Annotated in this window: 45 protein-coding genes (2 of these 45 cut by a window edge); 12 read left to right on the top strand and 33 right to left on the bottom strand. The window is 48.4% G+C overall.

Features of this window, described 5'->3' with window-relative positions:
• Both BMX14_RS07025 and fabA read left to right on the top strand, forming a co-directional pair.
• Positions 1-277 carry the final stretch of an AAA family ATPase gene (locus tag BMX14_RS07025; RefSeq protein WP_177173102.1) on the top strand. 1,463 nt of this gene lie to the left of the window's left edge, so the window shows 277 of its 1,740 coding nt (coding positions 1,464-1,740); its start codon lies off the left edge, out of view; it ends in the stop codon at positions 275-277.
• Positions 278-345: 68 nt separating this feature from the next.
• Positions 346-864 carry a bifunctional 3-hydroxydecanoyl-ACP dehydratase/trans-2-decenoyl-ACP isomerase gene (gene fabA / locus BMX14_RS07020; protein ID WP_092674722.1) on the top strand — a complete coding sequence of 173 codons (519 nt, stop codon included), beginning with the start codon at positions 346-348 and terminating at the stop codon, positions 862-864.
• A 58-nt stretch (positions 865-922) separates the two neighbouring features.
• Here fabA and rmf read toward each other — a convergent pair whose 3' ends face one another.
• The 6 genes from rmf to rlmKL form a co-directional block, all read right to left on the bottom strand.
• Positions 923-1,090 (bottom strand): ribosome modulation factor, encoded by a 168-nt coding sequence (gene rmf, locus BMX14_RS07015; RefSeq protein WP_092674719.1) that lies wholly within the window; start codon positions 1,088-1,090, stop codon positions 923-925.
• A gap of 157 nt (positions 1,091-1,247) precedes the next feature.
• Positions 1,248-1,817: a membrane integrity-associated transporter subunit PqiC gene (gene pqiC / locus BMX14_RS07010; protein ID WP_177173101.1), complete on the bottom strand. Its 570-nt coding sequence runs from the start codon at positions 1,815-1,817 to the stop codon at positions 1,248-1,250.
• Positions 1,817-3,457: an intermembrane transport protein PqiB gene (gene pqiB, locus BMX14_RS07005; protein ID WP_092674713.1), complete on the bottom strand. Its 1,641-nt coding sequence runs from the start codon at positions 3,455-3,457 to the stop codon at positions 1,817-1,819. Before pqiB ends, pqiC begins: the two co-directional genes overlap by 1 nt.
• Positions 3,450-4,721 (bottom strand): membrane integrity-associated transporter subunit PqiA, encoded by a 1,272-nt coding sequence (gene pqiA, locus BMX14_RS07000; protein WP_092674710.1) that lies wholly within the window; start codon positions 4,719-4,721, stop codon positions 3,450-3,452. The genes pqiB and pqiA overlap by 8 nt, the downstream gene beginning before the upstream one ends.
• Before the next feature lie 14 nt (positions 4,722-4,735).
• Positions 4,736-6,655, bottom strand: coding sequence for an ABC transporter ATP-binding protein (locus BMX14_RS06995; RefSeq protein WP_092674707.1), 1,920 nt, complete (start codon positions 6,653-6,655; stop codon positions 4,736-4,738).
• A gap of 4 nt (positions 6,656-6,659) precedes the next feature.
• Positions 6,660-8,777, bottom strand: coding sequence for a bifunctional 23S rRNA (guanine(2069)-N(7))-methyltransferase RlmK/23S rRNA (guanine(2445)-N(2))-methyltransferase RlmL (gene rlmKL, locus BMX14_RS06990; RefSeq protein ID WP_092674704.1), 2,118 nt, complete (start codon positions 8,775-8,777; stop codon positions 6,660-6,662).
• A 102-nt stretch (positions 8,778-8,879) separates the two neighbouring features.
• On the opposite strand from rlmKL, the gene BMX14_RS06985 reads away from it, so the two are divergent.
• On the top strand, positions 8,880-10,004 hold the full coding sequence (locus BMX14_RS06985; protein ID WP_092674701.1) for a YcbX family protein: 1,125 nt from the start codon (positions 8,880-8,882) through the stop codon (positions 10,002-10,004).
• Here the strand turns inward: BMX14_RS06985 and BMX14_RS06980 are convergent.
• From BMX14_RS06980 to pepN, 3 genes are all read right to left on the bottom strand, one after another.
• Positions 10,001-10,546 (bottom strand): cell division protein ZapC, encoded by a 546-nt coding sequence (locus BMX14_RS06980; RefSeq protein WP_092674698.1) that lies wholly within the window; start codon positions 10,544-10,546, stop codon positions 10,001-10,003. The genes BMX14_RS06985 and BMX14_RS06980 overlap by 4 nt on opposite strands.
• A gap of 133 nt (positions 10,547-10,679) precedes the next feature.
• A complete protein-coding gene (gene pyrD / locus BMX14_RS06975) occupies positions 10,680-11,690 on the bottom strand; it encodes a quinone-dependent dihydroorotate dehydrogenase (RefSeq protein ID WP_092674695.1) in 1,011 nt (336 codons plus the stop codon).
• A 145-nt stretch (positions 11,691-11,835) separates the two neighbouring features.
• Positions 11,836-14,451, bottom strand: coding sequence for an aminopeptidase N (pepN, locus tag BMX14_RS06970; RefSeq protein ID WP_092674692.1), 2,616 nt, complete (start codon positions 14,449-14,451; stop codon positions 11,836-11,838).
• Positions 14,452-14,708: 257 nt separating this feature from the next.
• Between pepN and pncB the strand changes: the two genes are divergently transcribed.
• The 4 genes from pncB to BMX14_RS06950 all read left to right on the top strand — a co-directional run bounded on the left by pncB (position 14,709) and on the right by BMX14_RS06950 (position 20,091).
• Positions 14,709-15,914 carry a nicotinate phosphoribosyltransferase gene (gene pncB, locus BMX14_RS06965; protein WP_092674689.1) on the top strand — a complete coding sequence of 402 codons (1,206 nt, stop codon included), beginning with the start codon at positions 14,709-14,711 and terminating at the stop codon, positions 15,912-15,914.
• Between the two features lie 124 nt (positions 15,915-16,038).
• Positions 16,039-17,439 (top strand): asparagine--tRNA ligase, encoded by a 1,401-nt coding sequence (gene asnS, locus BMX14_RS06960; RefSeq protein WP_092674686.1) that lies wholly within the window; start codon positions 16,039-16,041, stop codon positions 17,437-17,439.
• Between the two features lie 244 nt (positions 17,440-17,683).
• On the top strand, positions 17,684-18,763 hold the full coding sequence (locus BMX14_RS06955; RefSeq protein ID WP_092674683.1) for a porin: 1,080 nt from the start codon (positions 17,684-17,686) through the stop codon (positions 18,761-18,763).
• 134 nt (positions 18,764-18,897) lie between these two features.
• Positions 18,898-20,091: an amino acid aminotransferase gene (locus tag BMX14_RS06950; protein WP_092674680.1), complete on the top strand. Its 1,194-nt coding sequence runs from the start codon at positions 18,898-18,900 to the stop codon at positions 20,089-20,091.
• Between the two features lie 31 nt (positions 20,092-20,122).
• Here BMX14_RS06950 and BMX14_RS06945 read toward each other — a convergent pair whose 3' ends face one another.
• The 7 genes from BMX14_RS06945 to cmoM all read right to left on the bottom strand — a co-directional run bounded on the left by BMX14_RS06945 (position 20,123) and on the right by cmoM (position 30,674).
• A complete protein-coding gene (locus tag BMX14_RS06945; protein WP_092674803.1) occupies positions 20,123-20,752 on the bottom strand; it encodes an MBL fold metallo-hydrolase in 630 nt (209 codons plus the stop codon).
• Positions 20,753-20,774: 22 nt separating this feature from the next.
• Complete coding sequence (locus BMX14_RS06940) at positions 20,775-21,332, bottom strand: YcbK family protein (protein ID WP_092674677.1); 558 nt, start codon at positions 21,330-21,332, stop codon at positions 20,775-20,777.
• Positions 21,333-21,485: 153 nt separating this feature from the next.
• Entirely contained in the window at positions 21,486-23,267 is a 1,782-nt protein-coding gene (gene ldtD / locus BMX14_RS06935; protein WP_177173100.1) for a L,D-transpeptidase, read from the bottom strand.
• Positions 23,268-23,409: 142 nt separating this feature from the next.
• Positions 23,410-27,867, bottom strand: coding sequence for a chromosome partition protein MukB (gene mukB, locus BMX14_RS06930; RefSeq protein WP_092674674.1), 4,458 nt, complete (start codon positions 27,865-27,867; stop codon positions 23,410-23,412).
• Positions 27,864-28,589, bottom strand: coding sequence for a chromosome partition protein MukE (mukE, locus tag BMX14_RS06925; RefSeq protein ID WP_092674671.1), 726 nt, complete (start codon positions 28,587-28,589; stop codon positions 27,864-27,866). Before mukE ends, mukB begins: the two co-directional genes overlap by 4 nt.
• A complete protein-coding gene (gene mukF, locus BMX14_RS06920; protein WP_092674668.1) occupies positions 28,570-29,892 on the bottom strand; it encodes a chromosome partition protein MukF in 1,323 nt (440 codons plus the stop codon). Before mukF ends, mukE begins: the two co-directional genes overlap by 20 nt.
• The gene (gene cmoM / locus BMX14_RS06915) at positions 29,889-30,674 is read right to left on the bottom strand and encodes a tRNA uridine 5-oxyacetic acid(34) methyltransferase CmoM (protein WP_092674666.1); all 786 of its coding nucleotides are present in this window, start codon (positions 30,672-30,674) and stop codon (positions 29,889-29,891) included. Before cmoM ends, mukF begins: the two co-directional genes overlap by 4 nt.
• 124 nt (positions 30,675-30,798) lie before the next feature.
• On the opposite strand from cmoM, the gene elyC reads away from it, so the two are divergent.
• The gene (gene elyC / locus BMX14_RS06910) at positions 30,799-31,557 is read left to right on the top strand and encodes an envelope biogenesis factor ElyC (RefSeq protein ID WP_092674799.1); all 759 of its coding nucleotides are present in this window, start codon (positions 30,799-30,801) and stop codon (positions 31,555-31,557) included.
• A gap of 20 nt (positions 31,558-31,577) precedes the next feature.
• On the opposite strand, the gene kdsB is transcribed toward elyC, so the two are convergent.
• From kdsB to cmk, 8 genes are all read right to left on the bottom strand, one after another.
• Positions 31,578-32,324, bottom strand: a complete 747-nt coding sequence (gene kdsB, locus BMX14_RS06905; protein WP_092674663.1) for a 3-deoxy-manno-octulosonate cytidylyltransferase — start codon at positions 32,322-32,324, stop codon at positions 31,578-31,580.
• A gap of 2 nt (positions 32,325-32,326) precedes the next feature.
• Positions 32,327-32,503 (bottom strand): Trm112 family protein, encoded by a 177-nt coding sequence (locus BMX14_RS06900; RefSeq protein WP_092674660.1) that lies wholly within the window; start codon positions 32,501-32,503, stop codon positions 32,327-32,329.
• 32 nt (positions 32,504-32,535) lie between these two features.
• A complete protein-coding gene (gene lpxK, locus BMX14_RS06895; RefSeq protein WP_092674657.1) occupies positions 32,536-33,546 on the bottom strand; it encodes a tetraacyldisaccharide 4'-kinase in 1,011 nt (336 codons plus the stop codon).
• Entirely contained in the window at positions 33,543-35,291 is a 1,749-nt protein-coding gene (gene msbA, locus BMX14_RS06890; RefSeq protein ID WP_092674654.1) for a lipid A ABC transporter ATP-binding protein/permease MsbA, read from the bottom strand. The genes lpxK and msbA overlap by 4 nt, the downstream gene beginning before the upstream one ends.
• Positions 35,292-35,325: 34 nt before the next feature.
• The gene (locus BMX14_RS06885) at positions 35,326-37,575 is read right to left on the bottom strand and encodes a DNA internalization-related competence protein ComEC/Rec2 (protein WP_092674651.1); all 2,250 of its coding nucleotides are present in this window, start codon (positions 37,573-37,575) and stop codon (positions 35,326-35,328) included.
• 178 nt (positions 37,576-37,753) lie between these two features.
• Positions 37,754-38,038 carry an integration host factor subunit beta gene (gene ihfB / locus BMX14_RS06880; protein WP_048911891.1) on the bottom strand — a complete coding sequence of 95 codons (285 nt, stop codon included), beginning with the start codon at positions 38,036-38,038 and terminating at the stop codon, positions 37,754-37,756.
• A 104-nt stretch (positions 38,039-38,142) separates the two neighbouring features.
• A complete protein-coding gene (rpsA, locus tag BMX14_RS06875; protein WP_048911897.1) occupies positions 38,143-39,819 on the bottom strand; it encodes a 30S ribosomal protein S1 in 1,677 nt (558 codons plus the stop codon).
• 121 nt (positions 39,820-39,940) lie between these two features.
• A complete protein-coding gene (cmk, locus tag BMX14_RS06870) occupies positions 39,941-40,627 on the bottom strand; it encodes a (d)CMP kinase (RefSeq protein WP_092674648.1) in 687 nt (228 codons plus the stop codon).
• A 168-nt stretch (positions 40,628-40,795) separates the two neighbouring features.
• Between cmk and BMX14_RS06865 the strand changes: the two genes are divergently transcribed.
• Positions 40,796-40,987, top strand: a complete 192-nt coding sequence (locus BMX14_RS06865) for a YaiA family protein (RefSeq protein ID WP_092674645.1) — start codon at positions 40,796-40,798, stop codon at positions 40,985-40,987.
• A gap of 39 nt (positions 40,988-41,026) precedes the next feature.
• Here BMX14_RS06865 and BMX14_RS06860 read toward each other — a convergent pair whose 3' ends face one another.
• Genes BMX14_RS06860 through serC form a run of 3 tightly spaced genes read right to left on the bottom strand, consistent with a single transcriptional unit; the run spans position 41,027 to position 45,130 of the window.
• Positions 41,027-42,649: a peptide ABC transporter substrate-binding protein gene (locus tag BMX14_RS06860; protein ID WP_092674643.1), complete on the bottom strand. Its 1,623-nt coding sequence runs from the start codon at positions 42,647-42,649 to the stop codon at positions 41,027-41,029.
• A gap of 54 nt (positions 42,650-42,703) precedes the next feature.
• Positions 42,704-43,987, bottom strand: a complete 1,284-nt coding sequence (aroA, locus tag BMX14_RS06855; RefSeq protein WP_092674797.1) for a 3-phosphoshikimate 1-carboxyvinyltransferase — start codon at positions 43,985-43,987, stop codon at positions 42,704-42,706.
• 57 nt (positions 43,988-44,044) lie between these two features.
• On the bottom strand, positions 44,045-45,130 hold the full coding sequence (gene serC, locus BMX14_RS06850) for a 3-phosphoserine/phosphohydroxythreonine transaminase (RefSeq protein ID WP_092674640.1): 1,086 nt from the start codon (positions 45,128-45,130) through the stop codon (positions 44,045-44,047).
• Positions 45,131-45,324: 194 nt separating this feature from the next.
• Here serC and ycaO point away from each other — a divergent pair, with 194 nt between their 5' ends.
• On the top strand, positions 45,325-47,085 hold the full coding sequence (gene ycaO / locus BMX14_RS06845) for a 30S ribosomal protein S12 methylthiotransferase accessory factor YcaO (protein ID WP_092674637.1): 1,761 nt from the start codon (positions 45,325-45,327) through the stop codon (positions 47,083-47,085).
• A 38-nt stretch (positions 47,086-47,123) separates the two neighbouring features.
• On the opposite strand, the gene BMX14_RS06840 is transcribed toward ycaO, so the two are convergent.
• From BMX14_RS06840 to lrp, 6 genes are all read right to left on the bottom strand, one after another.
• Positions 47,124-48,284, bottom strand: coding sequence for an MFS transporter (locus BMX14_RS06840; protein WP_092674634.1), 1,161 nt, complete (start codon positions 48,282-48,284; stop codon positions 47,124-47,126).
• A 153-nt stretch (positions 48,285-48,437) separates the two neighbouring features.
• Positions 48,438-49,730, bottom strand: a complete 1,293-nt coding sequence (gene serS, locus BMX14_RS06835) for a serine--tRNA ligase (RefSeq protein WP_092674631.1) — start codon at positions 49,728-49,730, stop codon at positions 48,438-48,440.
• 73 nt (positions 49,731-49,803) lie between these two features.
• Positions 49,804-51,153, bottom strand: coding sequence for a replication-associated recombination protein A (locus BMX14_RS06830; protein ID WP_092674628.1), 1,350 nt, complete (start codon positions 51,151-51,153; stop codon positions 49,804-49,806).
• A 16-nt stretch (positions 51,154-51,169) separates the two neighbouring features.
• Positions 51,170-51,781 carry an outer membrane lipoprotein chaperone LolA gene (lolA, locus tag BMX14_RS06825; RefSeq protein ID WP_092674625.1) on the bottom strand — a complete coding sequence of 204 codons (612 nt, stop codon included), beginning with the start codon at positions 51,779-51,781 and terminating at the stop codon, positions 51,170-51,172.
• A gap of 161 nt (positions 51,782-51,942) precedes the next feature.
• Positions 51,943-55,455, bottom strand: coding sequence for a DNA translocase FtsK 4TM domain-containing protein (locus tag BMX14_RS06820; RefSeq protein WP_092674622.1), 3,513 nt, complete (start codon positions 55,453-55,455; stop codon positions 51,943-51,945).
• Positions 55,456-55,566: 111 nt separating this feature from the next.
• Positions 55,567-56,061, bottom strand: coding sequence for a leucine-responsive transcriptional regulator Lrp (gene lrp / locus BMX14_RS06815; protein ID WP_048911880.1), 495 nt, complete (start codon positions 56,059-56,061; stop codon positions 55,567-55,569).
• Between the two features lie 388 nt (positions 56,062-56,449).
• Here lrp and trxB point away from each other — a divergent pair, with 388 nt between their 5' ends.
• On the top strand, positions 56,450-57,415 hold the full coding sequence (trxB, locus tag BMX14_RS06810) for a thioredoxin-disulfide reductase (protein ID WP_092674619.1): 966 nt from the start codon (positions 56,450-56,452) through the stop codon (positions 57,413-57,415).
• Positions 57,416-57,545: 130 nt separating this feature from the next.
• Positions 57,546-57,671, top strand: partial view of a heme ABC transporter permease/ATP-binding protein CydD gene (gene cydD / locus BMX14_RS06805; RefSeq protein WP_092674616.1) — the beginning only. It continues 1,650 nt past the right edge of the window; 126 of the gene's 1,776 nt are visible here — the first part of the coding sequence; it begins with the start codon at positions 57,546-57,548; its stop codon lies beyond the right edge, outside the window.

The following is a 57,671-nucleotide window of genomic DNA, read 5'->3' as shown; positions in this document are numbered from 1 at the left end:
ACAAGGTGTTATTTTACCCGAACGGAATTGTTGTCACCTATCGTTGTCTGATGAGGTCATTGAGGCAGTCAAAAACCAGCAATTTCACCTATGGCCCGTCAGTTCAGTTGATCAAGCGCTTCAGCTGTTATTGTCGCTACCCTGGGTGACTGAGAATGATGACGAGTCTCTTCTGGGAATCATCCAACAACGTATTGATGAAGCCCAACAGCCAGTCAAAGCGCCGGGGGGATTTTTTTCTCCTTCGCGGTGGTTAAACTGGCTGAAGCGTGATTAACAACTCTTGCTCAGCGTACAAGTGTACGCTATTCTTCGGGCTTCAATTGAAAAAGGCTAAATGTAACTATGGTAGATAAACGCGAATCCTACAGCAAAGATGACCTTATCGCGTCAGGACAAGGAAAATTGTTTGGTGAAAATGGACCACCACTTCCTGCAGACAATATGTTAATGATGGACAGAGTTGTTCTCATGTCTGAAAGCGGTGGTCACTTTGATAAAGGCTTCGTCGAAGCTGAACTCGACATCAACCCAGAACTTTGGTTTTTCAAGTGTCACTTCGTCAACGATCCTGTTATGCCAGGATGCTTAGGCTTAGACGCTATGTGGCAGTTAGTAGGGTTTTATTTGGGCTGGTTAGGCGCAGAAGGTAAAGGCCGTGCGTTAGGCGTGGGTGAAGTAAAATTCACTGGGCAAGTGCTGCCAACCGCTAAAAAAGTCACTTATAAAATTCACTTCAAACGCGTCATCAATCGTAAATTAGTGATGGGCGTTGCCGATGGTGAAGTCTTTGTAGACGGTAAATTAATATACACCGCTACCGATCTGAAAGTGGGCCTGTTTAAAGATACTGAATCTTTCTAAATTAGGTCGCACAAAAAAAAAGCAGATTTCGTTAAATCTGCTTTTTTTATTTCTCGTCTTATGCGAAGGCTGAGCGCTCTTCAATTGCCTTACGCCAACCTCCTAACCAATGTGACCTTGAGTCTAACGTTTGATAGGGACAGAGTTCTTTCGATCGTCCGCTTTTTCCCGTTTTATACCCTAGTGAGTAAGCTCGTTCCAAACGATCGCGTTTTTGTCTCTTCATATCCGTTTACCCTCATAAAGATAGTTGGTTTAAAGAAGCGGTGATAAATTCATCACCTTCTCCTTTTTACCCTTCTCTCCTAACGAGATCAATGGCTATTTTTCGAACAACTTTGCAAGTTTTGAGCTAAGTCACCTTATCAGGTTATTGGCTACCATTAAGGACTAATCTGTGACGCCAACTGCTGCGCTTCCTGATACCATGCTTGCGAGAGCGCTTGTACCAACGCTGGATAGCCATCATCATTAAGTGGAACAATACGTTCAAAAGGACGACGCACCGCTTCATCTTGGTGCTGATAAAGCCAATAACCTTTCACCAACGCATGTCCATCCCAACGTCCTTGAAATGCGGTGACGGTGATAGCCAATGAGTCGGTATCTCCCTTCAACGACGTATTCGTCACTAACCAATTCGGCATCAAATTACTCAAGTTGGTGATCAACGTCTGTTGTAATTGTTGGTCGAGCGGACTCGCCCAAAGGTTTTTCTCCGCCAGTCGATATTCCACCTCAGACGTTTGAAAAGCAATTCCCGTATTCGCTAATGCGTCAGGCAAGTTGATAGAGTGTACCCATAGATGTTTCGGCTGCTGCCCGAAAGCAGTTGTCGAGGTCGCCACTGATGCAGCGCCTTGTGGCGTAGTCAGTTGATAATACTTTGTCGATTCGCTATTACTACAGGCTGTCAAGCAGACAGCCAGCAGTGCTATTAAGAGTTTTTTCACTATTTAGCCTTTTTAGGTTGTGGATCGTTACCTGGTGATGCCTCAAACACTAGGGCATTACTCTTGTTATTCAAGGTACGTAGCACAGGCTGTAACTCTGCGAGAACTTGATCCAAACGTTGAAGATTCCCGACTAGCTTATTATAAGCAGGTGAGCCTGGTTGTAAGCCCTTCATACTTTGATTCAATTCGCGCAAGGTCTGCTGCATATCTTGCGGCAGGGTTTTCATTGCTGGACTGTTGGTTATTTGATTAACATGATCCAACGTGATTTGCAGTTGTTGCATCGTTTTTTGGCTTTCTTTCAGAGAACCCGTCGCCTCAGTCAATAATGGGTTCAGCGGAAGCTTCTCAAACTTGTCGAGAATCGACATTACTTTTTGCTGCATCTGCGTTAGCCCGCCGTTCATCGTCGGGATGATATTATAGTGACCTATCTGCGTTGGACCTTTGTAAGCGCCGGCATCATTATTAAAATCTAAGTCAACGTACAGCGCACCGGTAATTAAGTTCGCGGTTTTTAGACTTGCTCTTAGCCCGTGTTGTAGACCATCGGCAAGACGTTGCTGCAGATTAAAGTCCGCCCCTAATTTTTTCGAGAAACGTTCCGGTTCAATCTTAATCAGTACCGGTATACGGTAGTCGCCGTTCAATTTCTTCAACATACTTGGAATGATAAAGGGCACCTGCGCAACCGTACCTAGGCGAATACCCCGGAATTCAACGGGAGCACCCTCTTGTAGGCCGCGAATTGACTCGTTAAAGAATAATAAGTAGTCCGTATGTTGCGTATAAAGCGAATCGGTAATACTACGCTGGTCATTAAAGAGATGGTAATGGGCTTTATTTTCCGCTGCTACGCCGCGATCCCAACCCTCTGGCACATCAAAGCTGACGCCACCGCTGAATAATGTCGCTAATGAGCCCATCTCAACGCGCATGCCAGAGGCTGACATATCGACCGCGATACCGCTGTCTTTCCAAAAACGAACATTACTGGTGACCAGACTGTCGTAAGGCGCTTGAATAAAGAGTTGATATTCCATTTGGCGCTGTTCTGCATCAAAACGGCTTTTTTCAACCGATCCAACACGGAACCCCCTAAATAGAACGGGATCACCGGCATTAAGTTGTCCAGCTTGCTCGCTATTTAGGCTAATGTGGATACCTTTTGCATCGGGTGAAGCAAGTGGAGGCGAATCCAGCAGGTTATACAGTGCCAATTCATCCCCTTTACTCCCCGCTTGCAGTTCGATATAGGAGCCTGACAGCAAGGTTCCGAGGCCTGTCACCCCTTCACGGCCGATTTGTGGCTTAACGGTCCAGAAAACACTATCTTTATGTAGCATCTTTTCCATACCGGTATTTAGCCGTGCTCGGATCTCGACGTGTTGTAAGTCATCGCTGAGCTTGGCGCTCTCGACCATACCAATATCGACACTGCGACTCTTTATCGCCGTTTTACCTGGGACAATGCCCTCAGCGTTACTGGTTACAAGGACCACTTCCGGCCCTTGATGGGAGAAATGATAATAAATTATCCATGAACCTATCAGGATGGTGATGATGGGTACGATCCACACCGGTGACCAGCGTTTGATTTGTTTAATCTTGGCTTCACCAAAATGATTATTACTCAATGGACTCTTCCTCACTCGTTTTGATAGCTTCTCGATCCCATAGCAAACGGGGATCGAAGGCTTGTGCTGAGAACATCGTTAAAATAACGACTAAGCAAAATAGCAATGCCCCCTCAGCCGGATACACATTCATTAATCCGCCCATGCGAACTAACGCTGAGAGTACAGCTATAACAAAGACGTCGACCATTGACCAACGCCCTACAACCTCAACGATTTCATAGATAATCTGCATACGGTGGTTATCGCGCGTGCCATAACCTCCCGCGTTCCAACTCAGCCAGCCAATCGCGAGGATCTTCATACTGGGTACGAGGATACTGGCTACAAAAATAATCATCGCGATCGGCCAAGACCCTTCATTCCACAGAAATATTACACCCGCCATGATATTGGATCCGGAAGCACTGCCTAAGGCATCAGTGACCATGATCGGCATGATGTTGGCGGGAATATATAAAATGATTGAGGTCACTAATAATGAAAGCGTCCACTGCAAGCTTTGCGGTTTACGCGCATGGCCGCGTTGATGACAACGAGGACAATAGCGATCATCCGCTGCCACTATCGCTGCACAACAGGGGCAACTGCGTAAATTTTGGTTCATTCCGCTAATGCCAGCGGTCGGCTCGATGGGTAAAGGGGGTACTGGACTAATTCGCTGCCAAATAACGTGACGCTCTAGACACTGAAATGCCCGTAATTGACAGAGGCAAAATAGGCACCATGGCCAGAAACCCAGTTCTAGCCCGATTTTACCGTAGGCCATTAATTTCACAAAACTGACTAAAACACCCGCCATAAAGATCTCAGCCATCCCCCAGTTCTTCATGTAGAACAGGCCTTTGGCAAGGGGTATTGTGAGTTGACGGGGTAAACGTCGGTTTAAAGTGAGAATTAATATACTGGCGAGGCAGGTCGCAGGGATAATCTGCACAAACAACAGGAATATCGTCGCTAAAAAACGATATTTATCGTCGACCATCGCTTGCGGAATTTGTAACAGACTGATTTGGTTAGTCATTCCCATTACGCTAATGCTAATAAAAGGGAAAAGATTCGCTAAAACTAACATGACTAAGGCTGAAAATGCATAGACCATTGGCCGACGTAGGGGTTCATGCCACGCGGTTGCCAAGGTACTTTCACAGCGCATACAGGTTGCCCGCGTACCCGGCACAAGGCCGGGCAGCTTAGTGGTCATATCACAGTGAGGGCATAGCACCCAGCGGTGAGTCTGATCCTGATGGCAATGGTTACTCATACTGCACCAATGCGTTATTCACCATTCTTAAGATTTTCCAAATATTCCCAACGTTCGAAGGCAGTATTAAATTCCTCTTCAACCGCCGCCAATTTGTCAATGATTGGCTGGGTCTCGTCGTGGGGGCGACTGAAAAAGGTTGCGTCCGCCATGGTGCTTTGTAGCTGAGCGATTTCAGCCTCTAAACTTTCCATCTTCTGCGGCAGCTGTTCGAGCTCACGAGTCAAATTATAGCTTAGTTTAGCGGGTGCTTTCTTAACGACCGGTGATTTATTCAGTTCCGCTACGGGTGCTTCAACCACGGGGGCTGGACGAGACTTACGCTGCGCACCCCGCGACGTACTGCGTTGATGTTGTGCATCATGATAGCCACCGACATAACGACCAATTTCCCCCTCGCCTTCGAAGATCCAACATTCCGTTACGGTATTATCAACGAATTGACGATCGTGACTGACCAGTAGTACTGACCCTTGATAACCATCGATTAATTCTTCGAGGAGCTCTAGGGTTTCTACATCCAAATCGTTGGTGGGTTCATCGAGAATTAACAGGTTACTCGGTTTCAGGAATAATTTAGCCAGCAATAAACGGTTTCTTTCTCCTCCTGATAGTGCCCTGACTGGGGTCATGGCACGTTTCGGATGGAAGAGGAAGTCCTGCAGATAACCGAGTACATGCCGAGGCTTACCGTTTACCAGTACCTCTTGCTTCCCTTCTGCCAAGTTATCCATTACTGTGCGATCTGGGTCTAATTCAGCGCGGTGTTGGTCAAAGTAAGCGACTTCTAATTTGGTTCCGATGTGAACACGACCTTGTTCGGCCTTGAGTTGACCCAGCATTAAACGCAGTAAAGTTGTCTTACCACAGCCGTTGGAACCAATCAGGGCAATTTTATCGCCACGCTGAACCTGCACGGAGAATTGATCCACCAGCGTTTTCCCGCCAGCGTGATAGACCACATCTTCCAGTTCGAAGACAATTTTACCCGAACGGCTTGCTTCACCGACCTGCATGTTGGCTTTGCCCATCACTTCACGACGCTCAGAACGCTCATTACGCAATGCTTTAAGCGCCCTCACCCGACCTTCGTTACGGGTTCTCCGCGCTTTGATGCCTTGACGGATCCACACTTCTTCTTGCGCTAACTTACGGTCAAACTCTGCATTCTGGAGTTCTTCCACTCGTAGCGCTTCCTCTTTGCCTAGCAGGTATTGGTCGTAATCGCCTGGCCAAGAGACTAATTTACCGCGATCGAGATCGACGATACGGGTTGCCATATTGCGAATAAAGGAACGGTCATGCGAGATAAAAATAATGCTGCCATTAAACGTCTTAAGAAAGCTTTCTAACCAGTGAATGGTCTCGATATCCAAGTGGTTAGTGGGTTCATCAAGCATCAATACCTTAGGATTTGCTACCAGCGCACGACCTAACGCAGCTTTACGTAACCACCCTCCTGACAGTGAAGAGAGTTCAGTATCGGCATCGAGTCCAATTTTTAACAATACATCATTAATACGGCTTTCAAGTTGCCAGAGATTCTGATGATCAAGCACGGCTTGCAAGCGAGCCATCTCATTAAGGTTTTTCTCACTAGGGTCCAGCATCACGGTATGAGAAATCGCATGGTAAGCTTTTAAATGCTGCGCTTGCTCCGCTACCCCTTCAGCAACGAAATCATAGACCGAACCGGCAATATTCCGCGGAGGATCTTGCTGTAAGCGGGCGATGACTAAATCTTGTTCATAGACGATACGGCCATCATCAAGAGGGACTTCCTGATTGATAATTTTCATCAGGGTCGATTTTCCCGCGCCATTCCGGCCAACGAGACAGACTCGCTCATTTTCTTCGATATGTAATTCAGCGTTATCCAGTAACGGTGCGTCGCTATAGGAGAGCCAAGCCCCATGAATGCTAATTAATGACATAATTTTATTCCTGACCTATACGCGTAACTAACCAGCAATTGTGGATATGTTTATTGCGAGAGAAATCTTGAGATTGTGTTTTAGCGGTAATATCCCGCGCTTGTAAACCGATAGCGGCAAGACCATCGTGATCCATCTTGAATCCACGTTTATTATTCGAAAACATTATTGTGCCACCGGTCCGTAATAGATACTGCAGATCGGTCAGCAGCGACAGGTGATCACGCTGTACGTCAAAGCTCTCTTCCATCCGTTTAGAGTTGGAGAAGGTGGGCGGATCGATAAAAATTACGTCGAAAGATTCCCGCGACTCTCTAATCCAGCTCAAACAATCTGCTTGGATCAAGCGGTGCGATTGCCCAGAAATATCGTTTAATTGGAAATTACGCTCCGCCCACTCTAAATAGGTCCGAGACATATCCACCGTGGTGGTCGATTTTGCGCCACCCAATGCCGCGTGAATGCTTGCTGTACCGGTATAAGCAAACAGGTTAAGGAAATCTTTATTTTTGCTCATTTCCCCCAGCATCTTACGCGCTAGCCGGTGGTCAATAAACAGGCCAGTATCCAGATAATCGGTTAAATTCACCCGGAAATGCGCACCAAACTCGCTAACCTCGAAGAAATCGTTCTTGGTCGCCAATTTTTGATATTGCTGCGTCCCTTTTTGGCGTTCGCGAGTTTTTAGGACTAATTTGTTAGCCGGTAATTCGAGTACCTGCAGGGTCACGCTAATCACATCGAACAAACGTTGCCTTGCTTTATGCGGCTCGACGGTTTTCGGTGGTGCGTACTCTTGAACCACGACACAGTCGGCATAACGGTCAATCGCGATATTGTAGTCAGGCAGATCAGCATCGTAGATACGATAACACTCGATCCCTTCCTGCTTCGCCCATTTATCCAACTTCTTGATATTTTTACGAAGACGGTTCGCAAAGTCCGGCGCTAACTCCCCGACAACCTGTCCTTCTACTGGTGCACGCAGTTTATAGTTTTTCTGAACGCAATCTAACGGACCGTTCTTAGCTTTAAATTGACGGTCTGCACGTAATTGTAAGCAGTCGAGCAGCTCCGGAGAACCGCTAAATAGCGATAGGTTCCACCCACCAAACTGAGCTTTAAGAATGCGCCCTAATTGGCTATGTAATGCAATCAAGGCAGGCTCGTTCTCAAGACGCTCACCATAAGGCGGGTTGCTAATCACAGTTCCTACTTCAGCTTCAGGCTGGGGGTTTTTAAGCTGGATCGCATCTTGGCGTTTGAAACTGATAAAGGGCGCGACCCCTGCACGGCGGGCGTTGGTTTGCGCACGCTCGATAACTTGGCCGTCTTTGTCGTAACCAAAGAAACGGATTTGCTTACTCTGCATACCCAAATTTGCGCGCTGCTGAGCATCAGCCACAACTTTATCCCATTCAGTTTGGTTGAACTTTTTCCAGGCATAGAAGCCCCAATGGTCACGCAATAGTCCAGGTGCACGATCTGCCGCCATCATTGCGGCTTCGATTAATAACGTGCCCGAACCACACATCGGATCGACCATCGGTGCCCCCGGTTTCCAGCCAGAACGCATTATAATCGCGGCAGCTAACGTCTCTTTAAGTGGCGCTTGACCGGTAGCATGACGATAATTACGTTGATGCAAGGCATCGCCACTTAAATCTAAGGAGATACTGACTTTATCGCGGTGTAGCCAAGCATTGATGCGGATATGCGGATAATCTCGGTCGACATTAGGACGAGGGAGATTTTTACGGGTAAAACTGTCGACAATGGCATCCTTGATCCGCAGCGCGCCAAATTGACTATTACGAATTTCGTCGTTAGTCCCTTGGAAATTAATCACAAAGGAGGATTCTGGCTCGAAGATCTCATCCCAAGCAATAGATTGTGCACCAACGTAGAGATCAAGGTCACTGAAAACGTTGAATTCTCCCAAGGGTAACAGGATCCGCGATGCGATCCGGCTCCAGAGTAAACTCCGGTACATCACTTCATCATTACCACTGTAGTGAACACCTCCCGGCACCAGTCGTATGTCTTGAGCACCAAAGCCCTCAAGTTCTGTTTTTAATAGTTCTTCCAGTCCACGACCGGTGCTGGCAAAAAGAGAATTCATAATAAAGTTCTTTAAATCGGAAAATTTGCGCTTAGTATAGCGAATCACAACGCTATGTCATAAAGTTACTGCAATTGTTACGTACGAAAGAGACACCTTTTAATGATTAGCCTCGCCAAACTGTTCACTTACCCCATAAAGTCGATGCAAGGTACTCAGCTTTCCCATGCACTGGTTCAGGACACGGGATTAACCTGGGACCGACATTTCATGGTGACCCTTGAAGATGGGACCTTCGTTACGGCGCGTAAGTATCCTGAAATGCTACTCTTCACCCCCACTTTGACGCAGCAGGGTCTCTACCTTCAAGCTCCCGATCATCAGCATGCGTTGATTACACTCGATGATTTTTCAGTGGTCAATTTTCCGACAGAAGTGTGGGGTAACCACTTTACGGCAAAGGTTGCACCCGATGCGGTCAATCAGTGGCTAAGTCAATATTTTCCACATCCTGTTCAATTACGTTGGATTGGCGAGATACCTCAACGGAAAATCAAGAAACGGCCTGAACATCCCCTCTCTTTTGCTGACGGTTACCCTTTTTTATTAGTCAACGAGGGTTCCTTACACGATCTACAAAATCGTTGTCCCGCTGGCGTCGCAATTGAACAATTCCGAGCGAACCTTGTCGTGTCGGGGGCCGAGCCTTGGCAAGAAGATCATTGGGCGGTGGTGCGTATAGGAGAGGTTATTTTCGATGTGGCCAAACCCTGCAGTCGGTGTATTCTCACCACGATTAATAGTCGCAATGCCCGTAAGCACCCGAATGGTGAACCGATGCGCACCTTAATTCAGTTTCGTGAGGCCGCTGATGGTAGCGGAGATATCGATTTCGGGCTTAATTTAATCGCCCGTCATAGCGGGATAATCCGAGTCGGTGACGACCTGTCAGTGCTACAAACCAAACCGCCGCGATTATATAATAAGAAATCTGTACAGGAAACACCCCACGTAACGAACCGTTTAGAGCCAGTAGAAAAAGCGATAGAGATTGAATTTGCAGGAAAGCGGTTTACGGGTAATAACCAGCAAATCTTGCTGGAACAATTAGAACAACAAGGACACTCTATTCCCTACTCGTGCCGCATGGGCAGTTGTGGCAGCTGTCGACTCACTAAACTATCAGGCTCGGTTAAAGCGTTAAATAGCCGCGCACTCTGCGAATCAACCCTATTAAGCTGTTGTTGTGTCCCTGAAGAAGGTCTTTTAAAGCTCGAGCTGAATTAACCGACTTTTTCCAATACTAAAACGTGTTCTGGCTGCCAAGCGGCTAAGCGATCATTCATAATCTTGATCGCATCACCAAGATAAAGCGATTTACCGCTGTTTAATAACAGCTCAGGTTGAGCGACCACACATAAGGAAGCCTGCTGATTAGTCTCAACAACCATCAGTAGCGCTTGTTCATTGTTGCTGGTGAGTTCAGTCAGAACCATTTCACCGACTTCAGGCTGAATCGCTTGACGGCGAGTGATAAAATGCCAACTTTTTGGCATTTGCGGTTTCAGGAACCGATACGCTATTAAGCCATTAATAATCAGTTGTCGAGATTGAGTTTCGTCCAGCGGCGCCTGATGGCAGCTTTCAGCAAATTGTTCGAAAAGCGTAGCATCTTCTACACAGAAGGGATGAGAAGAAAAAGCGTCAGGAATGAGCATCTTAGATGGGAATTGAGAAGTGAAGCTTGACCCATCGTTAAAATCTAACATGACGGAATCGTGTTCCGAGTCGTAGTGCCACTGCCAGCAATCGTCGGGTTTTAAATTCATAATTACCCCTAAATAGTCTTAAGCTTTAATAAAAATTTATTAAAAAAAGTGTTACTCATTACCAAATCTGAATGAAATATAAACGACATCGCACAAAAAATAAACCACTTTATCTGTGCGAGCCGATTATCGATTAAATACCCATCACAATATTTTTAATTAATTTTGGTCCGTGATAAATAAAACCTGAATAAACTTGTAATAATGTCGCCCCCGCAGCGCGTTTTTCCTTCGCCGCCATCAGTGAATCGATGCCGCCGACGCCAATAATAGGTAAGGCGCCTCGTAGTTCACTGTGTAGTTGTCTAATAATTTCGGTCGACTTCAATTGGACTGGACGCCCACTTAATCCCCCAGCTTCATTTGCGTAAGGAAGGCCTGTCACTAATGCGCGGTCTAAGGTGGTATTGGTAGCAATCACACCATCTATATTATGTCGGACCAAACTGTCTGCAACTTGAATCAATTCTTCAATTGAAAGATCCGGCGCGATCTTTACGACCACTGGCACATACTTTAAATGTCGTTGTTGTAGATCATGTTGTTTAGTTTTGATCGCTGCCAATAATTCATCCAGTGCTTCACCATATTGTAAAGATCGTAATCCTGGAGTGTTGGGGGAAGAAATATTAACGGTGATATAACTGGCGTGGGCATAGACTTTTTCCATGCAGAATAAATAATCATCGCTACCCTGTTCAACCGGCGTATCTTTATTTTTACCAATATTAATACCTAAAACGCCGCGGTAGCGAGAGGCCTTTACGTTTTCAACCAGTTGATCGACACCGTGATTATTGAAACCCATCCGGTTAATAATCCCTTCCGCCTGTTCTAGGCGAAATAACCTTGGCTTGTCGTTTCCAGCTTGTGCACGAGGCGTCACCGTACCGATCTCAATGAACCCAAAGCCCATTGCGGCGAAAGCATCAATACATTCGCCATTTTTATCAAGTCCCGCGGCTAAACCAACCGGGTTTGGGAAAGTAATGCCCATCGATTCGACCGGCTTATTGGCCAAGCGTTGAGTGATCAGCGCTTCAAAGGGCGTTCCGCTAACTTTTTTTAACGCATGAATCGTCTGTTCATGGATTTTTTCGGCATCAAACTGGAATAGCGCAGAACGAATTAATGGATACAACATTTCCCCTCCAAAGGCTGACAATAGTGATAGCGACGGACTTCAGTCAGGGGGGGATGGTAGCATTTTTGGGATGAAAGTAAATTTAACTCGCGTGGGTACGAGAAATAAGCTCTAGGCCTTGCGCCTAGAGCTTTATAGAGGGTGACTACGCAGCTAAAGCTTTGGTGATCTTCTCATAAAGATCCCGAGACAGATTATCCAACGTCAAGAGTTGCTCTAAGGCTGCACGCATCAGCTGTTGACGGCCTTCATCGTAACGCTTCAAGCGGATTAACGGTTCAATCATCCTTGCCGCAATTTGCGGGTTACGATGATTGAGATCCGTTAGCATCTCCACTAAGAATTGATACCCTGAACCGTCCTCAGCATGGAAAGCAGCTGGGTTTGCGGAACAGAAAGCGCCGATTAACGAGCGCACCCGGTTAGGGTTTTTCATGGTAAATGAACGATGCGTCAGTAGCTGACGGACGTTCTCGACCACATGCTCTCCAGGGCGCGTGGCTTGTAAGATAAACCACTTATCCATCACTAAACCGTCTTGATACCAACGCTCGTCCCATTGTGTAAGCAATTGTTCCGCTGCAGGAAGTTGCGCCGACACGGCACTGCTGATTGCGGCTAACGCATCGGTCATATTATTGGCCGATTGGTACTGGTTAACCGCTAATTGCTCACCTAGCTCAGCTTCTGCAAAGACTAAGTAAGACAGCGCAATATTCTTAAGCGCGCGTTTACCGATATCTTCTTCTTGAACGCGGTAATCTGCGCATTGATTACTGTCGTAGGCAACCTTCAATTCTTTTACTAGCGCCGTTGCTAACAGTTGTAATAGCGAGGCTCTTACCGCAGCAATGGCGGTAGGGTTAATGACCTCAAACCATTCAGCGATCTCGTTCTCAGAAGGCAGCGTAAAGATCTGCGCTTTAAGGGCCGGATCAATAGACTCATCCACCAGTACTGCACGGAACGCATCGACCACGTGACGAGGGACAGATAGCGGCTGTTGTTGTGCAAAACGCGCAACATTCAATTTCAAGTAGATGGCTAATAAGCTCTGTGCCGCGTCCCAGCGAGTGAAGGCATTACGCGCATGTTGCATTAAGAATGTAAGTTGTGCGTCACTCCATTGGTAATGCAATTTAACGGGCGCAGAAAACTCGCATAGTAGCGCTGGCGTGGGTTGAAACCAGACCTTATCGAAGACAAAAATTTGGGTCGATTCAGTGACGTTTAGGACCGGTTCGATCGCTTCACCCTTGTACTGCAGCGGGATAACCTGTCCTTCGTTATCGTATAACTCTATCGCCAAAGGGATGTGCAGTGGTTTTTTTTCAGCTTGGTCGGCCGTAGCAGGTGTTTCTTGGGTCACGGTCAGCGTATAGGTTTCGCTATTCGGATCATAATCGTCCTCAACCGTCAGTACCGGAGTACCTGATTGGCGGTACCATTGGCGGAATTGTGTGAGATCGATTCCCGAAGCATCTTCCATCGCTTTTACAAAGTCTTCGCAGGTCGCAGCGCTGCCATCATGACGTTGGAAATAGAGGGCGATACCGGCTTGGAACTTTTCTTCCCCCAGCAAGGTGTGGATCATACGGATGACTTCCGACCCTTTCTCGTATACGGTCAAGGTGTAGAAGTTGTTCATCTCCATCACTTGCTCAGGACGGATTGGGTGGGCCATAGGGCTCGCATCCTCGGCAAACTGTGCGCCACGCATCACGCGGACATTATCGATGCGATTAACCGCACGAGAGCCTAAATCGGAGCTGAATTCTTGATCGCGGAAAACGGTCAGCCCTTCTTTTAAGCTCAACTGGAACCAATCACGACAGGTGACACGGTTACCACTCCAGTTATGGAAATATTCATGACCGATCACCGCTTCAATGCCGAGATAGTCTTTATCGGTAGCAGTTTCTGGTTTAGCGAGAACATATTTCGAGTTGAAAATATTAAGACCTTTATTCTCCATTGCGCCCATATTGAAGAAGTCGACGGCAACGATCATGAAAATATCTAAGTCATATTCTAAATTAAAGCGTTCTTCATCCCACTTCATACTCTGTTTCAGCGAGGTCATCGCCCAGCCCGCACGGTCAAGGTTACCGTGGTCGACAAAGATTTCTAATGCGACATCGCGTCCGGATTGTGTGGTAAACGTATCGCGTAATACCTCAAAATCACCGGCCACTAGCGCGAAGAGATAACAAGGTTTTGGGAAGGGATCTTGCCATTTAATCCAATGCTGGCCATCGTCCAGTTCGCCGCCGTCAATGCGGTTGCCATTGGATAATAAATAAGGATAACGCTGTTTATCGGCATAGATCGTGGTGCTGAAACGCGCCAAGACGTCGGGGCGATCCAAATACCAGGTAATGTGATGGAAACCTTCAGCTTCACATTGAGTACAGAGTGCTTCACCCGATTTATAAAGACCTTCTAAGGCACTGTTTTGGTCTGGGTGGATCTCATTTTCAATTTCTAGCGTGAAGTGCTCAGGGACATTGCGTAACAGTAAGTTCCCGGATTCGATGGAATAGTCCTGCCATGGATTACCGTTTATGTTTACCTGGACGAGGACTAGCCCTTCTCCCTGTAACAGCAGATCTTTTGCAGACGCATCGCAACGCTTAACTTGGCTTACCGCGAGAACCTTAGTGGTCTTTTCATCTAGGTGAAACGTTAAATCGATATCGGTGATGGTAAATGCAGGCGCGGTGTAATCTTTGCGATATTTAACTTGTGGTTGCTGTGTCATGCCATGTCCATATCAATGATAGAGTGTTAACTCAAAGTCTAGGTGCTCTCTATACCAGATTCCAGTCCTTAACGGCAAGTCGACCTCCTCTAAGAACATAATTTTAACATTTAGCACAATTTATTCTCGATTTCGCTAATAATCTATGGTGTGATCCAATTCACTTTTTGGGACGACAAGTTATACTATTCCCTGATATAACGACTTTTTCTGCCGGGCTGCAGAGTGATAATGTCCAAAGGATGCCGATAAGCACTATGAAACCACTTGCTTCTCCGATACTGACCACGCTGCTTGATACAGATGCCTATAAATTGCATATGCAGCAAGCGGTGTTTCATCGCTATCGACATTTATCCGTCACCGCCGAGTTTCGGTGCCGAGGCGATGAGTTACTCGGATGTTATGCCGAGGAAATCCTCACGCAAATCAACCTAATGCAGCAACTGGCCTTAACGGACGAAGAGTACCGTTATTTAGCCTCCCTGCCCTTCTTCACCATCGATTACCTAAATTGGCTTAAGACTTTCCGCTTTACGCCGCAACAAGTTGAAGTCAGTAATCAGCAAGGCCAATTAGTGCTGACCATTACGGGTCCTTGGATCGAAGTGATTCTTTGGGAAGTGCCGCTATTAGCCTTGATCTCTGAAATTGTGCACCGTGATCGCTCCCCTGGCGTTACCGCTGCCGACGCGTTAACGCTGCTCAACACCAAATTAGCGAAATTTAAAGCCGACTCAGCTGACCTCGATATGTCACGTTTCAAATTAATGGATTTTGGGACTCGTCGACGCTTCTCTCAATCCGTGCAAGAATCTGTGGTGGCGGAGTTAGTCAGGGAAGTACCTTGGCTGGTCGGAACCAGTAATTACGATATTGCGCGGCGCCATCAGTTAGCCCCTGTTGGCACCCAAGCGCACGAATGGTTTCAAGCGCACCAACAGATCAGCTCCGAGTTAGCGCACAGTCAACGTGCCGCGCTGCAGGCGTGGTTAGAAGAGTATAATGATATGCTCGGTATCGCCTTAACTGACTGTATCGCCACCGATGCATTTTTACGCGACTTCGGATTTAACTTTGCCAACCGCTACCAAGGGGTTCGTCACGATTCGGGCGATCCCGTTGCATGGGGCGAGAAAATCATCAAGCATTACCTTTCCCTTGGGATTGACCCCCGAGAGAAAACCTTGGTTTTTTCCGACAGTCTAACCTTAGATAAGGCGCTAGAACTTTACCGCCACTTCGATCCACGCATCAATATTATTTTCGGTGTTGGCACACGCCTCACCTGCGATCTGCCTGGTGTAAGCCCACTGAACATTGTGATTAAGCTGACCCGCTGTGATGGCAAACCGGTGGCAAAATTGTCGGATAGTCCTGGCAAAACCATCTGCCAAGACGTTTCTTTTGTTAAAGCACTGGAAAAAGCGTTCGACTTACCGAAGATAAATTGTACAGGCTAACCCTAGGCCAGAGATAATCTGGCCTAATCCTTTTTTTTCTATCTATTTTGCTTGTTTACTTACCCTGCCTGAGTAACATATCCTACCTTATTCAATAGTGATCCCATCTAACAGAGAGAGTATTATGAGCATAGTGCCTGTCGTGGACGTGCTAGACGGTCGTGTAGCGGTAGAGTCAGAAGTTACCGTGCGTGGCTGGGTGCGTACCCGTAGAGATTCCAAAGCTGGTATTTCCTTTATCGCCATTTATGATGGCTCCTGCTTTAATCCTGTTCAGGCGGTTGTAAATAATTCGCTTAATAATTATCAAGATGAAGTGTTGCACCTGACGACTGGCTGCTCCGTCGAAGTTACCGGGACGGTGGTCGCTTCTCCAGGCCAAGGTCAATCTTTCGAAATTCAAGCGACGGCAGTCAAGGTCGTGGGTTGGGTCGAAGATCCTGATAGCTATCCAATGGCGGCTAAACGTCACAGCATCGAATATCTACGTGAAGTTGCCCACTTACGTCCGCGCACCAACTTAATTGGTGCCGTCGCACGCGTTCGTAATACTTTAGCTCAAGCGATTCACCGCTTCTTTAACGAGCAAGGCTATTTTTGGGTCTCGACGCCGTTGATCACGGCTTCGGATACCGAAGGTGCTGGCGAACTCTTCCGTGTCTCAACACTGGATATGGAAAATCTGCCTCGCAACGATCAAGGAAAAGTCGACTATAGCCAAGACTTCTTCGGTAAAGAAGCGTTCCTTACCGTATCGGGACAGCTAAACGGTGAGACTTATGCTAGCGCATTGTCCAAGATCTATACCTTTGGCCCGACGTTCCGTGCAGAAAACTCCAACACTAGCCGTCACCTAGCCGAATTTTGGATGGTCGAACCGGAAGTCGCGTTTGCTCACTTAGATGATGCCGCAGCCTTAGCAGAAGCGATGTTGAAATATTGCTTTAATGCAGTCTTAACCGAGCGTGCTGACGACCTCGCCTTCTTTGCAGAGCGCGTAGATAAGGAAGCGATTAGCCGTTTAGTAAAGTTCGTTAGCAGCGATTTTGCCCAAATCGATTACACCGATGCGATCGAGATTCTGCTTAACTCTGGTCAAACCTTCGAAAACCCCGTCGAATGGGGAATCGACCTCTCTTCGGAACACGAACGCTACTTAGCTGAAAAACATTTTGCTGCACCGGTGGTCGTGAAGAACTACCCGAAAGACATCAAAGCCTTCTATATGCGCTTGAATGATGATGGTAAGACCGTTGCGGCGATGGATGTGTTAGCCCCGGGGATTGGTGAAATTATTGGTGGCTCTGAGCGTGAGGAACGTTTAGACGTGCTGGACCAACGTTTAGCTGAAATGGGCCTAAATAAAGAAGACTACTGGTGGTATCGTGATTTGCGTCGCTACGGTACTGTGCCACACTCAGGTTTTGGCTTAGGCTTCGAACGCCTCGTCTCCTATGTTACCGGCGTACAAAATGTACGGGATGTCATCGCGTTCCCTCGAACCCCACGCAGTGCAAACTTCTAACATAAGACTCACTAATAAGAATCCGCTGCGGCGGATTTTTTTTGCCTGTTGATAGAGATCATTGCAAAAAAGAAAAAGTCACATTATGTTACCTTTTGATACCGCTATAAATGTGGTGTTTATCTTCCTTTTGTTTCAACACAGTTGTAAATATTACTAAAAATGCTATTCAATACGAGCCCGCACCGGGCTTTTGATCTCAAAAACATAAAAATAATTAACAATAATGCCAATGAGGGTATTAATGATGAAGCGTAAAATTCTTTCTCTCCTCGTTCCTAGTCTTTTAGTCCTCTCTTCAGCGCAGGCTGCAGAAATCTACAATAAAGACGGTAACAAGCTAGATTTGTATGGTAAGGCTGTCGGGTTACACTATTTTTCGAGTGATAACGGCAGTGATGGTGATTTCTCCTATGTGCGTTTTGGTTTCAAAGGTGAAACGCAAATCAATGAGAATATGACCGGTTACGGTCAATGGGAATACAACATCCAAACTAACAACAGTGAAGGGAGTGATGCGCAAAACGGTAATAAAACCCGCTTGGGATTCGCCGGTCTTCGTTTCGACCAATATGGCGCCATCGATTACGGCCGCAGCTATGCCATCGCTTATGATGCGTTGAGCTACACCGATATGCTGCCAGAATTTGGGGGTGACTTTGGTTACTCTGACTCTATGACTGGCCGTACCACGGGTGTTGCCACCTATCGTAATGCTAATTTCTTCGGATTAATTGAAGGATTAAATGTTGCCCTGCAGTATCAAGGTAAAAACGACCGCGATGATGCACTACGGTCGAATGGCGATGGCTGGGGCCTTTCTACCAGTTACGCACTGCCGTATAGCTTCGCTATTACAGGTGCTTATCAACAACAAAACCGGACCACGAAACAACATAATATGGATTACGGCAGTGGCGACACCGCCAGTGTGTGGGGTGTGGGTCTGAAATACGACAACGCCCCTGTCTATGTTGCCGTTACCTATGCAGAAGGACAAAACGCGACCCGTATCAGCAGTGATATCAACGGGGTGTCCAAATCTGGTTTTGCGAATAAAACGCAAAACTTTGAAGCCGTCGCGCAGTATCAGTTCCGCTTCGGTTTACGCCCATCTTTAGCATTCATCCAGCAAAAAGCGAAGGATGTTGAAGGGATTGGTGATGTTGATCTCGTGAAATATATCGATGTTGGGGCAAGCTACTACTTCAACAAAAATATGTCGACCTATGTTGATTACCGTATTAATCAGCTGAGTAATAACAATAAACTCGGTATTAACAACGACAACATCGTTGCGACGGGTCTTGTCTACCAATTCTAAGTTCTGTTAGTGACTACCTTGAGGGGTAGCCACTTCACACTTCACAATCCTCAGAATTTTCTTTCACTAAGCGTTGTACAGTACTCGACATACCGCTACCCTAACATTTACAACACGTCAATTCGGATATTATTATGTTTGAATCAATTCCTGCTGCGCCTGCTGATCCCATCTTAGGGTTAGCGGATTTATATAAGAATGATCTTCGTACTAATAAGATTAATTTAGGCATAGGGGTCTATAAAGATGAAACCGGCCATACCCCTGTGATGGTCAGTGTCAAAAAAGCTGAGCAGCAGTTAGTCGAAACCGAAACAAGTAAAAATTATCTCAGTATTGAAGGCTATAGCGACTATGCTCAGGCCAGCCAACGCTTACTTTTTGGCGCAGGCAACCCTATTCTCGACACTCAATGCCTCTATACCGCACAGACCCCTGGCGGAACGGGCGCCTTGCGTGTCGCCGCAGATTTTCTTGCGCAACATACCACAGCGAGACGTATTTGGGTCAGTAACCCCAGCTGGCCGAATCATCATAATATTTTTACCGCGAGTGGCTTAGAAGTCGCGACCTATAATTATTATCAGCCAGAGAGCCATACTCTAGACTTCTCGGCAATGCTCAATTCACTGGAGTCCGCGGAAGCTGGCGATGTCGTTTTACTTCATGGATGTTGCCATAATCCAACCGGCATCGACCCAACGCTGGAACAGTGGCAGCAACTTTCTGAACTATTACTCAGTAAATCGTTACTTCCGCTGTTCGACTTTGCCTATCAAGGACTCGGGCAAGGTTTAGATGAGGATGCGCAAGGCCTGCGTCTGTTCGCGCAATCTCATCAAGAGTTTATTGTTTGTAGCTCCTTCTCTAAAAACTTTGGTTTATACAACGAACGTACCGGGGCTTTCACGCTGAAAACCACCACGCCTCAATCAGGCAACGATGCGTTTAGCCAAGTCAAAGCCGTGATCCGCGCAAATTACTCCAATCCGCCTTCACATGGCGCAGCCGTCGTCACCACTATTCTGAATGACGACAGCCTAAGAGCGATTTGGGAGCAAGAGCTTTTAGAGGTACGCCAGCGTATTCAGCGTATGCGTCAGCTGTTCGTACAGACTTTACAAGATAAAGGTGCGACCCTAGACTTCTCGTTTATCAATAAACAGAATGGGATGTTTTCTTACAGCGGACTCACCAAAGAACAGGTGATGCGATTACGTGACGAGTTTGCCATCTACGCCGTTGCCTCAGGCCGGATCAATATTGCTGGGATGACACCGGAAAATATGTCACGTCTCTGCGAATCAATTATTAGTGTGACGCGATAAGGATAAATGCCCGGCAATGACCGGGCATTTATTAGCGCAGAAAAGGATTGGTCAAGCGTTCATGCCCAAGAGTCGAACGGGGGCCATGGCCTGGAATAAACGTGACGTCATCACCGAGCGGCAGTAACTTTTGTTCAATCGATGCAATCAATTGTTGCCCATTGCCACGGGGAAAATCACTGCGCCCCACTCCGCCTTTGAAAATCACATCGCCAGAGAATAATAATTGCTGCGCCGCTTGATAAAAGACGATATGCCCAGGTGTGTGACCTGGACAATGCAGGATGCTAAATTGCAATGCACCAACGTTGATGGACTCGCCTTCCTCTAACCATTGATTGGGATAAAACACCTCACAATGGGGAAAACCAAATATCGCGCTTTGCTGAGGCAAACTCTCAAAGAGAAAAAGATCATCGCGATGTGGGCCGATGAGTGGGACGTTAAACTGTTTCGCCAAAACCTTTGCCGCCCCCACATGATCTAAATGACCATGTGTCAGTAAAATTTTATCAATCTGGATAGCGTGTTGATGTAATAGTGCAGTGATCTTTTCAGCATCACCGCCGGGGTCAATTAACGCCGCGCCCCCCGTCTCAGTACAGATCACCAGGCTACAATTTTGTGCAAAAGCGGTGACGGGGATCAGTGTAAACTCTATAGCATTCATCGAGTTATTCATATCAGGACCAATGACGAACTGGACCGGTGTCGATATGGACAAAATTACTCTTAGGGTAATACCCCACCCCACCGGCGTTCATTTTCAGTGCGGCTTTACGGACATTACTCAGCGCAATGCCTTCGATATGGAAATCCATGGCCTGACCTAAGGTATGATAGCTGTGCTTGGCAACACCGCTGTGAGCACTTCTCCCACGTAGATGATTATTGGTGGCAATACTGCGGAAGCCTGAAACCAACTGAATAGGCTTGCGCGTTTCCAACATCAATTGGAGACGGTAGATATGTTCAAAGAGGTGTGGGTCTATGGCGTGAATTTTATCTGCGCGGTAATCACGGAAAAAATGATTAAGCCTTGCAAGCTCACTCGGGTTATAGGTTTTACCGTTAAAGAACTCTGCTTGTAAACTCTCACCGGTATTAATGTTATTCAACGTCAAAATTTTGGGTCGCGAGGTCGATAAAGAGGCTTGTGCATAGTGTGGTAGGCAAGAAAGACCGGCTGCAGCTGAGCCAAGTAAAAGCAGTTTACGGCGATGTGAATCAATTTTTTCCATGGGCATGACATCCGCGAGACAAGAGGACAAAAAAACAACAGATGAACCATACCCAGAGTGTTGCCCTTCGTCAAGACGCAGACATGAGAACGATCAATTTACTTACACTTAGCAATACATTCAGCTGGCTTATTCGCCAGCTGAACGGTGAGTCTATAATAAAAACTTCTCGGCGCTACTGATTGCGCTCCAACCTGAACGCGCCAATTGATCATAATTATAGATGTCGGTACGGAATTGTGCCTGTCCGTCCTCACTGACCCACGCCGTTAAGTAATAAAGATTGACGGGGATGCGATGGCGAATCGAAATTGGTCGTGTAGTGCGACTCTCCAGTGTCGCGTTAATGCGACTCTGATCCCAACCGACATCTTTTAGGAGCAAGCCGGCCAATTGCGACGCTTTATTCACCCGCACACAGCCTGAGCTAATGGCTCGGATGTCTTGCTGAAATAACCCATGGTTTGGCGTGTCGTGCAAATAGATTGCATCAGAACTCGGCATATTAAACTTATAGCGTCCCAAGGAGTTTTGCGGTCCCGGCGATTGCATTACGCGATAAGGGAAAGCCGAAGCTGAAACGGTCTGCCAGTTGACGCTCGATGGGTTTACCGCCGTAGCGTCAGCCCCCCATCCAGAATAGAGGGTAAAGTTATGCTTGGCCAGATAGCTAGGGTCCTTGCGGAGTTTTGGTACCAAATCTTCACGAATCAGGGTATTCGGCACCGTCCACGTTGGGTTGAGAACGACACTGTTCAAAGCACTGCGCATCAGGGGGGTTTTCCTTTCCGGACGACCCACGATAACGCGTGAAGAAAGAATAGTCTTACCATCAACATAATAGTTAAGGGAATAGTTCGCGATATTCACCATAATGCCATTATGCATATCATCAGGTAATAGGCGTAAACGTTGCATGTTCAACGCAAGCAACGTCGCACGTTGATGCGGAGTAATAGTTAACCATTCACGGGTTTTATAACCAATAATCCCGTCATCGGTTAATCCCTGCCAATGCTGGAATCGTTTTACTGCTGAAACCATGGCGTCGGAATAGATATCTTCAGCTGGCCCCGTGCTCGCTGGCGCGTTGCTGGTTGAAGCCGGAGCAGGAGATAACATTCTTTGCTGACTTGGCGCTGCGACAGTTTGCGGTGGCGCCGAGACCGCTTGATCGGGTTGAGTCGATGCGGGAATAGAGGCCTGAGCTTGCGCTTCTCTAAGCCAACCGGCGCGCACGAGTAACTGTCTCAATTGCGGAACGGCAGGATCACTGTCGCCAGGGCGGATAGTGTGGGTTAAATCGGTCTTTGGCCAGGGTTTGTTATCCGCTAATAATACCACCAGTGCTTTTTGCATCGGACGATATTGCGGGTGCTGAGGCATTAAGCCATCGATAAAGTGTTGGGTCGTACCGTGGTTGACGGCTTGTATCCAGCGTGCAACCAGTGCTGAACTGGGTGCTGTCAAGCGAAAACCAGTCGGGCCATAGAACCAGGTTTCTCCTTGCGCAGGTGCTGCGTTCACAAATTGTAAATACCCCAATAACGCATCGGAGAGTACGACATCGCGTGCCTCACCCGATAAATCATTACGGCTTAACACCGAGAGCCAGCGAGCAAACTGGGGTTGGACGCCAGATAACGCCACCTCAGAAAGCTGTTGCTCGAAGCTGTGAATCGCCGCTTCGTCCGTCCATAACGGTTGCTGATGCTGCTGACGATAGATCGAGGTTAACAAACTACCGTAATAGGGGGAAACACCGGAAGGTAACGCTTGATAGATAGAAGCAATACGCTGGCTAGGAGTATTAGTGTGAGTAATAGGTGAGCTCGCCTGTTCAGAGGCGGCTTGCGCGGCCATTGAACTGCCGATCGCTAACGACATACCGCCGATTAGCAATACCGGTTTGAGTTGAAAACACTTTAGAAACATCCCTGACTCCTTACCTTGTTTAGACACGCACCAAAAAGTTCAATGTTTTTTATTATTTTCTTCCTTTGAGTGTAATCGAAAAAACGACATTTGTTATAAACAAATGTCGTTTAATCAGGAATAATTGATAATTTGGGTTAATCTAATTCTGGTCAGCGAGAGATTCAGAGCTTGCCTGAGCGGGGGTGACTTCAGGGGAAAACCCTTTCAATCCAACCACATGCACATGTTCAATCTCATTAACAACTTTACGCATTAATTTATAGGTTGTGCCTTTTTCAGGACTAATATTTTCGGGTGCCGCAATGACTAATTGCATCTCAAGCCGCTCGCACAGCTCAAATAACGTGGCGATTGATCGCGCATCCAATCGTGCGGCTTCATCCAGAAACAGTAAGCGGCAGGGAGAAATATCTTTCCCTCTGAGACGACGCGATTCATCTTCCCAGCTTTGTACCACCATGACCAAAATGGACATCCCGGTACCGATCGCTTCACCTGTCGACAGCGCCCCGCTCTCGGCTCGTAACCAGCCATCAGAGCCACGATTGACTTCGACTTCCATCTCCAAGTAGTTACGATAATCCAATAACTCTTCACCGATAACCTGTGGAGTACGACTGCCTATGTCGATATGCGGATTAAGACGTTGGTACAGTTTGGCTAAGGCTTCAGAGAAGGTAAGCCGTTGACTGTTAAACAGGTCTTGATGTTGCTCGTGATCTTGAGCCAAGGTCTCCAGTAGTGTCGAGTGGGCCTCTCGCACATTGACATTCAAGCGCACGCTATTGACCTGACCGAATTTAACCGCTTGTAACCCTTGGTTTAATTGACGAATACGGGTTTGCTCGCGTTGAATCGTTTTACGGATAATATTCGCAGCACTGCGTGAACTGATCGCCAGCGTTTGTTCGCGGGAAGTCAGTTCTTCCGTTAAGCGGTTAAGCTCGATTTCCATCTGTTCGATAGCTTCGATCGGATCATCGGTACGGATAATGTCTTGACGGATCCGTTCACGGAGATGCTGATAAACGGCAATAAAGAAGCGAATTTTACGCTCTGGATAACGTGGATCTTCCGATAAGCGTAAAACGTCGCGTAGATGCTCATTGTCGGCCACCGCTAAACGTAATGCGCCTAGCGCTTTATCCGACATAGAACGGAGTTCATCGCCGCCTAAATAGGCCAGTTCACGACGATGTAAGCGTCTTTCCAAGCCATTCTCTTTGACTAACCGCAAGACCGTACACCAGCCCGCTTTCGCGGTCACCACTTGGTTACGGCTTTGGCTGTAATCCCGCTCGACTTTACGTAAACGTTTTTGTAAAGACTCCATCTCCGCTTCACAGAAGGTCAATTGTTTTTCCAATTGATGACGGCGGGCGCGGTTATGGCTTAACTGGTGATAAAGCGAGTCGCGTAATTCTTTTGCTTGTAACTCGGCATGGGGATCGGCTTTTGCCCCCAAGACTTGCATCTCTTGTTGCAACTCCGACAGCATATCGCGCTTCGCGTCATAGGAACTTTTTAGCGAGGCAAGCAGCTGGCTGCTTTGCGTTAATTGCTGCTGGTGCTGGCGTAAACGGTCACGTAACTCGGCACGTTCACCCTCAGCATGTTCTAACTGCTGACGTAATTTTTGGGTTAAATCGCTATTCCCATCGACCATTCCTTCCGCTTCAGAATAGTTGAAGTGCGCACGACGCTGAACCACTTCGGTAAGCGAGAAAGCTTGTTGGCGGTAATCACGCTGCTGTTGCTGAGCGGTACGGTAATCGTCCTGTAATTGTTGATGCTGTTCGGGATCACTTTGTAAAACACTAATCATCGGCTCTAGCTTGGCGAGCTTTTGCCCAAACTGATGTAAGAAGCGTGCCGCTTCTTGCGACTCCTCAACCTGCTCACGTAGCTCTTCGCTACGATCCGATAGGGTTTCGTCTAACAGCAAATTCACGCGTGGCAGGAGACGGTTGAGTAATGCCACCCCTTCTCGGGCCATTTCGAATTGCTGACGCTGCTGTTGAGTGTTCGCTTCATGTTGTGCCATCGCCCGTTCGATATCGGTACGGCGCGAGGTCAGTTGGCGGATTTGCACTTCGGGATCCTGTTCGAAGGCAATGGCCAGATGACTCCCGATGAAACGGCTAAAGGATTGGTGAAGACGCTGTGACTTCTGCACATCAAAGGAGAGAGTGGCATATTTTTCACTCAGTACATCACGCTCTTGCGAGAGCAGTTCCAGTTGATTTTCGCGGGCAGCCCGGCCAAAAAGAGGGATTTTCGGGAAACGGGAATAACGCCACTGACGATCAGCAATTTTCACCACTACAGCTTTGTTCAGTTCCTCGACACTGAATACGCTATCGTCGAAAGATTGAGGATCCCCTTCAATTAAATAGAGGTCTTCGGGGCAATCTTCAAGATCGGCTAACAGTGCTTGGACGGGGGCCAACTCCGGCACGACGATCGCATGTCGAGAAGGACCGTATAACGCCGAGAAGTATGGAGCGTCTTCTAGGGTAACGTCATCATAAATCTCAGATAACAGTACACCACCGAACTTTTCAGCTAAGTGATTTAAGCGACTGTCTTCCGCGCCACCCGGTTGGCTTAGGCGTTCGATTTGCTGTTCGACTTGGCGGCGACGGCTGGCCACCTCATCACGTTCAACGGTGGTCTCTCGCTCACGTTCCAGCAGATACTGCATATATTCTGTAACCTGACTGCTCTGCGTAAAGACTTGGCCGGTCTGCTCGCTCAACTGTGTCAGGATTTCTTGTGCCGCTAACCAATGAGGCGCACGGTTGGTCAGAGCGCTGATCTTTTCACGAATCTGATCCAACGACTGGCGATGGAGTAAACGCTGCTCACTGGCTTCGTCGACGCCTGCACTCAGCTGTTCGATGCGTGCTTCGTATTCGCGATGTAAGTCTTCGAGAACATCGGCTTCATACTGTTGGCCCTGCCGTTTACAAAACTCCGCTAACAGACGCTCTGCATCGTGCTGCTCGCGAAGCCGCTGTTCTAGCTCAGACAGACGCGAGCGCAATGAAGGGAGTTGATCCGCTAGGTGGCGTTGTTGTTGCGCTTCACGCAGTGCTTCACGTCCAACTTGCCAGGCTTCGGCACGATTCACCGGGCCACTGATTTGTTGAACCAGTTCTAATGCTTGATTAAATTGGCTGTGTGCTGCCTGCGCGACGCTGAGCTTCTGTTCCAAGTTAAGCAGTAAATTGGTTGCTTCCTCTTCACGCGCTTGGAAACGGGCCTGCCATTCTGCGGCGTTTTCAGAGGATAAATCCTCGATATGACACAGATCTTTGGCGCGCTGCAGCGCGTTAACCGCCTGCTGATATTGAATAGCACGCGTTTGCTGAACGTCTAGCGCCTGTTGGAAGTTGGCGAGCTGACTTTTCAGTTCATCCACTTCGATTTCGGAGGCTTCAACGTTCGCTTGATGCGCTTCATTGATCTCTTGAGCTTCAGCGACCACTTCTTGCTGCTCTTCTAGACGATAAGAGAGCTCTTCGATCTCGTTTTCATAACGCTCAATTTTTTCTTGCTGGCGCACCGCATTCTGTACCACGGTAAGGTGATCACTGGCAGCTTGATATTCGCTCTCCAAGTCCCCTTCTGCCCCAACGTGCTCCGACAGCTCGCGAGCCATCTCCACATGTCGGAACTGTTCAGTCTTCAACTGATGACGACCCGTGAGCAACTCTTGACGTAGCGCAATTGCGCCATCTAAATTAATACGGCGATCATTCGCATGACGCATATAGTCCGAGGCAACATATTGGGTTGCTTCGGTAATCAGGTGTTTGAATAGACTGCGATCGGCTTGGGTGACACGAATCGCTTCGAGCGTCATCCTGTTTTCTCGTAAGGCCCCTTCCATATCTTGGAAAGCCTTACGCACACCACCGTTTTCAGGTAATAAATAATCGCGTAGTGAACGAGTGATGGTACTCGAGATCCCGCCATAAAGTGAGGCTTCAATCAGGCGATAGAATTTGCTGCGGTCACTCTGGCTACGTAAACGACGGGGAACGATGCCATGATCAAACATCATGCTGTGATAATCGGTCACCGAACTGTACGATTTAAAGCTCATGACCTGTTGCGCATCCATTCGCTCTTTGACTTCACTCAGCGGGCGCACCTTGGCCTGACGACTGTTTAAGACTTCGGTTAAGAGATCCGTCGGTAAGGTATCTTCTGGGATATCGTGAATACTAAAGGACTTGATATCGACTTTTTTATCACGACCGGCCACTTGCTGAAGACGTACACCGACTAACGAGCGCTGGCCGCGGGAGTTGACGACATCTAAGGCCGCATAACACACACCTGGGCGCAGTTTACCGTGTAGGCCTTTATCCCGTGATCCGGTGGTCGCACCGGCTTCGGTGGTATTACGAAAGTGTAATAGGGTCAAATCAGGGATCAACGCGGTGATAAAGGCCGCCATTGTCGTCGATTTACCCGCGCCGTTCCCCCCTGATAGGGTCGTGACCAATTCATCCAGATCAAACGTCCGGGCAAAAAAACCATTCCAGTTTATCAGGGTAAGCGAACGAAATTTTCCACGTTCAATCATGCGTCATCACCTTCTTGTTGCCCTTCGGCCGCGTCATCGTCGGCACGCTCTTTTTCTTCATCTGTCAGGCCTGAACCGGTTTCGATTTCGACCGCTTCTCCGTCACGTATTAAGCGTAGTTGCGCCTCGCGGGGATCATCGCCGCTGCGGACTTCTGCACCGAAACGAAAGACTGACTCTTTAATTCTGAATTTACTGCTGTCGTTTGCCATAAACCACACCATACCTAAACGGCGTAAGCGGTTTAAGGAAGAACGTACTTTATCGAGCAGTTTCGCCCTGTCAACGTCTGACCCCGTGGAGCGTTGGTTAACAAAACGCAGTAATTTGCTCTCATCGGCCAAGCCCAACAATTCGTCATACAGCTCTTGAAAGGTGAAGATCCCCTCATTGGCTAAGCGTTCTGGACTGAGATAGAGGTAACATAGAATTTTACCGACCATCATATCCAACTCCGACAGCACCGAACGCGCGATCAGTGTCGTCGAACGTGGACGCAGGTAGAAGAAACCTTCTGGTGCGCGGACTAACTCTACATGATAACGGCCGTAAAATTCGGCGAGTTCGTGCTCGAAATCCATCAATAAAGCATGTTGGTCGAGATCTTCCAGACTGATATGGCGACCTGCACGTAATTGGCTGTCTAAGGCTGGAAATAATGGATTAGCAAGAGCTTGTGCCAATTTAACTGGCATCACTTGTTCAATATTTGTCGATGACATGTGCCTGCACCTTAGCGCCATATTCATTAATAGTGTGCCATTCTGCAGGTAATCCTGCTAAATCAGCTTCTGAAACCCCCAGTTGCACCGCTTGGTCAACCACAATGCGTGCGAGGTCGAAATGGCGTGCCCGAGGGTATTGTGCGAGGTAAAGTTTCATCACCTCGGCAAGATTGAGCGGCTTACCTTCACGACGGTAAGCCTGAAGAGCGTGTTCAATCATGGCGGCTAACTGCTCGCGAATTTCATTGAACTCTTCGAATTCGAGTTCTGGTGGAAGCTCACCCATCACATCGTCGTTGCGTAAGGTCATTTCGTCATCACGCGTGTCGTATAACCGCTCAGCACTGCTGTAGGTGAGCGCCCAAGGGGCTTCGAAATAGTGTTGAACCGATTGCCGTAAGCGCTGTGCGAAGACACGGTTTTTATCCAAGTCGATCGCAGTACGGATAAACTTATGCACATGGCGGTCATACCCTATCCATAAGTCGATAGCTTGTTGGCCCCAACTGATAATTCTGTCTAATTTATTTTGCAGTTCGAAGATCAATTTATCAATATAGGCAAGGTCTGGGATACCATAGATAGATTCTTGAATAACGAGTAGATGGGTTTGCAGTTTATCGCCTGCCGCTTCCAGCGTATCTTGCAGTTCACGCAAGGTTCCTGAAGTTTCTGACAGCAGGATCTCACAACTTGAGATAGCGGCTCGCCAATCTTTATTTAACAAGTCTGCAATCTCTTGTTTAATTTGCTGCTGCTGCTCGTCCATTTGGCGCTGTGTTAAATCGATGCTGTCGAAAATTTCAGCGACCGAATACTTTAGCGGTGCAAACACGTTACGGTGCCAATGGAATTGGTCGCCATCTTGGTGTGCATCGTCTGCCGCGCGCTTGAGTTCATTGCCCACAATCGATAACTGCATCGATAAACGTAGGGTGGAAAACTCTTTTTGCCGCACATAATAATCAGTAATGCCGATGGCTAACGGTGTTAAACGATAGATGGCATAGCCTTCAGCTTGCTCAGAGGTAAATCGGTTAAGAATGCGCTGTTTAACCATATCGTTAATCGCATTATTTCCCCTCAGCTCGACCGTTTCTGGGCTCTGTTCGAATACATTACTGACATGCTTAAAAGCATCGAATAACTCAGACTCCGTCAGCTCGCCTTCAATACGCTCGCCATTCAGCGTCGCGATGGCGAGCAGAAAAGCTAATCGCTCGACGGGAAGAGAGATTGCAAAATCACTTTTGCGGGCCCACGACACTAGCTCAGGTATGGTCTGGGTAAAATCACTCATAGCTCATCCTTTATTGCGGGCTTACGTGCCGTGACGTGAATATAACGCCCTAAACTCATAAAAGGTTCCTGACGACTGTAACGCCGTTCCATTTCAATAATCCCCTCTTCACCGTTTGCTGAAGGAGGCAGATCGCGGATGAAGTCACTAAACACTCGGATCCCCGCTTTACTTTCAATGTCAAAACCAACGTTCGTTAACCATTGGTCGACCTCTGCGGGAGCGCGCGGGTAATCGGGCGAAAGAGTCTTTTTCTTTCGCTTCTTCATGTGAGCCTTCAGATAACCGAAATTTCCCAAAGTTAAATTCTGCAGCGTCAAGCCATGAAGATTGTAAAACATCAATGATAACACGCCACCCGGCGATAGGGTGTCGAATAACGCCGCGAGCGTTTTTTCAGGCTCAGCCACCCATTCCAGTACCGCATGGAATAGAACGATATCGACAGGTTTTTCCAGTTGAGTGCCCACTTGTTGCGCACTCGTTTGGATAAACTTCATCTGCGACGCAACACCTTGCTCTTGTGCATGCTGCTTGGCACGGATCAACATCTGTTCAGAGACATCGCAAAACGTAATGTGATGACCACGCTGCGCTAAGCCAGAAGAGATCTGCCCAATACCTCCCCCCGCATCGAGAATGGATAAGCTCGCGTTGGGAAAGGTCGCCAATATCTGATCTAACTCTTCCCAAAGAATAATCTGTCGTATACGCCCCTTAAGGGTGCCATAGATGTTTTGAGCAAAACGTTCTGCCAAATCATCGAAATTTCGATCCATCATACTGATACTCCGCATAAACGACAGAGGAAATATGCTATTTTGTCACAGCTCTGATGGGAATGGAGCTATTGCCTGCAGAATCCTGTGTTGGCTGCTGTTTTTTCGTTCGATTCGGGGTTTAACGATGCTATTTACATTAAAAAAAATACTCGGTGGCTTATTGCTGCCACTGCCTTTTTTATTAGTCCTGATAGGCATTGGACTGTTTTTGTTATGGTTTAGCCAACGTCAACGCTTAGCAAAAGTCTGCCTGACCAGTGGTTGGTTACTCCTACTACTATTAAGTCTACAGCCGGTTGCCGATCGCTTATTAATGCCGCTAGAGAACCATTACCCGACGCTAAACCATCCCACACAGGTGGACGCGATTGTGGTGCTCGGCGGCGGTTACACTTATAACCCACAGTGGGCGCCCAGTTCCAACTTATTAGGGAACAGTTTGCCAAGGGTCACAGAAGGGGTCAGGCAATGGCGAATGAATCCGTCGGCAAAACTCATTTTTACCGGTGCCGCCGCAGCGCATAACCCGCGCAGTAGCGCGAGTGTGGCCGAAGAAGTTGCTGAGACGCTCGGCGTGCCCAGAGATAAAATGATAGCGTTGGAGTCACCTCGCGATACACATCAAGAAGCTATCGCCGTAAAACAATTGCTGGGCGATAAGCCCTTTATTTTGGTGACCTCGGCTAATCATCTGCCGAGAGCCTTACAATTTTTTGCAGAGCAGCAATTATCGCCCTTTCCGGCTCCTGCCAATCAGTTAGCTATCCACTCGCCGCTTAACGGTTGGGAGCGTGCCATCCCCTCACCCTATTGGTTAAGCCACAGTGAGCGCGCTTGGTATGAGGGGTTAGGTCGAGTATGGCAATGGATAACGCAAGGTTAGCCCAAGGGCTAACCAAGGTTTTACGCGAGAACTTCTCTTACTCTTGCGAGATCTTCTGCAGTATCCACCCCGACAGCCGGAATCGCTTCGGCCGTCGCGACGTGAATTTTTTCACCGTTCCATAATACGCGTAACTGCTCCAGCAATTCGCACTGCTCAAGCGGGCAAGGTGCCCAAGTGATATATTGGCGAATAAATCCTGCACGGTAGGCATAAATGCCGAGGTGGCGCTGGAACTGATCACCAATCGTTGCCTGAGACTGCGCAAAACGTTCACGATCCCAAGGAATAGTGGCCCTAGAAAAATACAAGGCATAGCCCTGTTTATCGGTGACGACTTTGACCGCATTGGGATTAAATGCTTCATGAGCGTCGGTAATGGGCGCGGATAACGTTGCCATACCACAGTCAGCGTGAGCTAAATTGGTCGCGACCTGTTTGATAATCACCGGAGGAATTAACGGCTCATCGCCTTGTACATTAACGATGATGGTCGAATCATCGAATCTGTATTTTTCGATGACTTCCGCTAAACGTTCAGTACCCGATTGATGATCGGCACGGGTCATACACACTTCGCCCCCCGCAGCATCGACCGCTGCCGCCACCTCAGCATGATCTGTGGCGACAATAACTCGGTCTGCGCCTGCAGCCCGAGCTTGGTTCAGGACATGAACAATCATCGGTTGCCCATGAATATCCGCTAACGGCTTACCGGGTAGCCGCGAGGAGGCATAACGTGCCGGGATAATCACCACAAAGCTCATTATTAGCGCTCGTCCGCAGTTAAGCTACGGGATTCATTTTCTAGCAAGACAGGAATCCCGTCTTGGATAGGAAAAGCTAAGCCATCAGGTTTACAAATTAACTCTTGTTCTTGAGGATGGTAGTCAAGCTTACCGTGACACACAGGGCAAGCGACGATGCCAGCTAAACGATGATCCATATGACCTCCAGATTGAAAAATCAGATAAACTGCTAAGGGGTTATCCCGTGATCAGCAGTCGGCAGCAATGCCAGTATTTTGTTTAGTAATATGTCTGCGTCAGGTTGCGGTAATTGCGCTTCCACAGGTAAATACCACCAGCTCTCTACAGCAAAAGGTCGACATTTTACCGCATCCTTTTCCGTCATCAGTAGCGCCTGATCACGGCTCGCTAAACCAGAAATATCCTCAACGCGATAAGCCTGGTGGTCGTCAAAAGCGACCTCGTGTTGCGGATGGATCCCCTGCGCGTGCAATGTCGCGAAGAAACGCGGCGGATAACCAATCCCGGCAAAGGCCACTGACGGCTTATCGACAAATGCGGTTAAGGGAAGTGTATGACCGGTAGCCAGATTAATCCACTGACGCGGCACCAAACGCATGGGAATTTCACCCGTATGCGCTTCGCCACCGTTAGTAATGACAGCGTCGACACTGGCTAAGCGTGAAGCACGTTCGCGCATTGGGCCTGCAGGAAGCCACCAACCATTGCCAAAACGTCTTTCGCCGTCTATGACGACAATCTCAATATCGCGCTGCAAAGCGTAATGCTGTAACCCGTCATCCGTAATAATCACCGAAATCTCTTTATTCGCCTGCAGTAAGGCTTTAATCGCCTCACTACGTTTAGGCGCGACCGCCACAGGCGCCCCAGTACGTTGATGAATCAGTACCGGCTCATCACCCGCTTGATCGGCGGGGGTCTGCGCATTGAGCAATAAAGGATAATGCGGCGCTTTACCACCATAACCGCGAGAGACTACCGCAGGAGTGAGGCCGCGTTGTTGAAGCTGCTCGACTAACCAGATCACGACAGGGGTTTTACCGTTGCCCCCTGCGGTAAGGTTACCGACCACGACAACCGGGATGGGCGCTTTCCAGCTTTTCTTAAGTCCACACCGATACGCTAAACGAATGCCAGCAGTGATGGCGCCATAAAGCCAAGAAAGAGGCAGGAGGAGTCGCCATCCTGCCGATTCACCGCTCCAAAAGCGCTCGATCATTGTCCGAACTGAATACGGTGAAGTTGCGCATAGGCGCCCGCTTGAGCGAGGAGTTCTTGGTGGGTACCCCGCTCAATGATTTGACCGTCTTCGACTACAACAATCATATCGGCCTTCTCAATCGTCGATAAGCGGTGCGCAATCACTAGCGAGGTACGATTACGCTGTAATTCGTCCAACGCTGATTGGATAGCGCGCTCAGATTCAGTGTCTAAGGCAGAGGTCGCTTCGTCTAAGATTAAAATTGGACAATCACGCAGCAGTGCGCGGGCAATGGCGATACGCTGACGTTGCCCCCCGGACAGCAGCACCCCATTCTCCCCAATCACGGTATCCAAGCCATTAGCCATACGCGAGATAAAGTCCATGGCATGCGCCATCTTTGCTACCTCTTCGATATCTTCGCGGCTGTATTGATCAGACCGAGCATAGGCGATATTGTTGGCGATAGTATCGTTAAACAGATGGACGTTCTGTGAGACTAACGCCACCTGATTACGCAGAGACTGCAGCGTATAGTCAGTGATTTCATGACCGTCCAATAGAATCTGACCCGACTGAATATCATAAAAGCGCGTGAGTAAACTGGCTAACGTCGATTTACCCGAGCCTGAGCGGCCAACTAAGGCGACCGTTTTCCCTGCGGGCAGTGTCAGATTAATATTTTTCAGCGCGGGGGTTTCACGTCCTGGATAAGTAAAAGTGACGTTACGGAATTCAATATCACCTTGGGCGCGTACGGTCGTACGTTGCCCGTTATCGACTTCCTGTTCAGCATCGAGAATACTAAACAGCGTCTGACAGGCTGCCATGCCGCGCTGGAACTGCGCATTAACGTTAGTTAATGACTTCAGGGGACGCATTAAGGCAATCATCGAAGAGAAGACCACGGTGATTGTGCCTGCCGTTAAGGTATCCATCACGGCCGGGAAGCTCGCGGCGTAAAGAATGAAGGCGAGCGCTAAAGACGCAATCAATTGAATGATAGGATCGGAAATGGATGACGCACTGACTAATTTCATGCCCTGTTGACGCATCCGATTACTCACCACCGCGAAGCGTTGTGACTCGATTTCTTGACCACCAAAAATAAGCACTTCTTTATGACCCTTGAGCATCTGCTCGGCACTGGTCGTCACTTCACCCATAGTGTTTTGCATGGATTTACTGATATTACGAAAACGCTTGGAGACCAGTCGAATCGTGAAAGAGACGATCGGCGCAAGTAAAATCAAAATCAGCGAAAGTTGCCAGCTATAATAAAACATCATAATAAATAAACCGATGATCGAGGCACCTTCTCTCACCACCGTCACCAGGGCGCTAGAGGATGAAGAGGCAACTTGCTCGGAGTCATAGGTTATTCTAGAAAGGAGCGTTCCCGTCGATTGCTGGTCAAAGAAGGAAACTGGCATACTCATCATATGGGAGAATAAACTGCGACGCATCCCCATCACTACATTACCCGATACCCAAGAGATACAGTAGCTGGAGGCATAACTGGTCACACCGCGGATTAACATTAAGCCAATTACCGCTAAGGGCATCCACAGCAAGACTGACTTATCCGCTTTCCCAAACCCATCATCTAGTAATGGTTTAAGAAGCGATAACATTAATGTATCCCCTGCCGCATTGATAATGAGGGCAACAGCAGCAATAAACAGTCCTGCTTTATGGGGGGCTATCATTGGCCAGAGACGACGAAACGTCTGCCACGTTGAGAGATCTTTGTCTAAGTGCATTATATCTTCACGTTTTTTAACATCGACGGGTAGTTTACCTGTAATCAGGTTTTACACCAAACCATTGATGGTACCATCGAGGGGAAATTTGGTCACGATATTGTAAAACCTCTGTTCCCCCCCTTCTTACGCGTATTGAAATCTGCCCCGCCTGAGCGGTATCAACCCAATCAATGCCTTGTGAACGGTAACGCTTTACCACGGGTTTCGCAGGTAACCGCCAAGCGTTATATCTGGCCACTGAGGCGAATGCGATGTCAGGATTCAGTTTCCTAAGAAATAATGATGAGGATGAGGTGCGACTACCGTGATGAGGTACCTGTAACCAAGTTATCGGAATCCCCCCCTTTTCGAGTTCAATTAAACGTTGTTCAGCCTCTTTTTCGATATCACCCGTGAGTAATAAATGGTGCTGCCCATCGCTGATATAGAGGACACAGGAGTCATTATTTTGTCCAGCCGTCTTAGCATTTTCAGGCCAAAGTACGCGGATGGATAACCGTCCCCATAGCCAACGCTCTCCTCGTTGACAAGGTAAGCTTCTGGGATAGCGGTAGGAGGTTCTTACTGGAAGTGTTGGCCACCTTTTTTTGATACTTTGCAATCCACCCGAATGGTCACTGTGGCGATGGCTAATAATTGCCGCCACCGGAGTAATTCGCTGGGCACCTAGCCAGGGGATAATAATTCGTTCTCCCGCATCGCCCACTTGCCAGCGATTACCGGTATCATAAATAATTCCCTCACCCTGCTGACTGATCACCACTGCTAAGCCATGCCCCACGTCTAACATATCAATTCGCCACAATAAGTCCGCGGGCTGAACACGCCAACTTAGTAAACTGACGACCATTGCGCCAAGGCTGAGAGGAAATTGACGCCACCAATAAAAACGCCCGGCAATAAGTCCTCCCCACACGACACCAGCGATCCACGGAGCGTTGGTGAGAACAACCCATCCCCCCCCCTGTCGGGTTAATAGTGTGAACAGTAGTGTGTACAGCCCATCATGAACAAAGAGTAATGCGCGGTAAGCAAGATCTGGCCAAGGCACCACTAATAATAACGCTATCGGTAAAATTCCAACGCTGACAAGCGGTATAGCGACCAAATTAGCGCCCAACGCGGTCAGGCTTATCCCTTGAAAGAAAAAAATCTGAATGGGGAGTAAGAGAATCATTAACCCCATCTGTAAATGCAGTAATCGAAAGATAAAATATCTTTTACCTTGACGATAGACCGGCGGCAGCGGAAACCACCGGTACCACAGTAGTAGCGCAAGGACGGCTAACGCCGATAACCACAAGCTATCTGAAAGCACCCTTAACGGATTGATCGCTAATAGACTGGCGACACAAAGTATCAGAATATGAATACTCGAGAGGTTTACCGCATAGCGCTTGGCAATCAGCCAGAATGTCAGCGCAAACATGGCACGCATTGCTGAAGGTTGCATCCCAGAGAGATAACAATAACTGCCACTGAATAACCACCCCCCTAATTCTCGCCAACCTGATTCGATTGGCAAAAGGCGGCAGAGCCTCGCAGCGATACCCCAACCGCGATGAGTGAGCCAGAAAACCAGACCAATATGCATACCTGAAATGGCCATTAAGTGGCCAATCCCTGTTTCACGGAACAGTCGATTCGTGGTGTCCGAAATCCGATCACGTAACCCAAATACCAATGCGCGAGAGATCCCTTGCCAAGGTGAACTTAAGGTATTCTGCATGAAAAGCTGTTCGAGTTGAAAACGTATTGAGCAAGAAGCCTTAAGCAGATTTTCTGAAATAATTTTACCGGTGAACAGCGCATCTTTCGCTAGCGCATTACGCTGGCTATCGTAGCCGCCTTCATTAAGCAAGCTATGTACTGGACGTAATCGCAATGTCATTAACCAACGTTGACCGGGACAATAGTCATCGCTTTCTACTTGATGGATCCACACCCTATAAGCAGGGAATTGCCAATGGCCGTTTACTTTGTTCACACTGACTTGCATTTTCTGCCGCTGTCTATGCAGTTCACTGATCGTCACTTCTGCGCTAAGGGTCTGCTCACTCAATGAGGAAAGGGTATGACTGATAGAATGTGCGGTTAATAGGCCAAACCCACCAAACAGTATCAAGATCCCGAGATAATGCTGCGCGCGCGATGGGCGTTGGATCAGGTATAGGGCCGCCACCATCCCGCACAACACCCACAACCTATCAGGTAACACCGAAATAAAGCAGAGCGGTAAGCATGCGAGGATGATAAGTAGAGCATAAGGAATACAGTGCATAATATCGGTCCCCAAAGCGAGTCACTTTACGCCGATGAAGCGCAATCAATATTAGCAATGGTAGGAGGTGCGAGATTAGAAACAGAATATTGCGAGGAATAAGAGAGACAACAAAAAATTTGAGAGGGATGATAAACAAAAACGATATCTTGCGATACCGTCTTTTTAAAACTGCTTTTTAGCTTGGAAGATTAGCTCTATCGCGAAGCTCTTTACCCGGTTTAAAGTGTGGCACATACTTGCCTTCCAACTCTACTTTTTCGCCCGTTTTAGGATTTCGACCGACACGTGGCGCACGATAGTGTAAGGAGAAGCTCCCGAAACCACGAATTTCGATACGATCTCCCTGCGCTAGGGTAGAAGCCATATATTCCAGCATCTCTTTAACAGCATCTTCAACAGCTTTTGCAGGGATTTGAGTCTGCTGGGCTGCGAGGCGTTCAATCAGTTCAGATTTAGTCATTAATCCTCCGGAAATATCCTGTAAAGAAAGACAGTTTTAAAAAAAGCCAAGAGTGCGAACACCCTTGGCTAGTTAGGGGGATGTCACCACCCCCCTGTCGGCAATTACTCGCCTTTAGCTGCTTTGAATGCTTCAGCCATTGCGTTAGAGAAGTTGCCTTCATCTTGTTGCTTGTTGTTCACAGCAGCAACAGCATCTTTCTCATCAGCTTCGTCTTTAGCACGTACAGACAGCGTTACAACACGGTTTTTACGGTCAACGCCGGTGAATTTCGCTTCAACGTCATCACCAACATTCAGAACCAGAGTTGCATCTTCAACGCGATCACGTGAAGCTTCTGAAGCGCGTAAGTAACCTTCAACACCGTCAGCCAGCTCAACAGTTGCGCCTTTAGCGTCGACTGCAGTCACTTTACCGTTAACGATAACGCCTTTCTTGTTCAGCGCAACGTAGTTGTTGAATGGATCTTCAGCCAGTTGTTTCACGCCTAAAGAGATACGCTCACGCTCAGCATCAACTTGCAGAACTACTGCAGCAATTTCGTCGCCTTTCTTGTATTCACGAACGGCTTCTTCGCCAGTTGCGTTCCAAGAAATGTCAGACAGGTGAACCAGACCATCGATTCCGCCGTCAAGACCGATGAAGATACCAAAGTCAGTGATTGACTTGATTTTACCTTCAACGCGATCGCCTTTGTTGTGAGTTTCTGCGAAGTGCTGCCATGGATTAGATTTACATTGCTTCAGACCCAGGGAGATACGACGACGCTCTTCGTCAATGTCCAGAACCATGACTTCAACCACATCACCTACGTTAACAACTTTAGATGGGTGGATGTTTTTGTTGGTCCAATCCATTTCAGAAACGTGTACCAGGCCTTCAACGCCTTCTTCGATTTCTACGAAGCAGCCGTAATCAGTCAGGTTAGTCACACGACCCGTCAGCTTGGTGCTTTCTGGGTAGCGCTTAGCGATAGCAACCCATGGATCTTCGCCCAGTTGTTTCAGACCTAATGATACGCGAGTACGCTCACGGTCAAACTTCAGGACTTTAACATTGATTTCGTCACCAACATTCACGATCTCGCTTGGGTGCTTAACGCGTTTCCAAGCCATATCAGTGATGTGCAGCAGGCCGTCAACACCGCCCAGATCAACGAATGCACCGTAGTCAGTCAGGTTCTTAACGATACCTTTAACTTCCATGCCTTCTTGCAGGTTTTCCAGCAATTGATCACGTTCTGCACTGTTCTCAGACTCGATCACCGCGCGGCGAGAAACCACGACGTTGTTACGCTTCTGATCCAGTTTGATGACTTTAAATTCTAACTCTTTGCCTTCAAGGTGCAGAGTGTCGCGAACCGGACGAACGTCAACCAGTGAACCTGGTAGGAACGCACGAATACCGTTTAGCTCAACAGTGAAGCCGCCCTTGACTTTGCCGTTGATAACACCGGTAACAGTTTCAGCATCTTCGTAAGCTTTTTCCAGCGTGATCCAAGCTTCGTGACGCTTAGCTTTCTCACGGGACAGCAGGGTTTCACCGAAGCCGTCTTCTACTGCGTCCAGCGCAACATCAACTTCGTCGCCTACCTGGATTTCCAGTTCGCCAGCTGCGTTTTTGAATTGCTCTGCAGGAATTGCAGATTCAGATTTCAGGCCCGCATCAACTAGAACGACGTCTTTGTCGATAGAGACAACAACGCCACGAACGATGGAACCCGGACGGGTTTCGATTTCTTTCAGGGACTCTTCAAAGAGTTGAGCAAAAGATTCAGTCATATTGATAATCTTAGGATTCTTCAATTTAACGTCCATTGGACTTCATGTCTAATGGGGTTGTTTAACATTCTTCACACCATCCATGGAATGAAGCTACAGCATTATTTTTAGTTTAGCACAATTATGCGCCGAAGTTAGGCAATTTTTTTCGAATATATTCAAGGGCTATTGCGGTCACTTTTTCTATATTAATTCCTGTAGAATCAACAAGTAACGCATCATCAGCGGGAGCTAGGGGGGCAACAGCACGATTTCGGTCGCGATCATCACGCTCTACCGTCTCGGCTAAAAGGCGCTCGAAGTTAACCTCAAGGCCTGCTTGCTCCAACTGCTGACGGCGACGCTCCGCACGCTCTTCTGCGCTGGCATCAAGGAAAATTTTCACTGGCGCGTCAGGGAAAACGACTGTCCCCATATCGCGCCCGTCGGCAATCAGACCGGGCAGCTCGCGAAAATTACGCTGCCTGCGTAATAAGGCTTCCCTGACTCGGGGAAATGCCGCGACCTTAGACGCTGTATTGCTGACCTCTTGCGTACGGATTGCTGCAGTCACCTCTTCGCCTTCGAGAATGACTTGGCTACGGTGCTGTTCAACAACGAATTTAACGTCAAGATGCGCCGCCAGCGGGACTAAGGCTTCTTCTAGAGCAATATCAACTTGATGATGTAATGCGGCTAGGGCTAAGACGCGATAAATCGCACCAGAATCGAGCAAATGCCATGATAACTGTTCAGCCAAGGCTTTACTTAGTGTGCCTTTACCTGCACCGCTTGGACCATCGATGGTAATGACGGGAATGTTAGCCATTCCTAACTCCTTCCTGCTTGGCAATGAATCCCACCATTATACCTGATTCATCAGGTAAACAGTACCCTCTGTCAGCAAGGCGACTTGCACAACGTACAAGTTTGTCTACACTTAGAATTGTGAAAAACAAACGATAATCATAGAGATAAGCTATCTAGGAGGCGAGTTATGGCAGGTCATCCCCCGTATCCCCGTAAAGCATGGATTATTGAGGTATCTGATGGTCAAGGTGAAGAGAAAGTGGGTCACTACGAACTACGCGCTGACCATCCCTACCCTGACACCCTAATCAGCCAATATCGCACCCGCCAAGAGGCTGAGGATGCGAAAGAGCGCTATGTAGGCGAAGACAAGGAATAAAAGAGAGGCCATGGTGACAATCACCATGGCCTTTTTTTATTAATGCTTGCGAATATACATGTCCTGCGTTTTATAGAAACCTAACCGGCTGACTGACACGCCGCCTACCCAAGGTTTTACTAAAATGTTTTGAACATAGTAATAAAGCGGTACGGCCGGCACATCATGACTTAAAATATCTAACGCTTGTTGATAATCCGATTTGGCTTTTACCGGATCAACCTCTGCGGCCGCCGCATTGACGAGCTTGTCATAATCCGCGTTATGGTATTTGCCATCATTCTGCGTATTGCCAGTCATAAAGTTATTTAAGAATGTTGGTGGCGCGTCATAATCTGCGAGCCAAGATTGACGGATCAGTTGGAAATCGCCGCTATGCTGAGTCTGAATTAGCGTCTTCCACTCTTGATTACGCATGGTGATCTGTGCGCCCAACTTCTTTTTCCACATGGAGCTTAAGGCAATCGCAATCTTTAAATGATCTTGAGAGGTATTATAAAGCAGCTCTGCTTTCAACGGCTTATCGGCGCTAAAGCCCGCTTCGGCCAATAATTTCTTCGCTTGCGCGATACGCTGTGCGGGTGTCCATTTCGCAATCTCAGTCGGTTGGTAGGTTTCTCCACCAATCTGCAGTGGCATCAGAGTCCATGCCGGTTTTTGGCCCATTCCTAAAATCTTATCCGTGATGATCGATTTATCTACCGCTAGGTTGAGCGCCATGCGAACCCGCGTATCGTTAAACGGCGGCTTATTCATATTGAACCAATATTCATAGACGCCGAGCAAAGGCGTTTGTTTAATTTGTTCAGGGATCGTTTTCTTAATTGGCGCAAAGTTAACGGTTGGAATGGTATCAGTAATATCAATTTCTCCACTTTGATAGCGGTTTAACGTGGCAGAAGGCTCAGCGATAGGCAAATAGGTGACTTGATTAATGACGGTCGCCTTATTATTCCAGTAGTGCGGATTACGTACGGAGACGAAGCGTTCGTTTATCACCCACTTATTCGGTTTAAAGGCACCACTGACCACAATATTGGCGGGTTGGGTCCATTGATCACCAAATTTAGCGACGACCTGCTTATTCACTGGGAAGAAACTGGGTGAGGCTGCGGCCTGTAAAAACCATGAAACCGGCTGGGAAAGGGTGACTTGGAAAGTCTGCGGGTCGATTGCTTTCACGCCTAAGGCTGAAGGGGGAAGCTTGCCACTCATTACCGCATCAGCATTAAGCAGATGAACCGCACTGATATAGGATTGATAAGGCGATGCCGTTTTCGGATCCGCTAGCCGCTGCCAGCTATACACCAGATCGTCGGCCGTAATCGGCTGGCCATTCGACCATGTAAGCCCTGGGCGCAGATGGAAGGTCCATACCTTATTATCTTGATTGTCCCACTTTTCCGCTAATTCTGGATGCACCTTCCCTTCGCTATCTAAGGCCACGACTCCCGCAAAGCTATCGAGAATAATATTAAAGGCTTCGTTACTCTCGGCCAGTTGCGGATCGAGCGTAGCAGGATCCGAACCATTTCCCCGCGTAATCTGTTGTTGATCGGCAAGTGTCGTACCCGCCGGGACCACCGCCGCTTGGGCCATGGTTAACGAGCCTAATCCCAGTAGTGCCATGATTGACATAGAGAGCATTTTACGTTGCATCATTAACCTCATCACCTGTAAGCAAAAAAAAGCGAGCTTAAAGGCTCGCTTGAATAATTATGAGAACTGGCTGATCGACTTGAGTCGATCAAAATAATCAGGGAACGTCTTCGCCGTACAACCGGGATCAAGAATGGTCACTGGCGTATCGGATAACGCGACCAATGAGAAGCACATCGCCATACGATGATCGTTATAAGTCCCAATTTCAGCGTGCTGTAATTGAGGCGGAGGAGTGATAGAGATGTAATCCTCACCTTCAATCACTTCTGCACCGACTTTACGCAATTCTGTCGCCATCGCAAAGAGACGGTCGGTTTCTTTGACCCGCCAGTTATAGATATTAGTCATGGTGGTGGTGCCTTGCGCGAAAAGCGCTGCCGTGGCAATGGTCATTGCCGCATCGGGGATATGGTTCATATCCATCGTCACCGCCTTTAGGGGGGCGCCCGTGCACGCAATGAAGTCATCTCCCCATTCGACGGTTGCCCCCATTTTCTCAAGCACCTGCGCGAACTTCACATCACCCTGTACACTGTTACGGCCAATACCGGTCACTTTCACCGTTCCGCCACGGATCGCGGCAGCCGCTAAGAAATAGGAAGCCGAAGAGGCATCGCCTTCTACCAAAAGTTCACCCGGTGCTTGATACTGCTGCTGACCTTGTACGATAAAGCGTTGGTAGTGATGGTTGTCGACGGTCACGCCGAACGAGGCCATTAAGGCTAGCGTAATATCGATGTAAGGTTTAGAGACTAACTCACCCTTAATGGTAATCACCGTTTCACCTTCTGTTAACGGTGCAGCCATCAGCAATGAGGTCAAAAACTGACTGGAAACTGAACCATCAACACTCAAATGTCCGCCCTTAAAGCCGCCCTGTAGACGGATAGGGGGATAATGCTCATTTTCCAGATAAGTAATGGTCGCGCCGCCTTCACGTAGGGAATCGACCAAGTGACCAATTGGCCGCTCTTTCATCCTTGGCTCGCCGGTCAACACAATATCGTTCTCAGCAAGGGAGAGCGCTGCCGCTAAAGGGCGGATCGCGGTGCCGGCATTGCCTAAGAACAGTTCCAGTGATTCATGGCTCTGCAGTGGACCGCCGATCCCGGTCACTGTACAGACGGTGCGGTCTTCTGAGAGCTGATAGTCCACCCCCAGTGCGGTCAAGGCCGTGAGCATATGACGGATATCGTCACTGTCCAGCAAGTTAGTGAGACGTGTCGTGCCTCGTGCCATCGCGGCCAGAAGCAGGGCACGGTTTGAGACGCTTTTGGAGCCCGGAAGATTTACTGTTCCACTAACGTGGGAGATAGGTTGTAAAGTCAAAGATTGCATTAAGATACTCATATAACCACTTTCCCTGCCTAGGCAAGGAAAGTGTGATGGTGAAAATTAACCGTGACGCTGTGCAAAGTCTTGCATAAAGGCAGTCAACACTTGAACGCCTTCGAGCGGCATTGCATTGTAAATCGATGCGCGCATCCCGCCGACCGCACGGTGCCCTTTCAGAGCGTGTAAGCCCGCGGCGAGTGACTCTTCTAAGAACAATTTATCAAGATTAGCATCGGCTAGCTGGAAGGGAGCGTTCATTTTAGAACGGTTACGCGCAATCACATTGTTACGGTAGAAATCACTGCGATCGATGGTCCCATAAAGCAAATCGGCCTTAGCTTGGTTCTGCTTCGCCATCGCCTCAATACCGCCCTGCGCTTTCAACCATTTAAAGACCAGACCCGATAAATACCATGCGAAGGTCGGCGGAGTATTAAACATTGAATCGTTGTCCGCCAAGGTTTTAAAGTCTAGTACCGAGGGGAATTGTTGGAAGGTGTTGCCCAACAGATCCTCACGGACAATGACTAGTGTTAATCCTGCTGGACCGATATTTTTTTGAGCGCCCGCATAGATGACACCATAGCGGCTGATGTCTAGTGGACGAGAAAGAATGGTTGATGAAAGATCGGCAACCACCACACGATCGCCAAAATCCGGTTCTTCATCAATCGCGGTACCGTCGATGGTTTCATTCGGGCAGTAATGTACATAGGCCGCTTGATCGGATAACTGCCATTGATTCATCGGCAGTAGTGCAACCTTACCCTTTTCCGTGGTTTTGATATCGATAACATTTGGGGTGCAGAATTTCTCTGCTTCGTTGATCGCACTGTGCGCCCAGTAGCCGCCGTCGATATAATCAGCCTGTTGAGAGGAACCTAACAGGTTCGCAGGGATGGCCGCAAATTGTGCCCGTGCGCCGCCCTGACAAAATAAAACTTTATAGTTAGCAGGAATGGAAAGTAAATCACGAAGATCTTGTTCTGCTGTCTCGGCAACAGCAATAAATTCTTTACTGCGGTGGCTGATTTCCATTACTGAGGTTCCCAGCCCTTGCCAATCGAGCAGTTCTGCTTGAACTTGTTCTAACACTGCTTTTGGTAACATAGCGGGACCGGAACTAAAATTGAACACCTGCGTCATTGACCTTCACCCTTTATTATTCTGTCAAAGAATTTGTGCTGAGCCTTCGGTTTTATCACTGCCAGATTATTGCTGCAATAGATAATCTCTCCAAGGACAAAGATTGCTGGAAAACCCTGCACAACGATAGCCGCTCGCGGCGAAAAAACGTATGATAGCCGTTATCATTTCTAGATTAACCAGAGAGCGCCACGATGACGCAAACCTTTATCCCCGGCAAAGATGCCGCCCTTGAAGATTCAATCAGTCGTTTTCAAGATAAACTTCAGCAGCTTGGCTTCACTATCGAAGAAGCTTCATGGCTAAACCCTGTTCCTAATGTCTGGTCGGTACACGTCCGTGATAAAGATTGCGCGCTATGCTTTACTAACGGTAAAGGGGCAACGAAGAAAGCTGCACTCGCGTCCGCGCTGGGCGAGTATTTCGAGCGTTTATCAACGAACTACTTCTTTGCCGACTTCTGGCTGGGCGATGACGTGGCGAACGGTCCTTTTGTACACTATCCAAATGAAAAGTGGTTTCCGTTAAGCGACGATGATTCACTACCCGATGGCATCCTCGATACTCACCTACATCAGTTTTATGACCCCGAAAATGAACTCAGTGGATCTGATTTAATTGACCTGCAATCCGGTAATCATGAGCGCGGGATTTGTGCCCTACCCTTCACTCGTCAATCTGATCTGCAGACCGTCTATATTCCTATGAACATTATTGGCAACCTCTATGTCTCTAATGGAATGTCGGCAGGTAACACCGCAAATGAAGCACGCGTTCAAGGGTTATCCGAAGTCTTTGAGCGTTATGTGAAGAATAAAATTATCGCCGAATCGATCAGCCTGCCTGAAATCCCGGCTGACGTACTAGCACGCTGCCCTAGCGTGACCGAAGCCATTGCCCGTCTCGAAGCAGAAGGCTTTCCGATCCTTTCTTACGATGCGTCACTCGGTGGTCAATATCCGGTGATTTGTGTCGTGTTGTTTAACCCGAGCAATGGCACCTGTTTCGCCTCCTTTGGTGCGCACCCCGATTTCGGCGTAGCATTAGAACGTACCGTGACCGAGCTGCTACAAGGTCGGGGCTTAAAAGATCTCGATGTCTTCACTCCCCCAACCTTCGACGATGAAGAAGTGGCAGAACACACTAACCTCGAAACCCACTTTATTGATTCCAGCGGGTTAATTTCTTGGGATATGTTTAAAGATGGTGGCGATTATCCGTTCGTTGATTGGTCATTCTCTGGCTCCACCGAGCAAGAATTCACCACCTTGATGACGATTTTCCAACAGGCACAGCAAGAAGTGTATATCGCCGATTACGAGCATCTAGGCGTCTATGCCTGCCGTATCATCGTGCCAGGCATGTCAGATATCTATCCTGCCGAAGACCTATTGTTAGCCAATAACAATATGGGTGCCGACTTACGCCAGATCATCCTGTCATTGCCTGGCTCTGAATGGGAACCGGAAGAGTACTTAGCGCTTATTTCTACACTCGACGACCATGGCTTAGATGACTTTACCCGCGTGCGTGAGCTGTTGGGCATTGCCACCGGTAAAGATAATGGATGGTCTACGTTGCGCGTGGGCGAATTAAAATCGATGCTGGCCTTAGCTGGTGGGGATATTGATCAAGCACTCACTTGGGCGGAATGGACTATCGAATTTAATGGTTCGGTATTCAGTGCTGAACGTGCGAATTATTATCGTTGCCTCCAGACCCTACTGCTGCTGGCATTAGAAGATGAACGCCACGCTGTCGACTATCTCAATGCCTTTAATAAAATGTATGGTGCAGAAACGGTCGAGGCAGCCTCAGCCGCCGTCAGCGGTGAAGCGCCGTTTTATGGATTACAACAGGTCGATGCGGCATTGACTGCTTTCCCTGCGCATCAATCGTTGTTAGCGGCTTATGAGAAATTACAAGCGGCCAAGCGTCAACCTGCGCAAGGCTAACGTCGTATAATTAAAAGGCCTCAATAGAGGCCTTTTTTTTATGCGTGAGCGATGGGCGTCGCTTGCTGATCAGTTTTACGCAGCAGCATCATTAAATAAACGAATGAAACAATGGCAATCATCACGAACAAGATGTTGTCTGACCAGGTTTCCATTAGCAATGACGTAATCGCCGGCCCCGCTAGGCTCCCTGCGGTATAACTCAACAGTAATGCCTGATTCATCGGGATAAGCTCGCTCTTACTTACCTTTTCGCAGGCCCAAGCCATCGCCACCGGATAGAGGGTGAACCCTGCACTACCGAGAATGAATAATCCGGCTACGAGTGAAGCATTCATTAGCATGGCAATGGCCGCAAGGATCACCACAAACACTTGAACACGTAACACCAAAAGACGTCCGTACCGATCAGCTAATTTCCCCAATGGCCACTGGGCAATAATGCCTGCACTGATTAATAACGCCATCCAATAGCCCACATTGCTGTCACTCATGCCCTTATGGGAAAGATAGAGCGGCATAAGTCCATAGAGTGATCCCAATACCACACCGGAGATAATACAGCCGTTAATCCCTAAACGAGATTGACGGCGAAAAAACATCTTCATGACACCCGGTTGTTTCGGGGTTTCTAACGCCTCTTCTGCTTCTCCCGCCGTGACCGCGACAAACAATAGCGGGATAATCGCTAGCATCATCAGGGTCACTAACGCAGGGACGAGTGCGGTCACCGAGAGTGGCATTGCGCTGATAAAGAGTTGCCCAAAGACAGTGCCAAGGTAGTAAACAATCATATACGCCGCGAGCAGGCGTCCGCGATTCGTAAGGGTACCTGAGCAGAGTAATGCGCTCTCCACGATTACCCAGAGTAAGGCGCAGCCATTACCCGCGATGAAACGCCAAAAAGCCCAGCTCTCAAAAGAATGACTCAATACCAGGACTAAGGTGGCTATCGCAAAAATCGCCGTGGCTAAGTAGTAACTACGGTTAAACCCCAGACGGTTAATCAGTTTACCGGCAAACAAGGTCCCGGTTAAATTTCCGGTAAAGAATGCTGAACTGATTAATCCTATTTGCAAGGTAGACCAGGACTCATGGGAGAGCCATAGCGGGATCTGTGTATTAAGCACAGCAATGCAAACCGTTAAAAGGAGTAAGCCACTTAATAGCAGAATAACTGGACGTGATAGCGCCGACATGATGGTTGGGATAGCTCAGAAGAAAAAAAAGTGAGCGAATAATGGCAGGGATTACGGCAAAGTCAATCGAGTAAAATCGTCGAAGGCACTTTTTGTTTCAGGGCTAAAAAAAGCCCCATCATTGACGATGGAGCTTCTCGAGAGTCGCGAGGATTAGCCGATAAATTCAAGACCTTTCATATAGGGTTTTAACACCTCTGGAACCTGAATTCGACCGTCTGCCAGTTGATAATTTTCCAGCACCGCAACCAGTGTACGCCCCACTGCTAAGCCCGAACCATTAAGGGTATGGACTAAGCGCGTTTTACGGTCGCTCTTGGAACGGCAACGCGCTTGCATACGACGCGCTTGGAAATCACCCATATTAGAACAAGAAGAGATTTCACGGTACGTCTCTTGCGCCGGTAGCCATACTTCCAGGTCGTAAGTCTTACAAGCGCTAAAACCAATGTCTCCGGTACACAGTAATACTTTACGATAGGGCAGTTCTAATAGTTGCAGTACCTTTTCAGCATGACCCGTCAACGACTCTAACGCCTCCATTGACTGTTCAGGTGCCACGACTTGTACCATCTCGACTTTATCGAACTGGTGCATACGGATTAAGCCGCGAGTATCCCGGCCATAAGAACCGGCTTCTGAACGGAAACATGGCGTGTGGGCAGTATACTTGAGCGGTAAGGCGTCTTCGTCGATGATCTCGTCACGTACCAGATTGGTCACCGGTACTTCCGCGGTTGGGATAAGCGCATATTGGCTATTGCCTGCTTCTTCATCCAGTGGACGGGTGTGGAACAGATCGTTACCGAATTTTGGTAATTGCCCGGTACCAAACAGCGAATCGTGGTTCACCAGGTAAGGCACGTAGAGTTCAGTGTAGTCGTGTTGTTCGGTGTGCAGATCTAACATAAATTGCGCCAACGCACGGTGCATCTTGGCAATCTGCCCCTTAAGGACAACAAACCGCGAACCGGTTAACTTCACCGCAGACGCGAAGTCGATACCCCCGCTTAATTCACCTAAATCGACGTGATCTTTAACAGCGAAATCATACTGCTTCGGCGTTCCCCAGCGTAACACCTCTAGATTTTCAGTGTCATCTTTACCGTCGGGCACGACATCATCGGGAATGTTAGGAAGGGTCAAGGCAAGTTGACGGATGTCGTTAAGTAGCGTGTCCAGATCGGCTTTAGCCTGATCCAACTTCTCCCCCAACCTATTCACTTCTTGACGCAATGGCTCGATATCTTCCCCACGCGCTTTTGCTTGACCGATCGATTTCGATCGCGCGTTGCGTTCGGCTTGCAACGTTTCCGTTTCAACTTGTAGCACTTTACGACGTTCTTCAAGAGCGCGTAGCGTTTCTACATCTAAAGTGAATCCTCGGCGTGCCAGTTTTTCTGCAACTGCGTCTGGCTCGTTACGCAGCAGATTGGGATCGAGCATGCTAATCCTGTTTATGTAAGTGAAAAAACTTGTCGTGGTTGACGACGATGATAAGTATCAGATTACCGGAATGTTAATTGCTGCGGTAGCGTTTTGTCGGACTATTATGATCCTGTTCAGTAAGCCAGGCGAGTTTTTCGGCAATTTTGGCCTCTAACCCTCGCGATGTCGGCTGGTAGTACTGTCTATCCGCCATTTCTGGCGGAAAATAGTTCTCACCTGCCGCATAGGCGTGGGGTTCATCGTGAGCATAGCGATACTCTTTTTTTAGCCCCATTTCTTTCATCAACGCCGTCGGCGCATTACGCAGATGATCGGGAACATCGTAGTCTGCTGAGTGACGGGCGTCCTGCATCGCTTGGTTAAAGGCGTTATAGACGGCATTACTCTTCGGCGCGCAGGCCAAATATACCAGCGCTTGGGCAATAGCCCTCTCCCCCTCAGCTGGCCCTACCCGGGTATAACAATCCCACGCCGCTAACGCCACTTGCATCCCCCGCGGGTCTGCATTGCCTACATCCTCGGACGCTATGGCTAATAAACGCCGCGCCACATAGAGCGGATCGCCACCGGCGGTGATAATGCGGGCGTACCAATACAGCGCTGCATCAGGGGAGGACCCACGTACTGACTTATGTAAGGCAGAAATTAAATCGTAGAAACGATCACCCTTATTATCAAACCGCGCGCTGCGTTCGCCCGCGATTTCCGTAAGCAGTTCGGGCGAGAGAAGCCGTTGGCCTTGAGTCGATTCTTCCGCCATATCGGCCATCATCTCTAAAGTGTTGAGTGCGCGACGCGCATCGCCATTGACTAGCTCCGCAATCATTTTACGGGTAGACTCCGGTAGATGGAGGTTCAGTCCCGCCAGACCGCGTGATGTGTCGGCCATCGCGTGATCAAGGATTGTCTCGACCTCTGGAAGCGTCAGCGATTTCAGTAAATAAACCCGCGCACGCGATAAGAGTGCCGAATTTAATTCGAACGAAGGATTTTCCGTTGTCGCGCCAATAAAGGTGATGGTGCCATCTTCAATATGCGGTAAAAACGCATCCTGTTGGCTTTTGTTAAATCGGTGGACCTCGTCGACAAAAAGAATGGTGCGCTGACCAGATTGACGATTAATACGGGCGAGTTCGATCGCCTCACGGATTTCCTTGATACCAGAAGTCACCGCTGAGACTCGCGAAACTTGCGCCTGCGCGTAAAACGCCATAATTTCCGCCAAGGTGGTCTTCCCTGTGCCGGGAGGTCCCCAGAGGATCATCGAGTGAAGCTGACCTGCTTTGATGGCTTTCGCCAAGGGTTTACCGGGAGCGAGGATATGCTGCTGTCCCACATAATCATCAAGCGTGGTCGGACGCATACGCGCCGCAAGGGGTTGGAATTCAGCAGGCGCAAAATCTAAGGATAAATTACTCACGGTAAACCTTACTCATTTATTGACGTTGATCGTCCACCGTCACGCCTTTCGGCGGAGTGAACTGGAATTTAGCAGGATCGATAGCACCATTTTTCTGGCTTTGCAGTTGATAACTACTGCGTTGGCCATCTTGTTCGATCGCGCTGAACTGATTGATCGTCCCTTCTGGGGAGACATCAATAGTAAATTGTTTCAGATTGCCGCCACCATTTTTAGGGGTTAACGCAAAGTGATCGCCCTGCTGTGTCACATTGTAGTTTTTCCAATCGGATCGTTGGTTACGGGCAATGAGCATAAACGGTGTATTGCTGGTCGCGTTTTTTAGCCACGTAGCACTGACTTGCTCGACGAAAGGATTATAGAACCAGAGCGTTTTACCATCTGAAATGATAGTGCTTTCATCGGGTGCTGTCATATGCCAGTTAAAAAGACTGGGACGCTTAACCCATAATTCGCCTTGTCCTTGCTGCACGTTCGCACCAGAACCGTCGGTTACCTTTTGGGTAAAGCTTGCATGGAAGCTATTCACTTTATTAAGGCGTGATTGCAGCGCCGAAGTATCGTCGGCAAAAGCCTGTGCAGAAAGTAAGCCCGCCATTAATCCTGTGGCAACGATCATCTTTTTCATCACTGGTAATTCCTTATAAATTCTTGCTCGAGGTTGAATAACTTTAGCTACTACTTTGCCGATCGAACAGCAGAATGGGTGTAAAGTTGATATGGGGGCACTCTTTGCATAAACAATAGGCCAGAGTGAACTCTGGCCTATTTCTTAACACGAGTGTGTGATTACATTTCGTGAGGAGGGGGTGAGAGAACCTCTCGATTACCGTTATTTCCTGGCTCAGAGACGATACCCTGTGCTTCCATCTGCTCAATAATCCGTGCAGCCCGGTTATAACCAATACGGAATTGACGCTGAACGCCTGAAATAGAGGCACGGCGTTTTTCCACCACGAAGGCTACCGCTTGATCGAACAGCGGGTCGAGATCTTCGCCATTGCCGTCGAGTCCCCCGGCACCATTTTCGCTCTCATCGCCTGCGGTAATACTCTCAATATATTGAGGACGGCCACGGGCTTTCCAATCTTGAACCACGGCATGCACTTCTTGGTCACGCACGAAGGCACCATGTACCCGTACTGGCATTGATGAGTTTGGCGGCATATAAAGCATATCCCCCATTCCAAGCAAGGACTCAGCACCACCTTGATCCAGGATGGTCCGCGAGTCGATTTTACTTGAGACCGTAAAGGCGATCCGTGTCGGGATGTTGGCTTTAATCAAGCCAGTAATCACATCTACCGATGGACGCTGCGTAGCGAGTACCAAGTGAATACCGGCCGCACGCGCTTTCTGCGCGAGTCGGGCGATAAGTTCTTCAACTTTTTTACCGACTGCCATCATTAGGTCGGCAAATTCGTCGACCATTACCACGATATAAGGCAGTTTCTCCAATACTGGCGGCTGAGTATCCATACTATCACCCGGCTTCCAGAATGGATCGGGGATAGGTCGTCCCATGGCTTCTGCTTGTTCAATTTTCTCGTTGTAACCAGCTAGGTTACGAACGCCAAGCGCCGACATTAATTTATAGCGACGCTCCATCTCCATCACGCTCCAACGCAAGGCATTGGCAGCATCCTTCATATCGGTAACCACTTCGGTTAACAGATGCGGGATCCCTTCATACACCGATAACTCCAACATTTTCGGGTCGATCATGATAAAGCGCACTTCATCAGGCGTGGCTTTATACAAGATACTGAGGATCATCGCGTTGACGCCGACCGATTTACCCGACCCGGTCGTACCGGCGACCAGTAAGTGCGGCATTTTACCTAAGTCAGCCACGACCGGATCGCCGGAGATATCTTTTCCGAGTACCACACTTAACGGTGAAGGGTTATCACGGAACGCAGGGCAATCCAGCACTTCTCGAAGATAAACGGTTTGACGATGCTGGTTTGGCAGTTCAAGACCCACATAAGGTTTACCCGGAATGACTTCCACCACCCGCACTGCAATAGCAGAAAGCGAACGGGCGAGGTCACGGGATAAGTTCGAGATGCGAGCGGCTTTCACGCCAGGCGCGAGATCTAACTCGAATCGGGTGATCACCGGGCCTGGCGAAATTCCTACGACATCCGCTTTGATACGGAAATCGGCCAATCTCGCTTCCACCAGTTGCCCTGTCTGCTCTAACGCGAACATATCGACTGGCTCTTCTTCCGCCGGCGGGGCCGTCAATAAATCCAGCATCGGTAACGGGGTTGTCGGTTTGGCTAAAGGCTGTTCATGTCTCACCAAGAATGGGTGGAATAAGCTGTCTTTTGCCGCACTGTGGCTTTCGACTTCAACCGGTGTTTGGCGTTCAGCCGTCTGCGCTGCCGTCTCACTATATTCCGGCTCCGGCGTCGCAGGCTCTGGCTGTGGGGAGACTGACGGCTCGGAAGGCGTAAGCGTGAAGAGCGGCTCACTCGGTGACTCGGTCACTAACTCTTCCATCGGCGAGAAGCTAAAATCGGCTAGGTCTAACAGCGGAGATTTTTGGGCCGTATCGCGGGTTTCAGGCTGCTCATAACGCTGTTGTTGCGCCGCATGAAATTGCCGAGCCAGCTCTTCTTGTTCTGCCTGCTCTTCAGGGTCTGGCTCAGTAATGTCAGCAGAGCCAACCTCAGCATAACGTTGCGTTTGCTGTGCGGAGAATTGTGCGGCAAGTTCAGCGTTATGCATGGCTTGCTCATCATCATGACGCTCTTCCTGATCGGCCACTGCATCACGTTGACGAAGCTTCTCTTCAGCTTGTCGTTGCGACGGGAGTTTGATGCCATAAGAAGCTAGCTCACGGCGCGTTGGGATACGAACTGGATTAGGACGAGGCAATTCCGGGCCTATCCCCTGTTTGACTTGAGCGCTGTTCCCCGACTCTTTAAGTTTTTGACCCGATAAATCAGGGGTCGTCAATTTGCCCATACTGGCAGCCGCCGCAAAAGGCGACAACGGTTTAGCGCTCGACGCGGCTGTCGCTGCGGCGACGGTCGCTGTACTCGCCGCCGTTGTAGACGCTTGTGGCGACTCTACTGCAGGATAGCTGGCTGGCGGCGCGACCGTCGGCGTTACCGCCTCGGCCTGGGTCGTTTGCTGCGAGGTAGATTGATACTCGCGACTTTCCGCTGGGATCTCAAAATGATATACCGGCTGAGACAGCGGTTCAGCTACCGATACCGTATGCTCTGGCATCTGCGCCGGAGGGGCTGAGGATTCAGTATGAAGACTGTCAGACATCATCGACGCAGGGCGCTGTGCCATGTCATGGACTGGTTGAACCACCACAGCCTCGACACTTGGCGTCTGATCAATGGCCGAGGGGGTAAACGCCACCGGTTGGTTCGTTGATTGCTCAGGCTTAACCGCGGGGTTCGCGGGAGTGGGTTGATAATCCAATAACGGATCATAATCCAACAGCGGATCATAGTCGTCTTGCGTAGCAGATGTTGGGGTGGCAGGACGGGGCGCCAATAAAGGATCTTCATGGTCCGCAAACGCCGTAGCAGATGATTGCTTATTCCCGAAGCGGCGGAATACGCTTCTGCTACCTTTCGGTGCTGAAGCCTCTGCATGAGTCGTGGTTTCTACAGCAGGCTGTTCAACCTCTTCCTCTTCTTCCCAGTACTCTTCTCCCCGACGATGGCTAGCAAAGGTTGCTATACGCATCACGGTATTACCGATTTTTTCGGCAATCGTCAGCCAAGACCAACCGGTATAAAGCGTGATACCCGCAGCCCAGATAAAGAGCAAAATCAGCGTGCCTAAGGCTGGAGCAAAATACTGCGACATGGCACTACTCACTAAACTCCCAATAACCCCCCCCGAGGCGAAGTACCAGATATCATCGGCATTAAGCGAGGCTAAGCCGCAAGTCGTCACGACAAGGCTTAACACGCCAATTAGACGCAGTCCAATCGCGAAAAAGTCGATGTAATGTTGGTCTTTGAAGCGGTAGCGATGCGCAATCCAACATAATCCCAGGATAACGACAGGGATAGCGTAGGCCATCATCCCGAAGATGAAGAGCAACGTATCCGCCAGCCAGGCACCGATTCCACCGCCCAAATTATGGATAGGTTCGTGCCAAGCCGTTTGCGACCAACTTGGATCAGAAGGGTTAAAACTCACTAATGAGATCATCAAATAGACGGCAAACAGCGCAACCAGAATCAATAATGCTTCTAATAGACGACGTCCGCTACTCATTGGGGTTAGTGCAATATCTTTATCTTCAATGTATTCCTGGCTCAAGAGTACTCTCCAGGTGCCTGTCTAGGGAGGAAGGAACAACGCTTATTACGTTGTCCCTGTATGCATTTACAGGAGTGTACCGAAAAATTTCAGCCTTTGCACCTGTCAGATTTAGCGAGTTTTGATCACTAAACGATTACTTTGCTTAACTTCTTCCATCACGACATAGGTTCTAGTGTCGTTCACACCGGGTAACCGTAACAGTGTTTCGCCAAGCAGTTTACGGTAGGCAGACATATCAGGAACGCGGGTTTTAAGGAGATAATCAAAATCGCCAGAGACTAAATGACACTCTTGGGTTTCTTCTAACTTCTGAACTGCAGCGTTGAACTGTTCGAAGACGTCAGGGGCGCCACGATTCAGAGTTATCTCAACAAAGACGAGTAAAGAAGCATCTAAATAATGAGGATTCAATAGCGCAGTGTACCCCAAGATGAATCCTTGACGTTCTAAACGGCGCACACGTTCTAAGCAAGGTGTTGGCGATAGACCGACTCGCTTTGACAGTTCGACGTTAGAAATTCGTCCATCCTTCTGTAATTCATTAAGTATATTACGATCGATACGATCGAGGTCCTTACTAGGACGCTTTTTGTTATCTACCATTTTTGATTATCTCTTTTATTCCGAGCTTAAATGCAAAGCCCGCCCCTGTGCCCGGGGATTGTTTGGCCCGCTTATGTTGTGTCGTAGCTTGAAGCCGTTATGTTGAGGCGATTAACGGCCTCCCCTGTTTTCGCAAAACAATAGCGGATTGTCAAAGCAAAACATCTTTTTTCAGTACAACATTCGGTATTTTTTTTATTTTTATCCGTGAAGCTTGATTATTCTAGAAAAAAAAACGGGTTTTGCCCGACTTTTCGCCCAATTACCTCAGAATTTTTCATTTACATCCCTCTTACCTATCGCAGTAATAGAGAACAAAATTAGCGGATGCTTTTTTTCGTGATGAAGTTTCCCTACAATCAACGAAATTATGATTTAACACTGAGGAATAAAAATGGCCAAACACAGCAAACTCTTAATCCTAGGATCAGGTCCTGCGGGTTATACCGCTGCGGTGTATGCTGCACGTGCCAACCTTAACCCCGTTTTAATTACCGGGGTAGAAAAAGGGGGGCAATTGACCACGACGACGGAAGTCGAAAACTGGCCGGGTGATGCAAACGACCTGACTGGCCCTCTCCTCATGGACCGTATGCACGAACATGCCGTTAAATTTAATACCGAGATTATTCTCGACCATATTAACCGTGTCGATTTACAACAGCGTCCATTCCGTCTTTTCGGTGACAGCGAAGAGTACACTGCAGATGCGCTCATCATTGCTACGGGGGCATCGGCGCGTTATATCGGCCTGCCTTCTGAAGAAGCGTTTAAAGGTCGTGGCGTTTCAGCCTGTGCGACCTGTGATGGTTTCTTCTATCGTAAACAAAAAGTCGCGGTAGTCGGTGGCGGGAATACTGCGGTTGAAGAAGCGCTCTATCTATCAAATATCGCTGCAGAAGTTCACCTCATTCACCGCCGGGATAATTTCCGTGCAGAGAAGATTCTCATTGACCGACTCATGGATAAAGTGAGCAGCGGCAATATCATCCTTCACACCGACCGTACTTTAGAAGAAGTGGTTGGTGATGAGATGGGGGTCACCGGTGTGAAACTAAAATCGACTCACGATGGCAGTATTGACCAGTTAGCGGTTGCCGGTGTGTTTATCGCGATTGGGCATAAACCCAACACGGCTATTTTTGCAGAGCAATTGACCCTTCAAGATGGCTACATTGTTGTGCAATCAGGTTTAGCGGGCAACGCGACGCAAACCAGCATTCCTGGTGTATTCGCCGCAGGGGATGTGATGGATCATAACTACCGTCAAGCGATCACCTCAGCGGGTACCGGTTGTATGGCCGCCCTAGATGCTGAACGTTATCTGGATGGATTAGTTAGCGAAAATAACTAACTTGTTAATTATATGATCTAGGTTAATCCCGGCGACAGGTTATCTGTCGCCTTTTTTATGTTCCACGTGCTAGAGTTGTCGAAAATTTAAGATAGTCGATGTTCAATTCCAACAGGTCAGTGACTCTCCCGTGGATAAATCAAGACAAAAACAGCTCACCCTCTGGCTCAAAGCGCAGCGTTTCCATGCTAAACGTTGGCTTAAACTTTCGGTCATTTTGGGAACCTGCAGCGCGCTCACTATTTTTCTACAGGCC

This window comes from Rosenbergiella nectarea, from assembly GCF_900111105.1.
GTDB classification, from domain to species: domain Bacteria; phylum Pseudomonadota; class Gammaproteobacteria; order Enterobacterales; family Enterobacteriaceae; genus Rosenbergiella; species Rosenbergiella nectarea.
Note: the sequence above shows the minus strand (reverse complement) of the source record. Positions and strands in the feature narration are given on the sequence as shown.

Excerpts from the sequence above, each read along its gene's own strand:
- cmk (WP_092674648.1), bottom strand. The coding sequence starts at position 40,627 with ATGGCTAACATTCCCGTCATTACCATCGATGGTCCAAGCGGTGCAGGT.
- mukE (WP_092674671.1), bottom strand. The coding sequence starts at position 28,589 with ATGTCATCGACAAATATTGAACAAGTGATGCCAGTTAAATTGGCACAA.
- ycaO (WP_092674637.1), top strand. The coding sequence starts at position 45,325 with ATGACGCAAACCTTTATCCCCGGCAAAGATGCCGCCCTTGAAGATTCA.
- BMX14_RS06995 (WP_092674707.1), bottom strand. The coding sequence starts at position 6,655 with ATGTCATTAATTAGCATTCATGGGGCTTGGCTCTCCTATAGCGACGCA.
- rlmKL (WP_092674704.1), bottom strand. The coding sequence starts at position 8,777 with ATGAATTCTCTTTTTGCCAGCACCGGTCGTGGACTGGAAGAACTATTA.
- serS (WP_092674631.1), bottom strand. The coding sequence starts at position 49,730 with ATGCTCGATCCCAATCTGCTGCGTAACGAGCCAGACGCAGTTGCAGAA.
- BMX14_RS06950 (WP_092674680.1), top strand. The coding sequence starts at position 18,898 with ATGTTTGAATCAATTCCTGCTGCGCCTGCTGATCCCATCTTAGGGTTA.
- lrp (WP_048911880.1), bottom strand. The coding sequence starts at position 56,061 with ATGGTAGATAACAAAAAGCGTCCTAGTAAGGACCTCGATCGTATCGAT.
- pepN (WP_092674692.1), bottom strand. The coding sequence starts at position 14,451 with ATGACACAGCAACCACAAGTTAAATATCGCAAAGATTACACCGCGCCT.
- msbA (WP_092674654.1), bottom strand. The coding sequence starts at position 35,291 with ATGCACTTAGACAAAGATCTCTCAACGTGGCAGACGTTTCGTCGTCTC.
- serC (WP_092674640.1), bottom strand. The coding sequence starts at position 45,130 with ATGACGCAGGTGTTCAATTTTAGTTCCGGTCCCGCTATGTTACCAAAA.
- BMX14_RS06900 (WP_092674660.1), bottom strand. The coding sequence starts at position 32,503 with ATGGATCATCGTTTAGCTGGCATCGTCGCTTGCCCTGTGTGTCACGGT.
- rpsA (WP_048911897.1), bottom strand. The coding sequence starts at position 39,819 with ATGACTGAATCTTTTGCTCAACTCTTTGAAGAGTCCCTGAAAGAAATC.
- asnS (WP_092674686.1), top strand. The coding sequence starts at position 16,039 with ATGAGCATAGTGCCTGTCGTGGACGTGCTAGACGGTCGTGTAGCGGTA.
- pqiA (WP_092674710.1), bottom strand. The coding sequence starts at position 4,721 with ATGAGTAACCATTGCCATCAGGATCAGACTCACCGCTGGGTGCTATGC.
- ldtD (WP_177173100.1), bottom strand. The coding sequence starts at position 23,267 with ATGTTTCTAAAGTGTTTTCAACTCAAACCGGTATTGCTAATCGGCGGT.
- lpxK (WP_092674657.1), bottom strand. The coding sequence starts at position 33,546 with ATGATCGAGCGCTTTTGGAGCGGTGAATCGGCAGGATGGCGACTCCTC.
- pncB (WP_092674689.1), top strand. The coding sequence starts at position 14,709 with ATGAAACCACTTGCTTCTCCGATACTGACCACGCTGCTTGATACAGAT.
- BMX14_RS06985 (WP_092674701.1), top strand. The coding sequence starts at position 8,880 with ATGATTAGCCTCGCCAAACTGTTCACTTACCCCATAAAGTCGATGCAA.
- mukF (WP_092674668.1), bottom strand. The coding sequence starts at position 29,892 with ATGAGTGATTTTACCCAGACCATACCTGAGCTAGTGTCGTGGGCCCGC.
- elyC (WP_092674799.1), top strand. The coding sequence starts at position 30,799 with ATGCTATTTACATTAAAAAAAATACTCGGTGGCTTATTGCTGCCACTG.
- ihfB (WP_048911891.1), bottom strand. The coding sequence starts at position 38,038 with ATGACTAAATCTGAACTGATTGAACGCCTCGCAGCCCAGCAGACTCAA.
- BMX14_RS06840 (WP_092674634.1), bottom strand. The coding sequence starts at position 48,284 with ATGTCGGCGCTATCACGTCCAGTTATTCTGCTATTAAGTGGCTTACTC.
- kdsB (WP_092674663.1), bottom strand. The coding sequence starts at position 32,324 with ATGAGCTTTGTGGTGATTATCCCGGCACGTTATGCCTCCTCGCGGCTA.
- BMX14_RS06955 (WP_092674683.1), top strand. The coding sequence starts at position 17,684 with ATGATGAAGCGTAAAATTCTTTCTCTCCTCGTTCCTAGTCTTTTAGTC.
- fabA (WP_092674722.1), top strand. The coding sequence starts at position 346 with ATGGTAGATAAACGCGAATCCTACAGCAAAGATGACCTTATCGCGTCA.
- aroA (WP_092674797.1), bottom strand. The coding sequence starts at position 43,987 with ATGCAATCTTTGACTTTACAACCTATCTCCCACGTTAGTGGAACAGTA.
- BMX14_RS06980 (WP_092674698.1), bottom strand. The coding sequence starts at position 10,546 with ATGAATTTAAAACCCGACGATTGCTGGCAGTGGCACTACGACTCGGAA.
- BMX14_RS06940 (WP_092674677.1), bottom strand. The coding sequence starts at position 21,332 with ATGGAAAAAATTGATTCACATCGCCGTAAACTGCTTTTACTTGGCTCA.
- pyrD (WP_092674695.1), bottom strand. The coding sequence starts at position 11,690 with ATGTTGTATCCATTAATTCGTTCTGCGCTATTCCAGTTTGATGCCGAA.
- BMX14_RS06860 (WP_092674643.1), bottom strand. The coding sequence starts at position 42,649 with ATGATGCAACGTAAAATGCTCTCTATGTCAATCATGGCACTACTGGGA.
- BMX14_RS06865 (WP_092674645.1), top strand. The coding sequence starts at position 40,796 with ATGGCAGGTCATCCCCCGTATCCCCGTAAAGCATGGATTATTGAGGTA.
- lolA (WP_092674625.1), bottom strand. The coding sequence starts at position 51,781 with ATGAAAAAGATGATCGTTGCCACAGGATTAATGGCGGGCTTACTTTCT.
- mukB (WP_092674674.1), bottom strand. The coding sequence starts at position 27,867 with ATGATTGAACGTGGAAAATTTCGTTCGCTTACCCTGATAAACTGGAAT.
- BMX14_RS06885 (WP_092674651.1), bottom strand. The coding sequence starts at position 37,575 with ATGCACTGTATTCCTTATGCTCTACTTATCATCCTCGCATGCTTACCG.
- rmf (WP_092674719.1), bottom strand. The coding sequence starts at position 1,090 with ATGAAGAGACAAAAACGCGATCGTTTGGAACGAGCTTACTCACTAGGG.
- cmoM (WP_092674666.1), bottom strand. The coding sequence starts at position 30,674 with ATGATGGATCGAAATTTCGATGATTTGGCAGAACGTTTTGCTCAAAAC.